The 56383-nt window shown below is 73.2% G+C and carries 47 protein-coding genes and 2 pseudogenes (1 of these 49 cut by a window edge); 22 read left to right on the top strand and 27 right to left on the bottom strand.

What is annotated here, in order from left to right:
• On the bottom strand, positions 1-1120 hold a 1120-nt coding region (locus tag ACFWBF_RS05765), incomplete at its 3' end, for a serine/threonine-protein kinase (protein ID WP_385595743.1).
• Between the two features lie 27 nt (positions 1121-1147).
• Complete coding sequence (locus tag ACFWBF_RS05770) at positions 1148-2071, bottom strand: oxygenase MpaB family protein (protein WP_385595746.1); 924 nt, start codon at positions 2069-2071, stop codon at positions 1148-1150.
• Between the two features lie 462 nt (positions 2072-2533).
• Here ACFWBF_RS05770 and sbnB point away from each other — a divergent pair, with 462 nt between their 5' ends.
• Together sbnB and ACFWBF_RS05780 are read left to right on the top strand one after the other, a co-directional pair.
• Positions 2534-3535: a 2,3-diaminopropionate biosynthesis protein SbnB gene (gene sbnB / locus ACFWBF_RS05775; RefSeq protein ID WP_385595749.1), complete on the top strand. Its 1002-nt coding sequence runs from the start codon at positions 2534-2536 to the stop codon at positions 3533-3535.
• 155 nt (positions 3536-3690) lie between these two features.
• Positions 3691-4557: a GyrI-like domain-containing protein gene (locus ACFWBF_RS05780; protein ID WP_385595752.1), complete on the top strand. Its 867-nt coding sequence runs from the start codon at positions 3691-3693 to the stop codon at positions 4555-4557.
• Positions 4558-4569: 12 nt separating this feature from the next.
• On the opposite strand, the gene ACFWBF_RS05785 is transcribed toward ACFWBF_RS05780, so the two are convergent.
• A complete protein-coding gene (locus tag ACFWBF_RS05785; protein ID WP_385595757.1) occupies positions 4570-5433 on the bottom strand; it encodes a LysR family transcriptional regulator in 864 nt (287 codons plus the stop codon).
• A gap of 69 nt (positions 5434-5502) precedes the next feature.
• Here ACFWBF_RS05785 and ACFWBF_RS05790 point away from each other — a divergent pair, with 69 nt between their 5' ends.
• Complete coding sequence (locus ACFWBF_RS05790) at positions 5503-6405, top strand: DMT family transporter (RefSeq protein ID WP_385595760.1); 903 nt, start codon at positions 5503-5505, stop codon at positions 6403-6405.
• 122 nt (positions 6406-6527) lie between these two features.
• Here ACFWBF_RS05790 and ACFWBF_RS05795 read toward each other — a convergent pair whose 3' ends face one another.
• The gene (locus ACFWBF_RS05795) at positions 6528-8492 is read right to left on the bottom strand and encodes an ATP-binding cassette domain-containing protein (protein WP_385595763.1); all 1965 of its coding nucleotides are present in this window, start codon (positions 8490-8492) and stop codon (positions 6528-6530) included.
• A gap of 445 nt (positions 8493-8937) precedes the next feature.
• On the opposite strand from ACFWBF_RS05795, the gene ACFWBF_RS05800 reads away from it, so the two are divergent.
• From ACFWBF_RS05800 to ACFWBF_RS05815, 4 genes are all read left to right on the top strand, one after another.
• A complete protein-coding gene (locus ACFWBF_RS05800; RefSeq protein WP_385595766.1) occupies positions 8938-10257 on the top strand; it encodes a prenyltransferase/squalene oxidase repeat-containing protein in 1320 nt (439 codons plus the stop codon).
• On the top strand, positions 10254-11681 hold the full coding sequence (locus ACFWBF_RS05805) for a methyltransferase domain-containing protein (RefSeq protein WP_385595769.1): 1428 nt from the start codon (positions 10254-10256) through the stop codon (positions 11679-11681). The genes ACFWBF_RS05800 and ACFWBF_RS05805 overlap by 4 nt, the downstream gene beginning before the upstream one ends.
• Positions 11678-12592: a hypothetical protein gene (locus tag ACFWBF_RS05810; RefSeq protein ID WP_385595771.1), complete on the top strand. Its 915-nt coding sequence runs from the start codon at positions 11678-11680 to the stop codon at positions 12590-12592. The genes ACFWBF_RS05805 and ACFWBF_RS05810 overlap by 4 nt, the downstream gene beginning before the upstream one ends.
• 92 nt (positions 12593-12684) lie before the next feature.
• Positions 12685-13305 (top strand): DinB family protein, encoded by a 621-nt coding sequence (locus ACFWBF_RS05815; protein WP_385595774.1) that lies wholly within the window; start codon positions 12685-12687, stop codon positions 13303-13305.
• Positions 13306-13334: 29 nt separating this feature from the next.
• On the opposite strand, the gene ACFWBF_RS05820 is transcribed toward ACFWBF_RS05815, so the two are convergent.
• The 3 genes from ACFWBF_RS05820 to ACFWBF_RS05830 all read right to left on the bottom strand — a co-directional run bounded on the left by ACFWBF_RS05820 (position 13335) and on the right by ACFWBF_RS05830 (position 16089).
• Positions 13335-14840, bottom strand: coding sequence for a sialidase family protein (locus ACFWBF_RS05820; protein WP_385595777.1), 1506 nt, complete (start codon positions 14838-14840; stop codon positions 13335-13337).
• A gap of 513 nt (positions 14841-15353) precedes the next feature.
• The gene (locus tag ACFWBF_RS05825; RefSeq protein WP_385595779.1) at positions 15354-15560 is read right to left on the bottom strand and encodes a hypothetical protein; all 207 of its coding nucleotides are present in this window, start codon (positions 15558-15560) and stop codon (positions 15354-15356) included.
• 253 nt (positions 15561-15813) lie between these two features.
• Positions 15814-16089: a hypothetical protein gene (locus tag ACFWBF_RS05830; protein ID WP_385595781.1), complete on the bottom strand. Its 276-nt coding sequence runs from the start codon at positions 16087-16089 to the stop codon at positions 15814-15816.
• Positions 16090-16606: 517 nt separating this feature from the next.
• Here ACFWBF_RS05830 and ACFWBF_RS05835 point away from each other — a divergent pair.
• Together ACFWBF_RS05835 and ACFWBF_RS05840 are read left to right on the top strand one after the other, a co-directional pair.
• A pseudogene (locus ACFWBF_RS05835) lies at positions 16607-16749 on the top strand (transposase); the annotation flags it as partial.
• Positions 16750-16980: 231 nt separating this feature from the next.
• Entirely contained in the window at positions 16981-17214 is a 234-nt protein-coding gene (locus tag ACFWBF_RS05840; protein WP_385595784.1) for a hypothetical protein, read from the top strand.
• A 120-nt stretch (positions 17215-17334) separates the two neighbouring features.
• Here the strand turns inward: ACFWBF_RS05840 and ACFWBF_RS05845 are convergent.
• The 4 genes and pseudogenes from ACFWBF_RS05845 to ACFWBF_RS05860 all read right to left on the bottom strand — a co-directional run.
• Positions 17335-17577 (bottom strand): annotated as a pseudogene (locus ACFWBF_RS05845) (IS5/IS1182 family transposase); the annotation flags it as partial.
• Positions 17578-17698: 121 nt separating this feature from the next.
• A complete protein-coding gene (locus tag ACFWBF_RS05850; protein WP_385595787.1) occupies positions 17699-18889 on the bottom strand; it encodes an acyl-CoA dehydrogenase family protein in 1191 nt (396 codons plus the stop codon).
• A gap of 133 nt (positions 18890-19022) precedes the next feature.
• Complete coding sequence (locus ACFWBF_RS05855) at positions 19023-19859, bottom strand: ketose-bisphosphate aldolase (RefSeq protein ID WP_385595789.1); 837 nt, start codon at positions 19857-19859, stop codon at positions 19023-19025.
• The gene (locus ACFWBF_RS05860; protein WP_385595792.1) at positions 19856-20758 is read right to left on the bottom strand and encodes an SIS domain-containing protein; all 903 of its coding nucleotides are present in this window, start codon (positions 20756-20758) and stop codon (positions 19856-19858) included. Before ACFWBF_RS05860 ends, ACFWBF_RS05855 begins: the two co-directional genes overlap by 4 nt.
• 180 nt (positions 20759-20938) lie before the next feature.
• Here ACFWBF_RS05860 and ACFWBF_RS05865 point away from each other — a divergent pair, with 180 nt between their 5' ends.
• On the top strand, positions 20939-21718 hold the full coding sequence (locus tag ACFWBF_RS05865; protein WP_385595793.1) for a DeoR/GlpR family DNA-binding transcription regulator: 780 nt from the start codon (positions 20939-20941) through the stop codon (positions 21716-21718).
• A 64-nt stretch (positions 21719-21782) separates the two neighbouring features.
• On the opposite strand, the gene ACFWBF_RS05870 is transcribed toward ACFWBF_RS05865, so the two are convergent.
• The 3 genes from ACFWBF_RS05870 to tdh all read right to left on the bottom strand — a co-directional run bounded on the left by ACFWBF_RS05870 (position 21783) and on the right by tdh (position 25618).
• The gene (locus ACFWBF_RS05870; protein ID WP_385595796.1) at positions 21783-22697 is read right to left on the bottom strand and encodes a LysR substrate-binding domain-containing protein; all 915 of its coding nucleotides are present in this window, start codon (positions 22695-22697) and stop codon (positions 21783-21785) included.
• Positions 22698-22724: 27 nt separating this feature from the next.
• Positions 22725-23918, bottom strand: a complete 1194-nt coding sequence (locus ACFWBF_RS05875; protein WP_385223445.1) for a glycine C-acetyltransferase — start codon at positions 23916-23918, stop codon at positions 22725-22727.
• 671 nt (positions 23919-24589) lie between these two features.
• A complete protein-coding gene (tdh, locus tag ACFWBF_RS05880; protein ID WP_385595799.1) occupies positions 24590-25618 on the bottom strand; it encodes an L-threonine 3-dehydrogenase in 1029 nt (342 codons plus the stop codon).
• A gap of 209 nt (positions 25619-25827) precedes the next feature.
• Between tdh and ACFWBF_RS05885 the strand changes: the two genes are divergently transcribed.
• Complete coding sequence (locus ACFWBF_RS05885; protein ID WP_385595802.1) at positions 25828-26736, top strand: alpha/beta hydrolase fold domain-containing protein; 909 nt, start codon at positions 25828-25830, stop codon at positions 26734-26736.
• A gap of 12 nt (positions 26737-26748) precedes the next feature.
• Here ACFWBF_RS05885 and ACFWBF_RS05890 read toward each other — a convergent pair whose 3' ends face one another.
• Positions 26749-27462: a class I SAM-dependent methyltransferase gene (locus tag ACFWBF_RS05890; protein ID WP_385595805.1), complete on the bottom strand. Its 714-nt coding sequence runs from the start codon at positions 27460-27462 to the stop codon at positions 26749-26751.
• A 157-nt stretch (positions 27463-27619) separates the two neighbouring features.
• Complete coding sequence (locus ACFWBF_RS05895; RefSeq protein WP_385595809.1) at positions 27620-28864, bottom strand: glycosyltransferase; 1245 nt, start codon at positions 28862-28864, stop codon at positions 27620-27622.
• A 134-nt stretch (positions 28865-28998) separates the two neighbouring features.
• On the opposite strand from ACFWBF_RS05895, the gene ACFWBF_RS05900 reads away from it, so the two are divergent.
• Together ACFWBF_RS05900 and ACFWBF_RS05905 are read left to right on the top strand one after the other, a co-directional pair.
• On the top strand, positions 28999-31119 hold the full coding sequence (locus tag ACFWBF_RS05900; protein ID WP_385596115.1) for a SpoIIE family protein phosphatase: 2121 nt from the start codon (positions 28999-29001) through the stop codon (positions 31117-31119).
• A gap of 437 nt (positions 31120-31556) precedes the next feature.
• Positions 31557-33005 (top strand): APC family permease, encoded by a 1449-nt coding sequence (locus tag ACFWBF_RS05905; RefSeq protein WP_385595814.1) that lies wholly within the window; start codon positions 31557-31559, stop codon positions 33003-33005.
• Between the two features lie 122 nt (positions 33006-33127).
• Here the strand turns inward: ACFWBF_RS05905 and ACFWBF_RS05910 are convergent, their stop codons facing one another.
• Together ACFWBF_RS05910 and ACFWBF_RS05915 are read right to left on the bottom strand one after the other, a co-directional pair.
• Positions 33128-34915, bottom strand: a complete 1788-nt coding sequence (locus tag ACFWBF_RS05910) for a glycoside hydrolase family 15 protein (RefSeq protein ID WP_385595817.1) — start codon at positions 34913-34915, stop codon at positions 33128-33130.
• 64 nt (positions 34916-34979) lie between these two features.
• Positions 34980-35552, bottom strand: coding sequence for a DoxX family protein (locus ACFWBF_RS05915; protein WP_385595820.1), 573 nt, complete (start codon positions 35550-35552; stop codon positions 34980-34982).
• A gap of 129 nt (positions 35553-35681) precedes the next feature.
• On the opposite strand from ACFWBF_RS05915, the gene ACFWBF_RS05920 reads away from it, so the two are divergent.
• Positions 35682-36146, top strand: a complete 465-nt coding sequence (locus tag ACFWBF_RS05920) for a MarR family winged helix-turn-helix transcriptional regulator (RefSeq protein ID WP_385595823.1) — start codon at positions 35682-35684, stop codon at positions 36144-36146.
• 35 nt (positions 36147-36181) lie between these two features.
• A complete protein-coding gene (locus ACFWBF_RS05925; RefSeq protein ID WP_385595826.1) occupies positions 36182-36517 on the top strand; it encodes a YkvA family protein in 336 nt (111 codons plus the stop codon).
• Here ACFWBF_RS05925 and ACFWBF_RS05930 read toward each other — a convergent pair.
• Positions 36483-37115 (bottom strand): alpha-ketoglutarate-dependent dioxygenase AlkB, encoded by a 633-nt coding sequence (locus tag ACFWBF_RS05930; RefSeq protein ID WP_385595829.1) that lies wholly within the window; start codon positions 37113-37115, stop codon positions 36483-36485. The two genes, ACFWBF_RS05925 and ACFWBF_RS05930, sit on opposite strands and share 35 nt — an antisense overlap.
• Positions 37116-37290: 175 nt before the next feature.
• Here ACFWBF_RS05930 and ACFWBF_RS05935 point away from each other — a divergent pair, with 175 nt between their 5' ends.
• The 5 genes from ACFWBF_RS05935 to ACFWBF_RS05955 all read left to right on the top strand — a co-directional run bounded on the left by ACFWBF_RS05935 (position 37291) and on the right by ACFWBF_RS05955 (position 44660).
• Positions 37291-38673, top strand: a complete 1383-nt coding sequence (locus ACFWBF_RS05935) for a hypothetical protein (RefSeq protein WP_385595832.1) — start codon at positions 37291-37293, stop codon at positions 38671-38673.
• A gap of 101 nt (positions 38674-38774) precedes the next feature.
• The gene (locus ACFWBF_RS05940; RefSeq protein WP_385595835.1) at positions 38775-40031 is read left to right on the top strand and encodes an AAA family ATPase; all 1257 of its coding nucleotides are present in this window, start codon (positions 38775-38777) and stop codon (positions 40029-40031) included.
• Positions 40028-41287 carry a VWA-like domain-containing protein gene (locus ACFWBF_RS05945; protein ID WP_385595838.1) on the top strand — a complete coding sequence of 420 codons (1260 nt, stop codon included), beginning with the start codon at positions 40028-40030 and terminating at the stop codon, positions 41285-41287. The genes ACFWBF_RS05940 and ACFWBF_RS05945 overlap by 4 nt, the downstream gene beginning before the upstream one ends.
• A gap of 95 nt (positions 41288-41382) precedes the next feature.
• Complete coding sequence (locus tag ACFWBF_RS05950) at positions 41383-43287, top strand: tetratricopeptide repeat protein (protein ID WP_385595841.1); 1905 nt, start codon at positions 41383-41385, stop codon at positions 43285-43287.
• Between the two features lie 116 nt (positions 43288-43403).
• A complete protein-coding gene (locus ACFWBF_RS05955; RefSeq protein WP_385595844.1) occupies positions 43404-44660 on the top strand; it encodes a Gfo/Idh/MocA family protein in 1257 nt (418 codons plus the stop codon).
• Positions 44661-44713: 53 nt separating this feature from the next.
• On the opposite strand, the gene ACFWBF_RS05960 is transcribed toward ACFWBF_RS05955, so the two are convergent.
• Positions 44714-45730, bottom strand: a complete 1017-nt coding sequence (locus tag ACFWBF_RS05960; protein ID WP_385595847.1) for a hydroxyacid dehydrogenase — start codon at positions 45728-45730, stop codon at positions 44714-44716.
• Positions 45731-46217: 487 nt separating this feature from the next.
• On the opposite strand from ACFWBF_RS05960, the gene ACFWBF_RS05965 reads away from it, so the two are divergent.
• On the top strand, positions 46218-46583 hold the full coding sequence (locus ACFWBF_RS05965; RefSeq protein ID WP_385595850.1) for a PRC-barrel domain containing protein: 366 nt from the start codon (positions 46218-46220) through the stop codon (positions 46581-46583).
• Between the two features lie 57 nt (positions 46584-46640).
• Here the strand turns inward: ACFWBF_RS05965 and ACFWBF_RS05970 are convergent, their stop codons facing one another.
• From ACFWBF_RS05970 to ACFWBF_RS05980, 3 genes are all read right to left on the bottom strand, one after another.
• Positions 46641-47042: an SsgA family sporulation/cell division regulator gene (locus ACFWBF_RS05970; protein ID WP_385595853.1), complete on the bottom strand. Its 402-nt coding sequence runs from the start codon at positions 47040-47042 to the stop codon at positions 46641-46643.
• A 155-nt stretch (positions 47043-47197) separates the two neighbouring features.
• Positions 47198-51313 (bottom strand): Clp protease N-terminal domain-containing protein, encoded by a 4116-nt coding sequence (locus tag ACFWBF_RS05975; protein ID WP_385595856.1) that lies wholly within the window; start codon positions 51311-51313, stop codon positions 47198-47200.
• A 100-nt stretch (positions 51314-51413) separates the two neighbouring features.
• Entirely contained in the window at positions 51414-52184 is a 771-nt protein-coding gene (locus ACFWBF_RS05980) for a hypothetical protein (protein ID WP_385595859.1), read from the bottom strand.
• A gap of 194 nt (positions 52185-52378) precedes the next feature.
• Here ACFWBF_RS05980 and ACFWBF_RS05985 point away from each other — a divergent pair, with 194 nt between their 5' ends.
• On the top strand, positions 52379-53059 hold the full coding sequence (locus ACFWBF_RS05985; protein WP_385596118.1) for a phosphatase PAP2 family protein: 681 nt from the start codon (positions 52379-52381) through the stop codon (positions 53057-53059).
• Between the two features lie 12 nt (positions 53060-53071).
• Here the strand turns inward: ACFWBF_RS05985 and ACFWBF_RS05990 are convergent, their stop codons facing one another.
• The 4 genes in view from ACFWBF_RS05990 to ACFWBF_RS06005 are tightly spaced (at most 7 nt apart) and all read right to left on the bottom strand, a layout consistent with a single transcriptional unit that may run on beyond the window.
• Positions 53072-54397 (bottom strand): glutamate-1-semialdehyde 2,1-aminomutase, encoded by a 1326-nt coding sequence (locus tag ACFWBF_RS05990; protein ID WP_385595862.1) that lies wholly within the window; start codon positions 54395-54397, stop codon positions 53072-53074.
• A gap of 7 nt (positions 54398-54404) precedes the next feature.
• Positions 54405-54956, bottom strand: a complete 552-nt coding sequence (locus ACFWBF_RS05995; RefSeq protein WP_385595865.1) for a dTDP-4-dehydrorhamnose 3,5-epimerase family protein — start codon at positions 54954-54956, stop codon at positions 54405-54407.
• Entirely contained in the window at positions 54953-56194 is a 1242-nt protein-coding gene (locus ACFWBF_RS06000; protein WP_385595867.1) for a polysaccharide pyruvyl transferase family protein, read from the bottom strand. Before ACFWBF_RS06000 ends, ACFWBF_RS05995 begins: the two co-directional genes overlap by 4 nt.
• Positions 56191-56383: the end of a glycosyltransferase family 2 protein gene (locus ACFWBF_RS06005; RefSeq protein WP_385595869.1), read on the bottom strand. The gene runs 755 nt beyond the window's last position; the window shows 193 of its 948 coding nt (coding positions 756-948); its start codon lies off the right edge, out of view; it ends in the stop codon at positions 56191-56193. Before ACFWBF_RS06005 ends, ACFWBF_RS06000 begins: the two co-directional genes overlap by 4 nt.

A 56383-nucleotide genomic window follows, 5' to 3' on the forward strand; every position in this document is an offset into this window, starting at 1 on the left:
GGCCGGAGCCGGACGCCGTGGCGGCGCGGGCCGCGGCGCGCCGGGCCGGGACTCCGTACGCGGCGGTCAGGCGCGGGTCCTCGGCGGCGGCGGGCTGTGCGACGCGCCGCTCGCCGCTTGGCCGGGCCGCGGTCCAGGAGCCGGTGAGCACGGCCCACTCCCCGCTCGCGCGGCGGGCGTCGATGCCGGCCTTGCGCCCGGCGGTCATCCCGCGGGCCCACTCGGGCAGCGGTGCCTGGGCGCCGGGCAGCCCGCCGGGGCCGAGCCGTGCCTCTACGAGCCGGCGGTGCAGGTGGCGGGCGTCGCCGGGGCGCTCCTCGGGGCACTTGGCGAGGAGCTCCAGGACCATCTCGTCGAAGTAGGCCGGCAGCTCCGGGCGGTGCTCGCGCGGCGGCACGGGGGCGGTGTCGCGGTGGCCGACCAGCACGGACCAGGAGTCGCCGAGGTCGAAGGGCGGGGCGCCGGTGGCGATCTCGTACAGGACGCAGCCGAGGGAGTAGAGGTCGCTGCGGTGGTCGACCTCGCCGCCCGCGATCTGCTCCGGCGACATGTAGTGCGGGGTGCCCATGGCCATGCCGCCGCCGGTGAGTTTGGCGGTGAAGCCGATGTCGTGGGCGAGCCGGGCGATGCCGAAGTCGCAGATCTTCACCGTGCCGTCGGTGAGCCGCATGATGTTGGCGGGCTTCAGGTCGCGGTGGACCACGCCTTGGTCGTGGGTGTAGCCGAGGGCCGCGGCCATCTGCTCGGCGATGTCGACGACCACGTCCACGGGGAGCGGGCGGGTCTCGTTGTCCTCCAGGAGCTGGCTGAGGTTGCGGCCTTCGAGGAGCTCCATGACGAGGTAGAGGGGGCCGCCGGCGGCGCTGTCGTCGCCGAAGTCGTGGACGACGGTGACACCGCGGTGCTGGAGGGAGGCGGCGACGCGGGCCTCGCGGCGGAAGCGTTCGCGCAGCACCTGGGTGAAGTGGGCGTCCTGATCGTGCCCGACGGGCTTGAGGCATTTGACGGCGACCTGGCGGCCGAGCGACTCGTCCCGGGCCCGCCACACCTCGCCCATGCCGCCGCGACCGATCAGATCGAGCGACCGGTACCGGCCCTGGATCAGTCTGGACTCCGCCATGTCTTGAAGCCGCCCCCGTGTGTCGTGCTAAGCCCTCCCCGGCCGGTCCAGTATGGCCGCTGATGTACGCAGTGTGTACGGCGAGGGGCGACTGCCGGGGCCCATGCGACGCATCGCTTTCAAGATGTGACCTGGAGGCAGCTGCCAGCGCAGACCTGCGGGAATGGCGCGCAGCAGGTGTCCGGTGAGGCGCAGGCGCCGGGTGATGCTCCGCGGGGCCGGTGCGGGTCGCCCGTACAGCTGGTGCGCGTAGGCCGGGAGTGATCCGTAGGCGAGGTCGGCGAGGGGGCGCCACAGCAGGTTTCGGCCAGGGACGAGGAGGGGATGGGTGGGCGGGCTGCGCAGGAAGTCGTCCACGGCGGCGGCGTCGGCGCCGGCGGCGAGGAGGGGGCGGACCTCGGCGAAGTAGGCGGCGAGCTGCGCGGTGTCGGCGGGCACGTCGGCCGGGTCGAGACCGACGAGTCGGGCGTTGGTCCGGTTCTCGTCCACGTAGCGGTCCGCCTGGGCGGGGGTGAGGGGGACCCCGGAGCGGCGCAGGACGTGCAGGAAGCTGTCGATCTGGGCGCAGTGGATCCACAGCAGCAGTTCGGGGTCGTCGACGGGGAAGCGCTCGCCGGTGGCGGGGTCGGTCGCGGTCAGCATCCGGTGGATCTTGCGGACGCGGGCGCCGGCGCGTTCGGCGGCGTCGGTGGTGCCGTAGGTGATGGTGCCGACGAAGTCGGCGGTGCGCATGAGCCGGCCCCAGGCGTCGCTGTGGAAGTCGCTGTTCTCCATGACCCCGCGGACGGCGCGGGGGTGCAGGGCCTGGAGGTAGAGGGCGCGGACTCCGGCGATCCACATCATCGGGTCGCCGTGGCACTGCCAGGTGACGGACGCGGGACCGTAGAGCCCGGGGTCGGGTGCGGCAAAGCGCCCGGGTCCGCTTTCTCGCGTCGGCTTCGTCCCGTTCATGGTCCCCCTGCTTCCCGGATGTCCGAGGCCGGGTCCGGCCAGTCCACCGCGTAGTGCTTCAGGCGCTCGTCCTCTCCCACCAGTCTCATCCCGGCCGCCGCCGTCGCGCGCTGCGAGGCGGCCCCCGGGACCGGCCGTCGTCGCGGCGGCGGATCTCGTACGCCCCGGCGGTGTCGGCCCGGGCGGGGTAGCCGGCGGCCCCGCCGGGGTTCGCGTCCGGCGCCTCGCGTCAGGGCTGCCGCTTCGCGGGCGCTCGTCGGGTGGAGGACGAGCCGGGCGGTGAGAGGCCTTCCATGGGCTGGAGTATCCCCGGATATGGGAGCCGCATACATCGGTCCGCTCTACTGCGGCTCGTGGGTCGTCGGCGGTTGCACCGGGGCCCCGCACGCGTCCCTCACCCCGTCCCTCACTGCGTCCCTCACTGCGTCCCTCACCCTCGAACAGGAATCAGGAACCACAACCATGGCGAACTTCAGCGTCGTACCCGGCGCGGCGGTGTCCGAGATCCTCGGCGACTCGCACAAGGACATCCTGCGCATCGTCGCCGAGACCTATGTGGCCCACGAGCAGGGGCAGTCGGTGAACCCCGACAGCTACTTCCTGCGCTTTCCCGAGAAGCCCAACGCGCGGGTGATCGCGCTGCCCTCCTACCTCGGCGGCGGCGTGGACACGATCGGCATGAAGTGGATCGCCAGCTTCCCCGACAACATCCGGCACGGCCTGCCGCGTGCCTCGGCCACCCTGCTCCTGAACGACTACGCCACCGGCTACCCGCTGGCGTGCCTGGAGGCGGCGAGCATCAGCGCCGCCCGTACGGCGGCCTCCGCGGCCGTCGCGGCCGCCGAACTGCTCGCCTCCGAGGAGCCGGTACGGGTCTCCTTCATCGGGGCCGGTGTCATCGCCCGTACCGTCCTCGACTACCTGGCCGCCCACGGCGTCCGGATCTCGGAGGTCCTGGTCCACGACCTGGACGCCACCAGCGCCGGACACCTCGGCGCGCACGCCGCCGCGCGCCTCGGGGTCCCCGTCGTCTCCGGAAGCCTGGACGAGGCGCTCGGCAGGGACCTGGTGGTCTTCGCCACGACGGCCGCCACGCCCTACGTGAGCGGCGACACCCCGCTGCGCGCAGGGCAGTTGCTCCTCAACGTCTCGCTGCGGGACCTGGCTCCCGAGCTGCTGCTGAAGACGAACAACGTGGTGGACGACATCGACCACTGCCTCAAGGCGCAGACCTCACCCCACCTGGCCGAACAGCTCACCGGCGGACGGGACTTCATCAACGGGACGCTGGGCGCCCTGCTCCAGGGCGAGGTCACCCTGGACCCGGGCCGGGCGACCGTCTTCTCCCCCTTCGGCCTCGGCATCCTCGACCTGGCCGTGGGCCACCACATCCTGGGCGAGGCCCGCCGGCGCGGCACCGCCGTCGACATCCCCGACTTCATCGGGGAGACCACGCGCTGGTAGCCGGTGCGGTCGCGACTCCCTCCGCGACTCCCTCCGCGGCCCCGTCCGCGGCCCCGTCCGCGGCCCCACCCACCCGACCGGACCGGGCACAGGATGTCGGGTCCGGCACAGTGGGCCCTTCCTAATGTGACTGATCGAAAGGGAAGGAGAACGGGGTGCTGGAGCGGCTGAACCAGGCCATGGACCACATCGAGTGCCACCTCGACCAGCGGATCGAGGTGTCCGACCTGGCGCGGATCGCGGTGACGTCGGAGTACCACTTGCGGCGGCTGTTCTCGGCGCTGGCGGGTGTGCCGCTGTCGGAGTACGTCCGGCGCAGGCGGCTGACGGTCGCGGGCGCCGAGGTGCTGGCCGGGGAGCGGACGCTGCTGGAGATCGCGGTGCGGTACGGCTACTCCTCCGGAGAGGCGTTCGCGCGGGCTTTCCGCGCGATGCACGGCGTCGGTCCCGGCGAGGTCAGGCGGGTCGGCGCGAGTCTGCAGTCCCAGCCCCGGATGTCCTTCCGCCTCATCGTCGAAGGGAGCAGCAGCATGCGGTACAGGGTCGTGGAGAAGGAGGAGTTCCGTGTGGTCGGCAGGAAGGCTCGGGTCCCTCTCGTGCACGAGGGGGTGAACCCGGCCATCGCCGCCTTCATCCAAGCCATCGACCAGGACACGCTGGGGCGCATCCACAGCCTGTCCGACCAGGAGCCGCGGGGCATCGTCTCGGTCAGCGACGATCTGGACGACAGCCGCGCCGAGGGGACCGAACTCGACTACTACCACGGGGTGGTGACGGGCGCCGCCGTGCCGCAGGACATGGACGCGCTGGACGTCCCGGCCGGGACGTGGGCCGTGTTCGAGAACGCCGGCCCGTTCCCGCAGACCCTCCAGCACCTGTGGCGGGACGTGTTCACGCAGTGGTTCCCGTCCAACCCGTACAGGAGCCGTCCGGGGCCCGAGATCCTGCGGATCCGGCTGTCGCAGGACGCGGCCGAGGCCGAGGCGGAGCTGTGGATCCCGGTGGAGCGGACCGCGCTCTGACCTACGCCGCAGTCAGGCATTCCCTGCCGCGAGGACCTCCTGGACGAGTGCCAACAGGTCCGGGATGGCCGGGTGCCCCGGGCCCTCGCGCCAGGCGAGGAGCACCGGTACGGTCGGCGCGTCCGCGAGCGGGCGGTAGACCAGCGAGGGGTGCATGTGGTTGCTCGGGGTGGCCGATGTGGAGATCCCGACGGCGCGGCCCGCGGCGATGGCGATGAGCCACTCGTCCGTGTTGGTCACCTCGATGGTCGCGGCGGGTCGGATCGCCGGCGGCCACAGGTCGAGCGTCGTGGTGCCGGAGACGGTGTTGACGGCGATCGGGTGGGGGGTCAGGTCCGCCAGGGTCACCCGCGGGAGGGCGGCCAGGGGGCTGTCCGCCGGCATGACCACCACCCGCTGCTCCGACAGCAGCGGCTCCGTGCGCAGTCCCGCCGAGGCGACCTCGCCGCGCAGCACGGCCGCGTCGACCTTGCCCTGCGTGAGGCCGGCCGTACGGTCGTCGACGCGGAGCAGCTCCAGCGCGATGCCGGGGTGCGTCTCGTCCCAGCGGCGCAGCAGGGGAACGGTGTGGTCGCCGAGCGCCGCCCAGGTGTGGCCCAGGCGCAGCGGCCAGCCGCGCAGCCCTTCGGGGTCGAGGGCGGTTTCGACGGCGGCGAGGGCGACGCGGGCCTTGTCGCGGAAGGTCTGCCCCTCGGCGGTCAGCTCGAGGTGGTGCGTGGAGCGGTCGACGAGGCGGGAGCCGAGGTGGTCCTCCAGTTGGCGCAGGGTGCGCGAGAGCGCGGGCTGGCTCAGATGGAGGCGGGCCGCGGCGCGGGTGACGTTGCCCTCGTCGGCGATGGCCAGGAAGGCACGCAGGTGCCGCAGCTCGATGGTCATGTGCCAGAAGCATAACCGGGGCGAACTCGGCATTTCACGCGACGCGGCCGGCTTCCTAGCGTGGAGGGCATGACATCCACGCTGCACGAATCACCCGCGACGACGGCCGCGCCCGTCGGCCTGCGCCACGCCGCGGGGGGCGGCAGCCTCGGCGGCGTCGGCCTGGTGCTGGCCGGGGCGGTGTCCGGCCAGTTCGGGTCCGCCTTCGCGGCCCTGCTGTTCCCCCGGGCCGGGGCGCTCGGCACGGTCGCCCTGCGGGTGACCTTCGCCGCGGTGCTGCTGCTGGTCGTCGCCCGGCCCCGGCTGCGCGGGTACGCGCGTGCCGACTGGGCGGTGGCCGGTGGGTTCGGCCTGGCCCTGGGCGGCATGAACATCCTCTTCTACCAGGCGATCGACCGGATCCCGCTGGGGACCGCGGTCACCCTTGAGGCGCTGGGGCCACTGCTGCTGTCGGTCGCCGCCGCGCGCCGCGCCGCCAGCCTGCTGTGGGCCGGGCTCGCGCTGGCCGGCGTGTACCTGTTGGGCCTCGACGGCTTCGGCCGGCTCGACATCGCGGGCGCGGGCTTCGCGCTGGGCGCGGGCGCGATGTGGGCGGCGTACATCGTGCTGGGCGCCCGTGCCGGCGCCCGCTTTCCGAGGCTGGACGGCCTGGCCGTCGCCATGGCCGTCGCCGCGCTGGTCAGCCTCCCGCTGGGCATCGGGACGGCCGGCGGGGCGCTGCTGGAACCGGGCGTGCTCGCGCTGGGCCTGGCGATCGCGGTGATGAGTTCGGGCGTGCCCTACGCCCTGGAGCTGCTGGCGCTGCGCCGGCTTCCCGCGGCGACGTTCGCGGTGCTGACCTGCCTGGCGCCCGCCTTCGCCGCGCTGGCGGGCTACCTGGTGCTGGACCAAGGGCTGTCGCCGGCGCAGTGCGGGGCGATCGCCCTGGTGGCCACGGCTTGCGCGGGCGCGGTGTGGACGGGCAGGCGCTGAGGGCCCGGAAAGCGGCCGGCGCGCCGCGGCGGCGACCGGCGCGGCCGCGCGGCGCCCGCGGGCGGGGGTGGACTCCGCCCTGTGCCGCTGCACCACGCCGGTCGGTGATCACGGCTACCGGGCTACCGGTCCATGGAGAGCCGGACGAGTTCGGCGAAGGATCCCCCGGCGGCGACCAGTTCCTCGTACGTCCCCTGCTCGGCGATCCGGCCTCCGTCCAGGACGATGACGCGGTCGGCGAGCCGGCAGTTCTCCATGCGGTGCGTGACGATCACGGTGATCCGCTCCGCCTTCATGTCCCGCAGGCCGGAGAAGACCATGTGCTCGCCCCGCGGGTCCATCGCGGAAGTCGGCTCGTCCATGACGAGCAGTGCCGGGCGGCGGTGGAAGGCCCTGCCGCAGGCGAGGCGTTGCCACTGCCCGCCGGAGGGTTCGTGTCCGCCCCAGAGCGACCTGGCCAGGAGTGTGTCCAGGCCGTCCGGGAACTCCTGGACGGCCTCCTTCATGCCGACCGCGTGCAGGGCGTCCCAGACGGCCTCCTCGCCGCGCGGGTCGGGCTGGCCGAGGGTGACGTTCTCGCGGGCGGAGAAGGGCCAGTGCCCGTACGACTGGGTGACGAGACCGACGTGCGTCCAGGCGGTCCGCTGGTCGGCGTCGGAGGTCGGCACTCCGTCCCAGGTCACGGTGCCGGCCGTCGGAGTGGTGAGCGCGGTCAGGAGCCGGATGAAGGTGGACTTGCCGGCGCCGTTCTCTCCGACGAGGGCGACGACCTCGCCGCGGTTCAAGGTGAGGTCGACCGGTCCGAGCGCCGGGGTCTGCTTGCCCGGGTAGGTGTAGGCGGCCCCTTCGAGTCGGATCTTCTCGGGGGCCTCCATGGCCTGCGGGCCGCGGGCCCCGGACTGTTCGGCGGCCTGCGCGATGAAGGTGGCGTAGTCGCCTAGGTAGAGGGCGTGCTGGAACATCGCGGCGCCGTAGACGACCAGGCCGGACAGGGCTGCGGTGGAGGTCCGCATGGCGACGATGGCGGTACCGGCGGCGCCGATGGCCATGTACCCGCCGGCCACGAGTCCGCCCAGGGACAGCCACGTCAGGATGACGAAGAAGCCCGACGCGCCCGCGGCGATCAGGTGGGCGATCAGGTAGCGCGGGGCGGAACCGACCATCCTGGAATCGATGCGCTCGCAGACGGCGGCGTACCAGTGGTGGGCGTACGTCCGCATGCTGTTGCCGCGGAGCTCGTCCGCGAGCTTGGGCGTGGTGAGGTGCCAGCGCATCATGTGGCGGATGTTGCGGGACGCGACGGTCTCGTTGTGGAGGGTGTAGTCCAGGCGGGCGGCGTATACGGAGCCCAGGCCGCGCGGAATCACCGACAGCAGCAGGAGCGGCAGCAGGACCGGGTGGACCACCGACAGCACGGAGGCGACGGCGATCATGTCGATGAGTCCGCCGGTGAAGCCGAGGGCGTCCTGGAGGAGCATCGAGGACCGCGCGGATCCGGTTTCGGCGGCTTCGGAGCGCTCGGTGAAGTCGGGAGCGTCGTAGGACGCGAGCTCCACGTCCATGTGGGCGTCGACCATGGCGAGGTCGGCGATGGTCGACATGCCCGGGGTGAGGCGGCGGGCCGCGCTCCCGGAGGCGATGGAAGCCAGTGCGCCGAGCGCGGTCATGGCGGCCGCGAGCCCCAGCGGCAGGGCGGCGGCCGCGATGCGCTGCTCGACGGTGCCGCCGGTGAGCAGCGGGCCCATGGCCGCGGAGATCGCGGTGAGGGCGGCGGCCGTGCAGATCCCGCCCACGATCTGGGCGCCGACGAGCCAGATGAAGGCCGTACGGTTCACCGCCCATGCGAGGCGGCCGGTCTGCGCCAGGGCGGACGGCACGCGGCGGGCCATCTGCGCCAGGGATAGCCGCTCCATGGCCTCGCTGTGCCGGCCCCACTTGAAGGTGAACTCGGGCGGGGCGGGGGGTACGGCGAAATCCGGATCCGTGGCCTGCGTCGGGGCCTGCCTCGGGACGTGCGCCGGGGCCTGCCTCGGGACCTGCGCCGGGACCTGCTTCTCGGCCGGCCTGCGGGCCTGCTTCTCGGACATGATGGCGCTCCTTCAACTCGCGGGCGGTGAAACCCGGTTCACCGGTACCTGCGGACATGGCGAGGAAGCCCGGCCCCTGGCGGGGCGAGGGCGGACGCGGGGTTCGGGGAACTGGAAGCAGTGAGTAGACAGCAGCCCGGAGGGCGGAGCAGCCGGATCTGGCCGACCTGCCGGCGCCGGCGGCCCCGGCCTCCCGGCTGATCGCGTCGGGCCCCGGCCGGGGTGCCGGGATCCGGAGCCGGGGAGGTTGGCCGGAATCAATCGATGGAAGGGTTCAGCGGTCACAAACCGCTTGCGGAGCCGTGTCGCCTACGGGCCACGCGTCGGCGAAAGCGGTGTCAGGCGACCCCGGAAAGGGCACACTGTGCCTACCGTTTCGCTTGCGAGTTGTCGTACGCACCGGAACGCCGTGCCGTGAAGCCGCCACCCGGGGGGAGACCAAGGCGTGCGTTCCGCTGCCGAGTTGTCCGGTACCGCCGTCACCGCATCCATCGACCTCGCGATCGGCTGCCTGCGCCAGAACTTCCGGACGGCGCCGGGCGCGGCCGGCTGGTACCACTACCTCGACGATCCGAACCCCGGCATCACCGCCTCCGCCGTGGGCCTGTTCACCTTCGGCCTGGCCGGCGGGCGCTTCGAGCGCGCCCCCGAGGTGGTGGGCTACCTCACCGCGCAGCAGCGCCTCTCCCCCGACGGCTGCAGTGGCGGCTGGCCGGTCCGTACGACCAACGGCTTCCCCATAGGCGAGGCCACGGCCTGGGTGGTACGGGCGCTCAGCCGGCCGGGAGCCGGCCTGCTCGCCGGGGATTCCCTGCGCCTGGGCGTCGAATGGCTGCGGGCCAACCAGAACGTCGACTTCGGCTGGGGCTCGTACCTCGGCCAGCCCTCCCGCGTCTTCCACACCGCGCTCAACATGCTCGCCCTCCACGAGTCCGGTGCGGGCGGCGAGGCCCTGGCCAACGGGCAGCGCTGGCTGATCGACGTACAGAACGCGCAGACGCCGGGCTGGGGCCCGCTGCCCGGGGCGCAGCCGACGGTGGTGCACACGAGCGTGGCGCTGATGGCACTCGCGCGGATCCCGGGGGCGCTGAGCACCAACACCATGCGCCAGACGGCGGAATGGCTGTTGGAGCGGATCGAGCCCGGGGTACACGTCGAGCGCAGCACGACGGTGGAGGAGTACGACGTGCCGTTCACGGACGGTGGCGCTCCCGCCATTTTCCAGAACTCACTGCCGCACTTCGCGGGTCCGCTCGCGCTGTCCGCGATCTTCTCCACCGGGGTGGTGGACCCGCTTCAGCCCAAGCTCTTCCAGGCGGTCTCCGGCATCATCGACACCCAACTGGAGGGCGGGCACTGGGAATTGCCGCGCAGTCCGATGCGGCCGTCGGTGTGGGCGCTGTGGCCGTTCGTCTCGGCGCTGTCGGCGGCCCGCTCGGCGGTCCTGTCCACCCCCCGGAGCAAGGCGTCCCTGCTCTACCCGGGGTGCGCGATCGTGCAGAGCGAGGACCAGGCACAGGACCTGACGCGCAGACTGCTGATCCAGAACGCGCTGTTCGACTGGCTGCGGAGCAAGTGGCTCACCCTGGTGCTCTGGGCGGTCGCCCTCGTCACCACCGGCATCCCGATCGCCCTGCTGGTGACGGGGCGGTTCTCGGTGAACGACTTCCTGACCGCGCTGATCCTGCCCGCGCTCCTGATGGTGCTCCAGTACGTGTGGGAGCGGCGGCCGCGGGCCCGTGCGGGGGCGGGGGGCTCGGGGTGACCGCGCCCGAGTACACCGCGGTCCGGGCCGGCGTCCGTCGGGCGCCGCGACCGGTCATCCTGCCGCCGCCCGAGCAGTGCGAGATGTGCGAGGAGGTCCGGCTGTCCGGATCCTTCGCCACCGGCGCCCACGGCGACGACACCACCACCGCGGCGGCGCCGGGACACCCGCGCGGCTCCGGCTTCTCGCGGCTCGTCGCCCGCACCCGGGCCGTCGACGTACTGTCCGGGCTCGGCTCCCTGCTGCCGGGCTACGTACTGGTCGTGCCCCGGCGGCACACGACGAGCCTCGGCGAGCTGTCCCCGGCCGACCTGGCCGAGGCGTTCTCCGTCGGCTGGCGTTTCGCCGAGCGTATCGAGCGCGAATTCGGACATCCGGTGGTACTGGTGGAACACGGATCATCAGGAGCCGCGGCGGCCGCCGCGGGTCCGCCCCCGGCCGGGGGCGCAGTCCGACATCGCACCGGAGGGTCATGCATCACACATTCTCACCTCCATATCTTCCCAATTTCGGATGCTGCCCATTCACCGCTCTTCGCTGCCCCCGGAAGTCGGAAAATCTCCGGCCTGTCGGACCTGATTGACACCGCACACCGTAAGAAGAACTACTACTTCTGCACATGGAAACGCGACGAGGGGTACCTGTTGTCCGATCCCGATCTGCCCTCCCAGTACGCACGGCGCGTCTGGGCGGGGACCTTGGACGCGCCCGACCTGTGGGACTGGGCCGCCTTCCCCTTCCTCGCCAACTGCCACGACACCACCGACCGGCTGCGTGACCCGTACGAGTCGGACACCGACCGCCAGATGCGCGAAACGCTCCTCGCCTACGGAGTGGCCGCCCGTACCTACGCGGCCCGCACCCGGCAGTTCACCGACGGCTCGACCCTGCCCCACGAGATCGCCGATCTGGCACGCACCACCAGCGGAGTCGTGCTCGACGCCGGCGCCGGCGCCGGACGCGACGCACTGTGCTTCGCCGCCAACGGCCGCCGGGTCATCGCCCTCGACGCCTGCCTGCCGCTGCTCACGATGACCCCCGACGAACCAGAGGTCCAGCGGGTCACCGGAGACGTACGCTCCCTGCCGCTGTCGAGCGCGTCGGTGGGCGCGGTGTGGTGCTCGGCCGTCCTGCTGCACCTGCCGCCGGCCGAGTTGCTACGGGCCCTGCGGGAGTTCCACCGGGTGCTGGAGAGCCGGGGCGCCGTACAGGTCTCCGTCAAGGAAGGCGACGGGCAAGCCTCCCTGGCCATGGGGGGCGAGAACCCCTTCCGCCGCCACTTCTTCTACTACCGGCACGGCGACCTGATCCCGCTCGCCCGCGCGGCGGGCTTCGACGTACAGCAGACCTGGACCGAGGAGGAACCGGACTCCTCCGACGACGTGCAGCGCTGGATCAAGCTCAGGCTCCGCAGGACGACGTGACCGGCGCGCACGCCGAGGACCCCCGCCGCCCCCACCTCCATCTGCACCTCGAACCGGAGGAGCGCAAGCGCCGCGAACTCGGTCTGGCGTTACGGGACTTCGGCTCGCGCGACCGCTTCTTCGAGGCGCACCGCACGGACCGGGCCGACCGCTCCCGGATCCGGCCGGGCGACCTGCGGCGTTTCCTCCGCGACGTGCACGGCGAACAGCGTCGGCAGGGCGCGGACCACGTCGAGCTCAGGCTCTCACCGCGCCGCTTCCTGCTCGACGGGATGACCTGGCAGGAGTTCACGGACACCGCGCAGGACGTCCTGGGGCCGCTGCGTGACCCCGTCGTCTCGGCGGTCCTGCTGGTCAACCGCGACAGCACGGACGGGTTCATCGGCGAGGTCACCGACCGCGTCGGCTCCCTTCCTCCGGTGTTCGTGGGCCTCGACATCGCGGGAGACGAGCTCACCCACCCGGACGTTCGCCCCTTCGTGCCCCTCGCCCGGGCCGCGGCCGGCGCGGGCCTGGGCTGTACGGTCCACGCGGGCGAGTTCGGGCCCGCCGAGCACATCTGGCGCGCCCTGGACCAGCTCGGCGCCCGCCGCATCGGCCACGGCCTGTCCTGCGCCACCAGCCCCGCGCTGCTGCGCCGGATGGCCCGGGACGCGGTCCTGACCGAGATCTCCCTGACCTCGAACCTGGCCCTGGGCGCCGTCGCGGCCCCCGACGCCCACCCGCTCCCGGCCCTGCTGGCGGCCGGGGTCCCGGTCGCCTTCAACGCCGACGTCCCGCTCCACACGGGCCGCACCCTCGACCAGGAGCTGGCCCTGGCCGCCACCGTGCTCCACACCACCCCGGCGGAGATCCACACCCTGCAGTCCCGGGCCTCCGCCTACCGCTTCCACCGCCCCGCGCCTCGTTGATCGGGAAATCACGGGCCGGATGCGGTCGGGTGTGTCAGGGTGACGGGTCGACGGCTCGGCCCTTCGCCGAGCACCGATCCATGGGAGCGTCAGTGACAGCACCGCGCCTGGTCCCGTTGGTGGAGCAGTTCGACTTCGCGTGCGAGCGACTCGTCGGCCGTATGGCGGGGCCGGTGATGGACAGCGGTGACGGTTGCGCGACCGCCGTAGGCGCCATGAGCGACGAGGAGTACCTCTGGGAGCCGGTGCCGGACTGCTGGTCGGTCCGGCGGCGGGCGGACGGACCGGGGCCGCGTGCCACCCTCCTGGCGGGCGCCGGTGACTGGGGGCGTGACGCCGCCTCCTACCCGCACCCCTGGCCGCCGCCCTTCACCACCCTCGCGTGGCGTCTGAGCCACCTCGGCGAGATGCTGGCGCTGCGCGCCGACCACACGGCCGGCGGGCACGTGCTGACCCGCGACGACCACCCCGTGAGGGGCGATGCCGCCGCGGCCGTGGCGGCCTTCGAGGAGGGCGCCGCGGCCTGGCGGAAGGCGCTGCTGGGCATCGACGACGCCGCGCTCGACACCATCGGGTACTGCACCTATCCCCACGGCAGCGACCCGGAGGAGCCCTTCATCGACATCGTGTGGTGGGTCAACCAGGAAGTCCTGCACCACGGAGCGGAGATCGCCCTGCTGCGCGACCTGTACCGCGCCCGCCGGGGGAAGTAGCACCAGCAACTGGAGACACCGAATTTCGGTCAGCGGGTGCGGAGACTGCTGGTGTACACGTCCGTACGGTTCTGTGGTGCGCCGGAGTGGGTCCCGGTGAGCACAGCCCGTACTCCCTTGCCGTCTGCCACCAGGCCTTGGTAGTCGCCGAGGAAGTAGCCCCCGGCGAACGGCGCCTGCAGCCAGTCGAAGATCGGCGAGATGCGTCGCTCGGCCCGGCGCTTCGGGTCCCCGTGCGGCAGGGTGGCCAGCTGATAGGCGGTGGGCAGGGTGGTGGTGTCGCCCGGCTCGAGGAAGCGCAGGTCGTAGTAGGTGAGTGCGACCGTGCCCCGCTCGTCGACCGCGATCGACGGGGAGAAGGCCGGCACGCCGTTCGGGCTGATCAGCTCCGGAGCTCCCCAGGTGCGTCCGCCGTCGGTGGAGCGCACCAGTTGGACGGAGTCGAACCTGCCGCCGGAGAAGTCCGAGCCCTCATAGGCCATGTACAGCGTGCCTGTCTTGGGGTCGACGGCCGGGCTCGGCAGGGTGGCCGCGGCGCGCAGCAGTTCGGTGGGGTCGTTCGGGTCGACCTCCGGTACGGAGGTGTCCCGGGCCACGATGACCGGGGCGCTCCAGGTCTCTCCGGCGTCGGTCGAGCTGACCACCTCGTAGCGGGCTTCGACGACGGTGCTCAGGTCCTCGGAGTAGGTGATCCGGTCGAAGAAGTCGTACAGGGTGCCGGTGCGCCCGTCGACGACGATCAGATGGCCGATGGTCTGGGTGTTGGGCACGCTGCTGGTGTCGACGAACGGCCGGGCCCCGCTCCAGGTGCGGCCGCCGTCGCGGGTGAGGGAGATGTAGCCGGGACCGTCGAGGGAGCTGGGGCCGGGTGGGTCGTTGTCGAGGCGGTTCCAGACCTGGTAGGCGGTGCCCTTGCGGATCGGGTCGGCGGTGAGTGAGGGCTTGTCGTTGAAGAACGGCTGCTCGTCCACGTGCGTGGTGGTGAGGTTCTGCCAAGTGCGGCCGCCGTCACGGGACGTGACTGCCAGGAGGGCGCTGCGCGTGCTCTTCGTGAAGTCGACACCCTCCCCACTGGCGTAGACCGTGCCGTCCGGTCCGGTGCTCACCCAGGGGTCGGAGGCCCGTTCGTAGTGCGCGCCGCCGGGGGCACACAGGCTGAACGGCAGCGTGCTCCGGTGGAAGGTGTGGCCGTCCGTGGTCCAGCCGGCCGCCAGCCCACGGGCGCCGCCGTCGTTCCAGCGGTCCTGCTGGAACACGGTGACCACGCGCTTGGGGTCGCGCGGATCGACGGACAGGTACGGCTCGACCTCGGTGGCCGGGTAGACGATGCTGTCGGGGGACCTCGCTCCGATGGTGCACTTCGCGTACGGGTCCCCATGGGACACCTTGACCAGTTGTGTGCCGTCGGGGTTCCGGTCTGCTGCGGCGGGAGTCGCGCCGGTGACCGTGACGAGCAGGAGCGCGGCGGTGGTGACGGCGGTCAGGGGCAGGAAGACGCGCATGCGGGATTTCTCCGGGCCTGTCGGCTGGGACACGGGACCGCCGTCATCGGGGCGGCCTGGGGCGCGGAGGCGTACCGGAACACGAGGGTGGGGCGACTCCGCTTGGTCCTTTTCGGCGTTGCAGCCGGTGCCCTTGATGGGCCGAACGACGGAGTCATCCCCGGGGACGTCGAGGAGCACGGCGGAGCCGACCGGCGGGTGCACCGTGCCGGTCGGCTCCTTGGTCGTGCTGTCAAGGCGCTGTCTCGTAGGTCCCCGGATCCGAAATCAATACGGCCAGGAAATGCGAACGACCTCGTCGGTCACTGTATGACGACATGGCCCAGGCCGTTCAGGACGGCGGCGAGCGCGGTGTTCAGGACGGCGCGGACCGTCTCGAAGAGGTGGCGGCCTTGGCTTCGAGACGGTCGGCGTCCATCCTCGCGAGTGCCGCGGTGTCGAGACGGGCGCGGGCGATCCATCCAACGGTGGACCGGGGGCCGTCACCCCATACGCACCGCGCCTGGTGCACCGGCCGGACCGGTTGCCCAGCCGTGCCCCGACCGGTCAAGTGATCGACTGCGAGGTCCCGTCAGGCAGCGTGCAGACGTAGCCGCCGTAGGGGCGTCCAACGATCTGTCCGCCGGCGGCCGTGCAGTCGTCTCTGGAAATGTTCGGAGACGAGGCGGCCCCGGCGCTGACAGCACCGACGGCGCTCATGCCGGCAAGGGTTGCCGCGGCCAGGGCGAGGCCCAGGATTCTTCGTATGCGCATGACTTCCTCCTCCTCTCAGGCGCCTTCGTTCGGCCTTCGGGAAGGACAAGTCTCAAGACGACGGCGCCCTCTCACTCAGCATGGGCGCTCCGCATGAGGCCCGCGAGGCGAGGCTGGGCGCCGCGCCCGGGACCGGCCGCATCGGTACGCCGCGTGCGCGTCGGTAGAAGGGGGGCGACGTCGATGTCCTTGGCGTCGAGACTGCCCACCGGGACCGCCTTGTGGCCGGGCAAGAACCTTTCCGGCCACAGCACTAGCGCGGTTCGTGGGCCGCCGCCCGGCAGGCACCGGTCGCGGCGCCGCCCGCCACTCCGGCCCCGGTCAGCCCGGTCACACAACTCTGCAGGTCTCCGACCACGCCACGGCTGCAAGCCGCTGTGACGGAGCCGGAATCGGTTGCACCGGCCAGTTCGGCCATCTGTGTGCAGGCGGGGATGTCCGCCCGGACCGCGGGAGCGGCGAGGACCGCACCGCCGAGGGTGAGGGTCAGGCCGGTGAGGGCACCGGCGATACGGGTCGACGTGCGCATGGGACGCACCTGCCTTCCGGGTTGGTCGCGCGGTCCTGGTCCCGGCGGCCGGATCCACGCGGCAATGCCGCCTGGCGACGCTCGGTGAGTGGTGCCCCCGGCCAGGCCGAAGGAGAGGGCCGCGGACCGGATGAGACGCACTCGGACCTCCACTCGCGGGCCCCTCACTCCAGCGTCGCATCCTCTCCCCCACCCGTCCTGGGCACCCGGGGGGCGGCCGCGCTGAGTAACTGCGCTTGTGCGAAGCGCGGTGGCCGGCCCGTCCGGCCGACCAGGTGGATCGGACGGCCCAGCGTCCCGCCCGGCCTGTCCCCCGCACACCGCCGGGCGCGGCTCAGCCGGGGAGAGCGAAGCCCGGCAGGGCCGCGGCCTATTCCGGCATGGGCGTACCTCGACCTCGTTCACCTAACGGGCCATCTCGTCGGGCATGTTCGCCAAGTCGCCGCGGTGATCGTTGAAGGCGGAGGCCGGCGTCGGCATGGTGACCGGGAGGTGCTGGCTGCGAGCGTGCGAACGGCTGGGCAAGCACCGCTGGACCGTTGAACGCACCATGGCCCGGCTCGCCGGATACCGACGTCTCCGCCGCCGCTACAAACGCAAGGCCGGCCACTTCCTGGCCTCCACCGGCACGACTGCACCCTCATCTGTCATGGACGACTCGCCCAGGTGGGCCAGGAAGTGCTCAAGCTGGTTTTCGTCGTGCCAACCGTCGAGTCCGTAGGAGTATCCGGCCGGGGTGGGCTCTTCGTTCCAGGGCCTGTCCGACGGGTCGCGTCACCGACCCCGCACCCGACAGCACTGCCACCCGCATGGCCCAACATGACGTGGCACCCACATGGGTGAGAAGCTGAATAATGCCCCAACAGAGGTAATCCGTGAAAGGGGAACCGAATGCGCATTCGACGAATCCTCGCCGCCGTCATCGCCACGGCAGCCCTCGCCGGACTCGGCCTCACAGGCGCCGCCAGCGCCAGCGCCGCCACCGCCACCGCCACCGCCACCGCACAGGGTGCCCCATCCACCGTCACCCCTTCTGAGTGCAAGCAGGGCGGCGGAACCCCCGCGATCAATGAGGAGGGCAACTTCTGCAAGGGCGGTACGCAGGACGGGCAGCAGATCGACTAACCCCACAAGGCGCCCCGCAGCCACGCGCCGCGGGGCGCTCCGCGAGAGCGTGGCCCAAGCTCGCGAAGACGAGCGAGGTAGTCCTGAGCGGCAGGCTGGGCCGCTTATCGGCTCCGCATCTCAGCTGCCAGCTCGCCTCTCGTCATGATGAGCGAAGGGACGGACCGGCGCTCGCCTTCGAGGGCGCGCTCGCGCATGACGGGCAGTCACTCCCGGCGTTACCCGCGCCTCAGCGGTGCACACGGCTGAGCGCTGCGTGCCGTCGAAGTCCAGGCCCTTCGCATCGGCTTCAGCCTGTAGCCATTCGAGAATCCGCTTCCAGGTGCCGTTCCCCTGCCAGCGTCGGAACAAGTCGTAGGCCCGCTCCCACGGGCCGTACCGCTCCGGAACATCGCGCCACGGCGCTCCAGTTGCTCACCGGCAACAGCGGCTCCGGCCGGCCGGAGTCCAGCAAGGGACTCCGGCTACCCGACCACAAACGGTCTCAGCGGCGGACTCGGGGCATGCCCAGGCCGATCCACGAGATGATCTCCCGCTGGATCTCGTTGTTGCCGCCGCCGAAGGTGAAGATGACGGCGCTGCGGTAGCCGCGCTCCAGTTCGCCGTGCAGGACCGCGCCGGCGGATCCGTCCTTGAGGGCGCCGGCCGCGCCGACCACCTCCATCAGCCAGGCGTACGCGTCCCGGCGCGCCTCGGAGCCGTACACCTTGACCGCGGAGGCGTCCTGGGGGGTGAGGGTGCCGCCCTGGACGGCGTTGACCATCTGCCAGTTGAGCAGTTTCATGGCGTCGAGCCGGGCGTGGGTGCGGGCGAGGCGGCCGCGGACCCAGGAGAGGTCGATGACGCGGCGGCCGTCGGCGAGCTTGGTCTCGGCGGCCCACCGCTGGACGTCGTGCAGGGCCCGGATGGCCATGGTGCCGTGGGCCGCGAGGGTGACGCGCTCGTGGTTGAGCTGGTTGGTGATCAGGCGCCAGCCCTTGTTCTCCTGGCCGACCCGGCGGTTCGCGGGGACGCGGATGTTCTCGTAGTAGCTGGCCGTCGTGTCGTGCGAGGCGAGGGTGTTGATGAGGGTGCAGGAGTAGCCGGGATCGCTGGTCGGCACGAGCAGCATCGTGATGCCCTTGTGCGCGGGTGCGTCCGGGTCGGTGCGGACGGCGAGCCAGACCCAGTCGGCGGTGTCGCCGTTGGTGGTCCAGATCTTCTGTCCGTTGACCACGTAGGTGCCGCTCTCCTCGTCTCCCTCGCGTACCGCCTTGCACTTGAGCGCGGCGAGGTCGGTGCCCGCGTCGGGCTCGCTGTAGCCGATGGCGAAGTCGATCTCCCCGGCGAGGATCCTGGGGAGGAAGTACGCCTTCTGCTCGTCGGTGCCGAACTGCATGATGGTCGGCCCGACGGTGTTGAGCGCCATCAGCGGCAGCGGTACGACGGCCTGCGCGGCCTCGTCGAAGAAGATGAACTGGTCCATGGGCGACATCCCGCGCCCGCCGTACTCCTTCGGCCAGCCGACGCCGAGCCAGCCGTCGGCGCCGAGCCGGCGGATGGTCTCCCGGTAGAACCGCTTCTGCGCGGCCGGGTCCTCGTACCGGGCGTAGACGTCCCGCGGCACCAGCTCGGCGAAGTAGGCACGCAGCTCGGTGCGCAACTGCTGCTGCTCAGGCGTGTATTCGAGGTGCACGGCCCCTCCGGAAGTCTCGCGGTCCAGCCGGTCGCTGTGGTGACGGAGGGCAGACTAGAACCTGTTACAAGAATCCGGAAGGGTCGGCGGCCCCGGGGATGGTGATGCGCGCCCGGCCCCCGGGCGGAACCCGTCAGTTCAGCGCGGTGATCATCGCCGCGGCCGTGGCCGCCATCGCCGTACGGGCAGCCGTCAGGTACGGCCGCGGATCGGCCGGGGTGAGGTGCTCGCGGATGGCTTCGGTCATGGCCACGTTCAGCGCGGTGCCGATGTTGACCTTGCGGATGCCGCCCGCGACGGCCGCCGCGAGCTCCGCGTCCGGCAGGCCCGAGGAGCCGTGCAGCACCAACGGTACGTCCACGGTCTTGGCCAGCCGCGCGAGCAGCGTGTGGTCCAGGGCGGCGGTCCGGCTGGTCATCGCGTGGCTGCTGCCGATCGCCACGGCTAGGGCGTCGACCCCGGAGTCGGCGACGAACCGCCGCGCCTCGTCCGGCTCGGTACGGGCGCCGGGCGCGTGCGGGTCGAGCGGCACGGCCCCGTCCTTCCCGCCCACCTCGCCCAACTCGGCCTCGATCCAGAGTCCGTTGGCGTGCGCCCAGTCGGCGGCGGAGCGGGTGGCCTCCAGGTTCTCGGCGTACGGGAGGTGCGCGGCGTCGTACATCACCGAGCCGAAGCCGGCGTCCACGGCCTGCCTCAGCAGTTCGGAGCTCTTGACGTGGTCCAGGTGCAGCCCGACCGGCACCCCGGCGGCCTCGGCGCAGGCGACGGCCGCCCGGGAGATGGGCAGCAGCTGCCCGCTCCTGAACTTCACCGCGTTCTCGCTGAGTTGGAGGATGACGGGCAGCCCGACCGACTCGGCGCCCGCGATCACGGCCTCGGCGTGCTCCAGCGTGATGATGTTGAAGGCGGCGACGGCCCGCCCCCCGGCGGCGGCCTCCAGGACGAGACCACCCGCACTGACGAGGCTCATCGGACCGCCTCCTCACCGGAGTTGAGGATCACCGAGCGGGTGAGGTTGCGCGGCGCGTCCGGGTCCAGCCCCTGGTGGGCGGCGACGGCGATGGCCAGCCGGTGGACCCGTACCAGCTCGGCCAGGGGGTCGAGGCGGCCGGCCACCCACTGGGCCCCCGTACCGCGCACCTGCTCGGCGAGCCCCTCGGGAGCCTCGCCGAGCGACCACGTCGCCGTCCCGGGGGCGCAGACGCTGATCGGCCCGTGCCGGTACTCCATGGCCGGATAGGACTCGGCCCAGGACAGTGCGGCCTCGCGCATCTTCAGCGCGGCCTCGTTCGCGAGGCCCACGCTCCAGCCCCGTCCGAGGAAGGTGAACTGCCCGCGGGTTTCGAGCTCTTCGGGAAGCGGTTCGGCGAGAGCCGTCCGCGCGTCGGCGACGACGGCCGCACCGTGCAGGCCGAGGTGCGCGCGCAGCAGGGTCAGGGCGGTGGTGGCGAAGCGGGTCTGGACGACGGACTGCTCGTCGGCGAAGTCCAGTACGACGAGCTCGTCCGCGAGGGTCATCACCGGGGTCGCGGGGTCGCCGATGACGGCGGTGGTGGGCACGCCCGCGTCGCGCAGGCCGGCCAGCAGGTCCAGCACCTCGGTGGTCGTGCCGGACCGCGTCAGGGCTACGACCCGGTCGTAGCGCCGGTGCCGGGGGAACTCGGACGCGGGGAAGGCGTCGGTCTCGCCCTGGCCGGCCTCCTCCCGCAACACGGCGGCCGCCTGGGCCATGTAGTACGAGGTCCCGCACCCGACGATCGCGGTACGCTCCCCCGGCTGCGGCAGCACCGCGCGCCGGGCCGGGGCCAGTTCGGCGGCCCGCTCCCAGCATTCGGGCTGTGTGCCCAACTCGTACGCGACGTGGCTCATGGCGGCTCCCTAGCGCGGTGGGTGCGTCGTGCGTGCGTTCTGCGTGCGTATTCCTGCAAGATAGCGGGCAGTTTCGCGCAACTTCAAGCATCCACGGCGTCATCGTCTGAGTTAATCTCGATGAGGGACACGCAGAACCGATCACTCAGTGACCGGCAGAAGACCGAAGGGGGCGGCCCGATGACCCGCAAGGAGCGCTGGCAGACACTGCTGGACCTGCTGGTGGAGCGGGGCGAGCTGGAGGTGGAGCCTGCCGCGGAGGCCCTCGGCGTGTCCGCGGCGACCATCCGCCGCGACCTCGATCAGCTCGCCGAACAGCAACTGCTGGTCCGCACCCGTGGCGGAGCGGTGCTGCACGGCGTCTCGTACGAACTCCCCTTGCGCTACCGCACCTCCCGCCGGGCCGCCGAGAAACGGCGCATCAGCGAGGCGGTGGCGGCCCTGGTGACCCCGGGCGAGGTGATCGGGCTGACCGGCGGCACCACGACCACGGAGGTGGCGCGCGCCCTGGCCGCCCGGGCGGACCTCAGCACCGGCTCCCCGGCCCTGACGGTGGTGACGAACGCCCTCAACATCGCGGGCGAGCTGGTGATCAGACCGCAGTTCAAGATCGTGCTGACCGGCGGTGTGGCCCGGCCCCAGTCCTACGAGCTGACCGGCCCGCTCGCCCAGGAGGTGCTCGGCCAGCTCACCGTGGACACCTCGGTCATCGGCGTGGACGCCTTCGACCCGGTCGACGGGGCCGCCACCCGCCACGAGGACGAGGCGGCGATGAACCGCCTGCTGTGCGAGCGGGCCCGCCGGGTGGTGATCGCGGCCGACTCCAGCAAGCTCGGCGTACGCGCCTTCGCCCGGATCTGCGCGACCTCGGCGGTGGACGTTCTGGTAACCGACACCGGGCTGTCGGCGGAGGTGGCCGAAGCCTTCGAGCAGGCCGGCGTGGAGGTCCTGCGGGTCTGAGGAGTCCCTGCGGGTCCGAGGGTCCGACGGTCCCGAGGAGTCCGCTCGGCCGCGGCCGGCGGCGTCAGTACGTCGGGAGCCGGTCCGCCTCGCGCGCCAGCGCCGCCAGCACCGGGGCGATCAGCGGATGCGACTCGGCGCCGCGCCGGGTGGCCGCGAAGACCCGCCGGGTCGCCGCCGGGCCGGTCACCGGCCTCGCCAGGGCCTCCTTGAAGTCCATGCCGCGCAGCGCCGAGCGGGGCACGAGAGCGACCCCGGCGCCCGCGCCGACCAGCGCCACGACGGCCCGGAAATCATCGGAAGAGTGCACCAACCGGGGCTTGAACCCCGCCAGTTCGCAGGCCAGCAGCATCACGTCGTGGCACGGGTTGCCCGGGTACTGCGCGACCCAGTCCGCGTCCGCGAGGTCCGCCAGCTCAACGGCGGGCAGACCGGCCAGCGGGTGGTTCACGGGCAGCACCGCGTCGAAGGGTTCCGCGTACAGCGGGAGCACCGACAGCCGGCCGTCGTCCGCTCCCGGCGCGCCCCGGTACTCCACCGCCAGCGCGAGGTCCGCCTCCCCGTCCAGCAGCAGCGGCAGGCTCTGGTCGCCCTCCGCGTCCCGTACGCGCAGCCGGATCCCGGGGTGGTCGTGGGCGAGCCGGGCGATCGCGGGCGCCAGCACCTCCGTGATGCCGGTGGCGAAGGCGGCCACCGTGACCGCGCCCGCCGAGCCGCCCGCGTAGGCGGCGAGCTCGGCCTCGGCGCGCTCCAGCTGCGCCAGCACCTCGTGGGTGTGGCCGAGGAGGATCTCCCCGGCCGCGGTGAGCCGGACACCGCGGCCGCTGCGGGTCAACAGCACGTGCCCCGTCTCCTGTTCCAGCGCGGCGAGCTGCTGGGAGACGGCGGACGGGGTCAGGTACAGGGCTGCGGCCGCGGCGGTCACCGTACGGTGATCCGCCACGGCCCGCAGGATGCGCAGCCGGCGGGGGTCGATCACACCCCCATGATGTCAGCCCCGACCAGCTCAGAGAGCCGCACGGGCGTCCACGAAGGCCGCCACCGCACGCTCCACGTCCGCCGTCGAGTGGGCCGCGGAGAGCTGCACGCGGATCCGGGCCGCGCCCATCGGCACCACCGGGTAGGAGAAGCCGATCACGTAGACGCCGCGCTCCAGCAGCAGCTCGGCCATCTTGGCCGCCTCCGCCGCGTCGCCGATCATCACGGGGGCGATGGCGTGGTCGCCGGGCAGGATCTCGAAGCCGGCCTCGGTCATCTTCGTACGGAAGAGCGAGGTGTTGGCGGCGAGCTGCTCGCGCAGGTTGCCGGCCGACTCCAGCAGGTCGAGGACCTTCAGCGAGGCGGCCGCGATCACCGGGGCGAGGGAGTTCGAGAAGAGGTACGGACGCGAGCGCTGGCGCAGCAGCTCCACGATCTCGGTACGCGCCGCGACGTAACCGCCGGAGGCGCCGCCCAGCGCCTTGCCGAGGGTGCCGGTGATGATGTCGACGCGGTCCATGACCCCGTGCAGCTCGGGGGTGCCGCGGCCGCCGGGGCCGACGAAGCCGACGGCGTGCGAGTCGTCGACCATGACCATGGCGTCGTAGCGCTCGGCCAGGTCGCAGATCTCGGCGAGCGGGGCGACGTAGCCGTCCATGGAGAACACGCCGTCGGTGACGATCAGCTTGCGGCGGGCGCCGCCCTCGGTGGCCTCCTTCAGCCGGGTCTCCAGCTCCGCCATGTCGCGGTTGGCGTAGCGGAAGCGGCGGGCCTTGGACAGGCGGATGCCGTCGATGATCGAGGCGTGGTTGAGGGCGTCGGAGATCACCGCGTCCTCGGCGCCGAGCAGGGTCTCGAAGACTCCGCCGTTGGCGTCGAAGCAGGAGGAGTAGAGGATCGTGTCCTCCTGGCCGAGGAAGGCCGACAGCCGTGCCTCCAGCTCCTTGTGCACCTCCTGCGTGCCGCAGATGAAGCGGACCGAGGCCATGCCGTAGCCCCAGCGGTCCAGGGCGTCCTTCGCGGCCGCGACGACCTCGGGGTGGTCGGCGAGGCCGAGGTAGTTGTTGGCGCAGAAGTTGAGGACCTCGCCGGGGGCGCCGCCCGCGGTGACGGCGACGGCGGCGTTCTGCGGGGTGCCGATGACGCGCTCGGGCTTGTGCAGGCCGGCGGCGCGGATCTCGTCGAGGGTGGTACGGAGGTCCTCGCGGACGGTCTCGAACATGTGCGGTTCTCCTTGTGCGGTGGGCCGTCCGGCGGTGGTCGGAAGGGGGCCGGGCCCCGCCGTGTGCCGTCCGGCGGTGGTCGGGAGGGGCTGGGCCCCGCCATGTGCCGTCCGGCGGGGGTCGGGAGGGGGGCCGGGCCCCGCGGAGGGGGGAGGGTCTGCGGGGCCCGGCCGGAGGGAGATGGTCTGTGGGGTCGTAGCGGGCCCGCCGGGTCGGCGGGTCCGCCGGGTTTGCAGGTCCGCCAGGTTTGCAGGTCCGCCAGGTCGGCGGGTCCGCCAGGTCGGCAGGTCCGCCGGTTGGCAGGTCCGCCAGGTCGGCGGGTCCCCCGGGTTGGCAGGTCCACCGGGTTGGCAGGTCCGCCGGTTGGCAGGTCCACCAGGTTTGCAGGTCCGCCAGGTCGGCGGGGCCGCCAGGTCGGCGGGGCCGCCGGGTTGGCGGGCCGCCGGGTTGGCGGGCCGCCGGGTTGGCGGGCCGCCGGGTTGGCAGGTCCGCCGGGTTGGCCAGGTCGGCGGGGCTCCCGGGTTGGCAGGTCGGCGGGGCCCGCCGGGTCGACGGGTCCGCCGCGTTGGCGGGTCAGCCGTCGGCTGGCCTCCCGGGCGGCCGCTGTGCCGGTTGGCCGGCTTCGCGGGCGGCTGGTGGGTCAGCCGGTCGGGCGGGGTCGGGCGGCGGGTTACGCCGTCCAGTCCAGGATGATCTTGCCGCTGCGGGCGGTCGACGCCTCGTCGAAGGCGGCTTCGAAGTCGCGGTGCGAGTAGCGGCCGGTGATGACCGGGCTGAGGTCGAGCCCGCCCTCCAGAAGCACCGTCATCGCGTACCAGGTCTCGAACATCTCGCGGCCGTAGATGCCCTTGATGGTGATCATCGAGGTGACGACCTTCGCCCAGTCGACCGCGAACTCCTGCGCCGGCAGGCCCAGCATCGCGATCCGGCCGCCGTGCGTCATGTTGTCGATCATGTCGCGCATGGCCTCCGCGCGGCCGGACATCTCCAGGCCGATGTCGAAGCCCTCGCGCAGCCCCAGCTGCGCCTGCGCCTCGGCGATCGAGGACTCGGCGACGTTGACCGCCAGCGTGGCGCCCGCCTTGCGGGCGATCTCCAGCCGCTCGGGGCTGACGTCGGTGATGACGACGTTGCGCGCCCCCGCGTGCCTGGCCACGGCCGCCGCCATGATCCCGATCGGCCCCGCGCCGGTGATCAGCACGTCCTCGTTGACGAGCGGGAAGGACAGCGCGGTGTGCACGGCGTTGCCGAACGGGTCGAAGATCGCCGCGACGTCCAGATCGACGGCGGTCCGGTGCACCCAGACGTTCTGCGCGGGCAGGACGACGTACTCGGCGAAGGCGCCGTCGCGCCCGACGCCGAGCCCGACCGTGCTGCGGCACAGGTGGCGGCGGCCGGCCAGGCAGTTGCGGCACGTCCCGCACACCAGGTGGCCCTCGCCGCTGACCAGCGCGCCGACCTCGATGCCGCGCACGTCCGCGCCGAGCGCCGCCACCTCGCCGACGAACTCGTGGCCGAGCACGAGCGGGGTCTTGACCGCGCCCTGCGCCCAGCCGTCCCAGGCGCGGATGTGCAGGTCCGTTCCGCAGATGCCGGTGCGCAGCACCTTGATCAGCACATCGCCGGCGCCGTACTCGGGCTCGGGGACGTCCATGAGCCACAGGCCGGGCTCTGCCTTGTGCTTGACGAGTGCCTTCATGGGGGTGGCTCCAGGCATGCGGAAGGGAGCACCGCGGGCGCGAGGGCCCCGGTGACGTGCGGACGGGCACCAATCTGCCGACCCGGAGGTGATCAGTCCATCGAGGATTTCTTAAGCGGGTCCACAGGCCAGCTTCACGCCTATGCTCCTCAGGTGACGGGCGGGCGGCCGGGGCAGGGGCCTCGGCCGGATCTGGGGAGGTGGGGGGCGTGCCGAGTCTGCGCAGCAGGGCGCTGTCGGTCGCGCTGATCGCGGCGGGTCGGCGAAGACGGCTCGCGAGCGCCGAAGCGGTGAGGACCCGGGTGGCCGAATCGGCCCGCCGACCGGCGTCCCACCTGCCACCGCGCTCGCTGGGCCGGGTCGCGGAGGTCTCCCGGACCTTCGTCGGGGCCTGGCCCGTGTACGACGCCTCGCCGCGCGGCGCCGAGCCGACGGCCCAGGTGCTGTACGTGCACGGCGGCGGCTACATCAACGAGCTGGTCCGGCCGCACTGGTCGATGATCCGGACCCTGGTGACCGAGGCCGGCGCCCGGGTCGTCGTACCGGCGTACATCCTGGCCCCGCGCGGGACCGCCGACCGGACGGTCCCCGTCGCGGCCGACCTGCTCAGCGGGCTGATCGCGGGCGGCGGCGCGGGCGGCACGGTACTGATCGGGGACTCGGCGGGAGCCGGGCTCGCCCTGGCCGCGGCCCAGCGGCTGCGCGACCGCACCGGGGCGCAGCCCTCCCGGATCATCCTGATCTCGCCGTGGCTGGACGTGACCATGAGCCATCCCGACCAGGCGGCGATCGAGGCGGCCGACCCGATGCTGGCCCGGCCGGGTCTGCGCGAGGCCGGGCGGCTCTACGCAGGGAACCTGGCCGTCGACGACCCCCGGGTGAGCCCGCTGCACGGGTCCTTCGCCGGCCTGGCCCCGCTGACGGTGTTCGCGGGCAGCCGGGACGTCCTGGTCACCGACAGCCGTGAGCTGCTGCGCCGGGCGCGGGCGGCCGGGGCGGAGGTGGAGTTCCACGAGGAGCCGGGGCTCCCGCACGTGTATCCGCTGCTGCCGATCCCGGAGGGCCGGGCGGCACGCGCGCGCATCGTGGAGCTGGTCCGCGCCACGGCGGACGCCTGAGGACCTGTCGCGTCAGGCCACGCAGTTCATCAGCGAGCTGACCGGCGCGCTGCGGTAGCGCGCCCAGTACGTCTCGTCGCGGATCTCGCAGGCCGGCGGGGTACGGGTGGGCTGCCAGGCGACCGTCGCGAAGCCGGCGTCGACGGCGGCCTCCGCGAAGTCGGCGTGGGCCCATTCGCGGCACTCGAACGCCACCGGCGGGTCGGTCTCCAGCCTGGCCCGGAGCAGCGGCGCGTCCCCGCCCGGGGTGCGCTCGACGATGCGGATCCCGTACGGGGACCAGTCCACGTGCGGGAAGGCGCCCGGGTTCGGCACGATCGCCAGCAGCCGTGCGCCGGGCCGGAGGTTGGCGCGGACGGCCCGGAACATCGCGTGCAGGGCGACCCGGTCGTGCGCCTGGTTGAACAGGTACACGGCGGTGGCCAGGTCGAACGGCCCGAGCTGGGGCATCCCGGCCGCGTCGGCCACGTGGTACTCGACGGGTCCGGCCTCTCCCGTCTCGTGCGCCCGCGCCCGCCTGATCCGTTCGGGGCAGCTGTCGACGCCCACGGTCCGGCGGGCGCCGCCGCTGGCCAGCAGCCGTGCGGTGGAGCCGTGTCCGCAGGCCACGTCGAGGGTGTCGAGGCCGCGTACCCCGCCGAGGGAGTCCAGGGCGGTACGGAGCATGAAGGCGTCGGCCACCGAGAAGGCCGCCGGGGGCACTGACGTGTCGTACTGCTGTCGCATGTTCGCAAGCCTGCCCGTCGGCGGTGCCGGGAGGCGGCCAGGGCGCCCGACCGTCCCCCGGACGAGGGAGGCGTTCGGGTGAGTCCCTACGGCGTACGGGGCGTACGGGGCCCAGCGCGACCGACGCCGACCGCGCGGCCCGCCGGGTCGGCCCGCTTCAGCCCAGTTCGGCGAGAGCCGTCAGCAGCGGGGCCGCGCCGTCCTCCCGGGCCAGTTCCGCCGCGACGCGCCGCGCGCGGGTGCGCGGCGCCGGTTCCGTGACGGCCGCCCGGACGGCCGTGGCGAGCCGGTCGACGGTCAGCCGCTGGTAGCGCAGCACCCCCGGAGCCACGCCGAGCGCCGTGAGCCGGGCGGCCCAGAAGTGCTGGTCGAGCTGGACAGGTACGGGCACGGCCGGCACCCCGGCCCGCAGTCCGGCCGCGGTGGTGCCGGCGCCCGCGTGGTGGATGACGGCGGCGGTGCGCGGGAAGAGCCAGTCGTGCGGGACCTCGCCGACGGTGATGAGGTCGTCCCCCTCGGCACGCAGCCCGCTCCAGCCGGCCTGCACGATCCCCCGGACCCCGGCCTTGCGCAGGGCGGCGGCGACGAGTCCGCCGAGCCGTTCGGCGTCCGCCTCGGAGCCGGCGACGAAGCTGCCGAAGCCCGCGAAGACGGGCGGCGGGCCGGCGGCGAGGAAGTCCAGCAGCCGCGGCTCGGGCCGCCAGCCGGGCGGCCGCTCGGGCCACCAGTACCCGCCGACCCGGTGCCCGGGCGGCCAGTCGGCGGGGCGCGGCACGACGTACGGGCTGAAGCCGTGGTGGACGGCCCGGGCCGGCGACAGTGCGGGGCCCGTCCGCCGGGCCGGCAGGCCCAGTTCGCGGCGGAGGACGGCCGCGGACGGGGCGAACATCAGGTCCATGCCGGTCAGCACCGCGCGGGCGGCGAGCCGGTTCCCGTACGGGCCGAAGGACCGGGTCCCGGCGACGGGCGGCGGGAAGGCGCGGGTGGGGGCGAGCGGTTGGAGGTGGGCGCCGATGCAGGGCAGGCCGTACGCCTCGGCGAGCGGGACGCACAGCGGCTCGGCGAGGGGGGAGGCGAGCAGGACGTCGGTCCCGGCGCGCACCGCGTCGGCCATTGCGGCCGCCAGCGGGGGCATGAACCGGCGGAACATCCGCACGGCCCTCACCACCTCGCAGGGTCCGCCCCCGGCTCGGGCCAGGCCTTGGCCGGCCGGTGAGGCGAGCTCGGCGCGCGGGTCCAGCGGCAGGGGGCGGAAGCCCAGCCCGTGTGCGGTGACGGCGGCCTCGAAGCGGGCGTGGGTGGCGAGGGACACCTCGTGCCCGCCGGCGCTCAGGCGCCTCCCGAGTCCGGTGTAGGGGGCGACGTCGCCCCATGAACCGGCGGTGACGATGAGTACGCGCATGCTCCCAGGGTGTCAGGCCGCAAGCCGCCCGGGTCCGGGGCATTTCCGGCAGAGTGGGTGCGGGTCCCTGGCGCGGGGCGCATCCTGAGGGTGTGACGGCGAGACCGGACAGTGGCGGCCCCGCCGCGGACGCCATGGCCCGGGTGCTCGCGCGGGCCACCGTCGATGCGGTGCAGGCGGTCGGCGGGTACGCGGGCGGGGTCTACTTGCGCTCCGGAACCCCCGGGCTGCTGCGGATGGCGGTGTTGACGGGGCTGCCCGGGCCGCTGTTCCGGCCCTGGTGGCGGATGCACGCCAACCGCCCGTACCCGGTCGCGGAGGCGTACCGCTCGGGGCAGGCCGTGCACCTGCCCGACGCCGAGACGTCCATGCAGCGGTTCCCTCAGCTGATGGCCGGGCTGCCCTTCCCCTTCGCGTCGCTATACGAGCCGGTCAACGCCGGGCCGGAGCGGTTCGGGGTGCTGCTGGTGCTGTGCGAGGCGACCCCCGGGGTCCCGGTCGGCGCCGCGGTCCGGGAGCGGATGCGTGCGGCAGCGCACGACCTGGCCCGCGCGCTGGCCGCCCTCGGCGCGGACGGGGTGCCGGTGTTCTGGGACGGCGACCCGGTGAGCGCGCCGGCGCCCGCCGCGGCCGCGGGCGCCCGCCAGGCGGTGGACCGGCTGGCGCAGGCCCTCATCTCCGTGGACCGGCAGGGCAGGATCGGCTTCGTCAACAGCGCCGCGCTGCGGCTGCTCGCAGCCGACCCGGCCGAACTGCGCGGGGAGGTGCTGTGGGAGGCGCTGCCCTGGCTCGGGCATCCGGCGTACGAGGACCACTTCCGGGCCGTGTTCATGGCGTCGGAGCCGGTGCACTTCCCGGCGCGGCGCGGCGGGCCGGCGTCCGGGGACTGGCTGTCGGTGGGCCTGTATCCCGCGCCGGACGGGGTCACCGTCACCGTGGGCGCGTCCGAACAGCCCGCGTACGCACCCGGGTCGGTGGCCCGGCCGGGCGCCGGCCCCGGTTCCCCGGGCTTCGGTTCACCCGCCGACCGGGCCTCGGCCCTCTACCGTCCGGTGGCGCTCGCCATCGCGCTGACCGAGGCGGTGACGGCCCGCCAGGTGTCGGCCGTGGTCACCGACGAACTGCTGCCGGCCTTCGGCGGGCGCCAGTTGGCGATCTACCTGCTCAACGAGCGGCATCTGCACCTGGCTTGGGAGACCGGTTTCCCCCAGGGCTTCCTGAGCCGCTTCGACGGGGTGGCGCTCGACGTGCGGCTGCCGGGTGTGGAGACCCTCACCTCGGGCCGGCCCATGTTCTTCGAGTCGATGGAACACCTGGCCGCGGCCTATCCGGGGATTCCGCTGGACGCCGACGTCGGGGCCCGAGCCTTCCTGCCGCTGATCGCCTCCGGCCGGCCGGTGGGCTCGTGCATCCTCGGCTTCGACTCCCCGCGCGGGTTCAGCCCGGAGGAGCGTACGGCGCTGACCGCCCTGGCGGGCCTGATCGCGCAGGCCCTGGAGCGGGCTCAGCGCTACGACAACGAGGCGGCGCTGGCCCGCGGCCTGCAGGCCGCGCTGCTCCCGCACCGGTTGCCGGTGCTCGACCACGTGGTGACGGTCGGCCGCTACCTGCCGGGCACGGTGGGCATGGAGGTGGGCGGCGACTGGTACGACGTACTCGACGCGGGCGGCGGACGCCTCGCCCTGGTCATCGGCGACGTCCAGGGCCACGGGGTCGCGGCCGCGGCCACCATGGGCCAACTGCGCAGCGCAGTACGGGCCTTCGCGCTGAGCGGCAATACGCCGGAAGAGGTGATGCGGGGCACCAACCGGCTGCTGATCGACCTGGACCCCGGCCAGTTCGCCAGCTGCTGCTACATACTCCTCGACCCGGTGACGGGCCGTGCCCGCGCCGTGCGGGCCGGGCACCCCCAGCCGGTGCTGCGCCACCCCGACGGCCGGACCGAGGTGCTGGACCTGGCCGGCGGGGTCGTGCTCGGCATCGACCCCGAGGCCACGTACCCCGTCACCGAGTTGACCCTGCCGTCCGGGGCGGTGCTCGTCCTGTACACCGACGGGCTGGTGGAGACGCCGGGAGCCGACATCGACGAGGGGGTGGAACGGCTGCGAGCCACACTGGCCGGAGCCAGCCCGGCCCCGCTGACGGAGACCGCCGACCGGCTGGTCAGCGAGGCGGGGAACATCGCCGACCGGCCGGACGACATCGCCCTGCTGCTCGCCACCCGTACGGACGCCGCGCACGGGGAGGATGCGTAGCAGCGGGCGTACGCGTCACCGTGGATCAGCGCGTCGGCTACCGCGAGCGCCGGCCCGAGGCCGACGGCGGGGCGCCCTTGAGCAGCAGCACGTCCAGCGGTTCGAAGCGCGGGCCGTACTTACCCGCAGTAACGAGGCGTGCGCGGCGGAACATCCCGGCCGGGGCTCGTATCGGCAAAGCGGAGGAAAATTCGCGGGCCGCCCGCTGCGGTTCCCGCACCCACGGATTCCGCAGCGTTTACGCGGTCTTAACGCTCCGGACGTGTACCGGGCAGGTCCCGGACGATGGAATCCGCAGGTGAACAGCTATTGACCTGCGGATCCCGTGGGGCTTCGATGACGGCCCGGGAGCCACGGAAAAACTTGCTCACCACCGCCTCGGAGGCGATACCGCTCCCGCGCTCATTCACCGCACCGGCCGATCGGAACCCCGCACGATGACTGACACGATCAGCGCCCCTCAGGCCCTCGCCCCCGCCACGGGGCCCACCCCGCAGAAGCTCAAGCGCTCGATCGGCGTGGTCGGCGGAACTCTGCTGACGCTCTCCTGCGTGACGCCCGCCTCGACGCTCTTCGTCGTCGTGCCCGACCTGTTCTCCAGCCTCGGCACGTGGACCGCCCTGACCATCGCCATCGGCTCGCTGCTCTGCATCGGCGTCGCGTTCTGCTACTCGGAGCTCGGCACCCTCATCCCCAGCGCCGGCGGCGAGTACGCGATGGTCTCCACCATGGCCGGCCGCCTCGCCGGGTGGCTGGTCTTCGTGCTGTCCCTGCTGGTCGTGATGATCGTGCCGCCCGTGATCGCCATGGGCACCGCGGACTACCTCTCCCCCGTGGTCGACATACCGGCCCCGGTGGCCGGCGGCGCCGTGATGCTGCTCGCCACCCTCGCCGGTCTCCTCGACCTGCGGGCCAACGCGTGGATCACCGGCATCTTCCTCGTCCTGGAGGTCGTGGCCGCCGCGCTCGTCGCCGTACTCGGCTTCGCCCACAGCGAGCGGGGCGCCGACGCCCTGGTGCACGGCACGGTGGCCGCCGAGGGCGGCGGCACCTCCACCGTCACCGCGATGATGGTCGTCTCCGGGCTCGCCATCGCCCTGTTCATCACCCAGGGGTTCTCGACGGCCGTCTACCTCTCCGAGGAGCTGGAGAAGCCGCGGCGCAACGTCCCGCGGACCGTGCTCGCCACCCTCGCCATCTCCACCGCCGTCATCCTGGTCCCGGTCATCGCCATCACCGTGGGCGCCCCGGACCTGGAGGCCCTGACCGCGGGCGACCTCGGCTCCATGGTCACCGCCTGGTCGAACTCCGCCGTCGGCACCTTCGTCAGCCTCTGCGTCGCCCTCGCCATCGTCAACGCGGGCATCGTCATGGTCATCCAGAACTCCCGGGTGCTCTTCGCCTCCGCCCGCGACAAGGCCTGGCCCGCGCCCGTCAACCAGGCGCTGTCCCGGCTGGGCCGCTTCGGCTCCCCGTGGGTGGCCACGCTGCTGGTCGGCGTCCCGGGGGCGGCCATGTGCTTCGTCAACCTCGACACCCTGTACGGGGTCACCGGTGTCTCGGTGACCGGCATGTACCTGCTCGTCGCCGTGGCCACGCTGTTCAGCCGCCGTGGTGCGCACCGCGAGGCGAACGCCTGGCGGATGCCGCTGTGGCCCGCGGTGCCGGTGGTGCTGATCCTCGTGCTGACGTACATCCTGATCCAGCAGGAGGCCCGCTACCTGCTGTGGACGGGCGGCATCACCGCCGTCGCCACGCTGTACTGGGCGCTGTACCTGCGGCCGCGCAAGGACACGCGCTGGCTGGTCAGCATTCCGGAGGACGGTGAGAACGGCGAGAACGGCGAGAACGTTGATGGCGTCGCGCCCGCCGTCGCCGTCGCGTAGCAACCGGTCCGATGGGCCGGCGCCGGGGCTTCCCGGCGCCGGCCCATCGGTCGTTTCAGTCACCGCCGCCGGCCGGGCCGGCCGGGGACGGAAGTCGGCCGCCCGGCGGTGACGGCGAACGGTCAGCCGGCGCCGCCCAGCGTGAGGGCGGTGTTCACCAGGCCGACGTGACTGAACGCCTGGGGGAAGTTGCCGAGTTGGCGCCCGGCGACGGGGTCGTACTCCTCGGCGAGCAGTCCCACGTCATTGCGTACGGCCAGCAGCCGCTCGAAGAGGTCCCGGGCCTCCTTCTCCCGCCCGGTCATGTGCAGGGCATCGGCCAGCCAGAACGAGCAGGCCAGGAAGGCCCCTTCGTCGCCGGGCAGACCGTCCACCGACCGGCCCTCGGTGCTGTAGCGGCGCACCAGGCCGCTGGTGCCGAGCTCCGCGCGGACCGCGTCGACCGTGCCGATCACCCGGGGGTCCTCGGGGGGCAGGAAGCCGACCCGCGGGATGAGCAGGGTCGCCGCGTCCAGCTCGCGGGAGCCGTAGTACTGGGTGAAGGTGTTCCGCTCGGGGTCGTAGCCCTTCTCGCACACGTCGCGGTGCACCTCGTCCCTTATGGCCCGCCAGCGCTTCACGTCGCCGCCCATCGAGGGGTCGCGCTCCAGGCTCCGTACGGCCCGGTCCGCCGCGACCCAGGCCATCACCTTGGAGTGGGTGAAGTGGCGGCGCGGGCCGCGCACTTCCCACAACCCCTCGTCGGGCCGGTGCCAGTTGCGCTCCAGGAAGTCGAGCAGCGCGAGCTGGATCTGCCAGGCGTGCTTCTCCGAGGGCAGGCCGGAGGTCCGGGCCAGGTACAGCGAGTCGATGACCTCCCCGTACACGTCGAGCTGGAGCTGGTTCACGGCCGCGTTGCCGATGCGGACCGGGGCGGAGGAGGCGTAGCCGCGCAGCCAGGGCAGGTCGGTCTCGGGGATCCGCCGTTCGCCCGCGATGCCGTACATGATCTGCAGGTCGGCGGGGTCGCCCGCGACGGCGCGCAGCAGCCAGGCCCGCCACGCGCGGGCCTCGTCGAGGAAGCCGGTGGCGAGGAGCGAGCCGAGGGTCAGGGTGGAGTCGCGCAGCCAGCAGTAGCGGTAGTCCCAGTTGCGGACGCCGCCGAGCTCCTCGGGGAGGGAGGTGGTGGAGGCGGCGACGATACCGCCGGTGGGCGCGTAGGTGAGGGCCTTGAGGGTGATGAGGGAGCGGGTCACCGCCTCCTTGTAGGGGCCTTCGTAGCGGCACTGGTCGGCCCATTCGCGCCAGTCGTCGAGGCTCTGCTGCAGGGCTTCGTACGGGTCCACGGGGTCGGGGCGCGGATCGTACGAGGGGTGCCAGGTCAGGACGAAGGCGACGCGCTCGCCGGCGGCGACGGTGAACTCGGAGCGGGTGCTGTTGTCCTCGCCCCAGGTCCGTACGGGCGGTTCGCTGCGCAGCCACGCGGAGTCGGGTCCGGCGACGGCTACGCGGTCGCCTTCGCAGCGGCGGACCCAGGGGACGACGTTCCCGTAGTCGAAGCGCAGGCGCAGGACGCTGCGGACGGTCGCCTCGCCGGAGATCCCCTCGATGATCCGCATCACGTCGGGCGCGGTGTCGCGCTGCGGCATGAAGTCGGTGACCTTGAAGGCGGCTCCGTCACGGGTCTCCCAGTACGACTCCAGGACCAGCGAGCCGTCGACGTAGGCGCGTCGGGTGCAGCGCTCGCCGTCCGCCGCGTCGGCCGGGGCGATGCGCCAGTGGCCGTTCTCCACGTCGCCGAGGAGCGCGGCGAAGCAGGCCGCCGAGTCGAAGCGCGGCAGGCACAGCCAGTCGATGGACCCGTCGCGGCCGACGAGCCCACTCGTCATCAGGTCGCCGATGAGTGCGTAGTCTTCGATGGGTTGTGTCATTTGTGCGCTGTTCCCCCGAATGCCCGGGGCCAATCAGGCGGGACCCCGGACACCACTCCCTTGCTCAGTTCCGTACGAGGAGCAGCCCGCCCGCGAGGACCACGGCGAGGAGGAGGGCGAGCGCACCGTACGCCAGGCGGTGGGCGCGCAGTACGGGCAGGAAACGGTCGGCGGCGTACCGGCCGGGGCCGGTGAGCGCGAGGGCCGCGGCGCCGACGGTCAGCAGCAGTTCGTACTCGATGCCCTTCGGGGCGAAGAACGCCCCGGTGCCGTGCACGGCGATGGCGTTGATCATGGTGCCGACGACGGCTGCCCCGGCGAGCGGGGTGAGCAGTCCGACGGCGAGCCCGAGGCCGCCGAGGGTCTCGGTCAGGCCGGCGATCACGGCCATGGCGTCGCCGGCCGGGTAGCCGCTGGCGGTGAAGAACTGTCCGGTGCCGCTGATGCCGCCGCCGTCGAACCAGCCGAAGAGCTTCTGGCTGCCGTGGGAGGCCATGGTCAGACCGAGGACGAGGCGCAGGAGCAGCAGGCCGACGTCGTGGCCGGGGGTGGAGAGGGAGAGGGCGGTGGCGGTGGGGCTGGATACGGCCGGTGCGGCGGCCTGCGGCTTCGTCGAGGTGACGGAGGGGCTGGTCATGGGGGATTCCTTCCGGTCGGACGGTTCGGTGCGGGGGGGTGCTCGGGTTGCTCAGGTTGTTCAAATTCGAACCGCCGGGTCGACCATAACCACTGATTCAAATTGGAACAACCCGTGTAGGCTGGACGCATGGCTGAAACGAGATGGCTGAACGATCGCGAGATGCGGGCCTGGAGCGGCTTCCTGGCCGCGTCCGCCCTGGTGAACCGCCACCTCGACCAGCAGCTCAAGGACGATTCCGGACTCTCGCACCCGCAGTACGAGATCCTCGTACGGCTCGCCGCGGCTCCGGACGGCGAGCTCCGGATGACGGAACTCGCCAATGGCCTGATCAACTCCAAGAGCGGGCTGACCTACCAGGTCACCCAGATGGAGAAGGCCGGGCTGGTCCGGCGCCGCAGCTGCCCCTCCGACGTCCGCGGGGTCTTCGCCGTCCTCACCGAGACCGGCCGCGCCCTCCTGGAGGAGGCCGCGCCCGGACACGTGGCCACGGTGCGCGAGGTCCTCGTCGACGTACTCACCGCCGAACAACTCGACGCGCTCGCCGACGGGCTGGGCGAGGTGAGCCGTCGGCTGCGCGCCCAGGGCGCCTGACCGGTTACGGGCCCCGGAGCGGGTATAGAGGTGGCATGGACGCAACGTTCTGGCTGACCGTCGCCGCGATCGTCGCCCTCGGGCTGGCCGCGGCCGCGGCCGTGCTGCTCGTACGGGTCTTCAAAGCGCGGCGGCTGCTGCTCGACTCGGGGATCCCGCTGCGCGACAAGGCACTGTTCTGGATCGCCGTGGTCTACACCGTCTCGCCGGTGGACCTCATCCCCGACCCGGTGTACCTGGACGACATCGGGGTGCTGCTGCTGGCGCTGCGCTCGCTGCACGCCGCCGCGGCGGCGGCCCGCCCGCTCGTGCAGGCCCCGGCGATCCCGCCGCACCTCACCGCACGCCGCGCGGGCGGAACTGAACGCTGACGCGGGGGCCGACGGCGCGGGCCGATTTGGGGACCGCGTGCTCCATCGTGCGCTGGCAGGAGCCGCCCATCACCACGAGGTCGCCGTGTCCCAGGGGCAGCCGGAGCAGGGTGGGGCCGCCGTCGCGGGGGCGGAACGCCAGGTCGCGCGGGTCGCCGACGGAGACGATCGCGACCATCGTGTCCTCGGTCGAGGAGCGGCCGGTGCGGTCGCCGTGCCAGGCGACGCTGTCCCGGCCGTCGCGGTAGAGGCAGAGTCCGGCGGTGACGAAGGGCTCGCCGAGCTCGGCGGCGTAGTGCCGGGTCAGCGCCTCCCGGGCCTCGGTGAGCACGGGGTGCGGCAGGGGCTCGCCCTCGCCGTAGAAGGCGAGCAGCCGCGGTACGTCGACCTCCCGCTCGTACATCTGCCGCCGCTCGGCCCGCCACGGGACGTCGGCGGCCAGCCGCTCGAACAGCGCGTCCGCCCCGGACAGCCAGCCGGGCAGGTGGTCGACCCAGGCCCCGGCCCCGAACCCCAGATCCGTGCGCCGCAGGCCCGACAGCGGCCCGAGCCGGATCTCGTCGGTCTGGTCGAAGAGGGAGCCCTGGAGTGCGTGCATGCCATCAGGATACGCCCCTATCCGAACACCTGCGCGAATATCCAGCGTGCTCGTGCGCGGGCCGTCGACTGCGGAAAACCACCTGGCAGGTCGCGGACAAGAGCGTTACGATCACCGCGATGACCACTCATTCACTTCACAGATCGGGGGTCCCATCCGCGCAAGGTGAGTGCTGATGCTCACTCACATCGCGAATGGGGATTCCCGCTTTTCCTTCTGGCTGCGCGTGCGCGAGTTCGCCGTGCCGCCGTCCATGATCGAGACTGCGACCGTACGCCGGACTGCCGGGGACTGGGCAGGGGCGTGTGCCGCCGCAGGCATCGACGTCGATTTCAATCCGCGTTCCGTGGCGCGTACCCACGGCCAGGAGACCGCCGCCCGGATCCGGGCCGATCTCCGCCATCTGGCACCCGACCTGCTGCGCTGGCACATGCCGCGCATCGCTCCCGACGGGCTGCTGCGCCCCGGTCTGACCGTGTCCCTGGCTCGGTACGACGCCGCCGGGCATGACGGCGCGCGTCCGGTACACCTCGTGGCCCGGACCGTCCCCGCCTGGGCGGACGCCGGTCAGCGGATCAGTCTCGCGCTGTGGGACGGGCCCGGCCCCGGCGCGGCCCGCCGCTCCCTCCATCCGCACCTGCGTCCCAGCCCACGGTTCCGCCTCGACCTGCACCGTCACCTCTGGGACGCGCGCAGGGCCGGTGAACTGCGCGGCCGGTCCGGGGCCGACCGGGTGTCCGGCGACGGACCGGCCCTTCCGGAAGGGCAGTTGCTCCCGCCGGGGCACCGCTGCGCCGTGGACCGGTGGGCCGACGAGGCGGGGATCCTGCTCCGCGCCGAAGGGCGGGCCGGCGGCGCCGTCACCGTGCGGATCGGGGCCCGACACCGGCTGGTACTGGACCTGGGGCCGGACGGGGCTGCCCCGCCCGGCGTACGGACCTGGGCGGGCGCCGCTGATGAAGGTGCACCCGTGCTGCCCGACGCCGCGACATGGGTGCTGCCCGACCTGGAACTGCTGCGCACCGGGGCCATCGCGGCCGACCGGCTGCACCCGTTGGTCGCCTCGGCGCTCGTACCGGATCACGCGCCGGCCGGACCGCCCCGGGCTCCGGACCGGGCAGGGCAGCCGCGCATCGTGGAGTGCCGGGGAGCCCGGCACCGGATCGGTCTGCTCGACGGGGTGCTGGCGCCCTGGGACCACCACCCGGACGAGATCCGCCGCGAGGAGCTGCTGGTCGCGCTGACCGGCACTCCGCTCCCCTGCCTCCAGGCCATCGATGAGGCCCACCGTCGCCCCGACTGCCTCACCGGCGTCCGCGAACGCCTGGACCACGGCGACACCGCCGGTGCGCTGGCCGTCGTGGAAGGCCTGCTCGGCCCCGGCGCACTGCTGCGCGCCGGCGATCTGCGCGACGAGCTGGAGGCGGCCGCGCAACAGCGGATCACCTACGGGTTGTTCCGGGCAGGTCTGTCGGGGCCCGGCCCCGGCCGCATCCGCCCGGGCACCGGCCGGCCCCGGCACCACCGATCGCATCCGCGCAACACGACGGCCCGCTGAGCCGACCGCCCGGCCCGACCTGACCCGACCCGACCGCGTCTGCCCCGGGGACCGTCGTCCCCGCCACCCCCGTGAACCACGAACCCCCAAGGTGATCGAACATGCCCACGCCCATGCCTGCGCCCATGCCCGCGCCCATGCCCGCGTACGCCTCCCAGCTCGACGTCGCCGGCGAGTTGCTGGCCCTGCTGCGCGACTCCACCACCGAACCCCGCCCCGACGTACAACTGGAGGCCCTGACCCTGGCCGTGGCCGCCGACCTGCCCGTACTGCTGTGGGGTGAGCCGGGCATCGGCAAGACCGCGGCCCTGACGCAGCTCGCCGCATCCCTGGACCTGCCGCTGACCACCGTGATCGCCAGCGTGCACGAGCCGTCCGACTTCTCCGGCCTGCCCATCGTCGGAGACGACCCCGCGGTCCAGGGCGTCCCGATGGCCCCGCCGGACTGGGCCGTGCGACTCGTACGGGCCGGCCGCGGCCTGCTGTTCCTCGACGAGCTGTCCACCGCGCCGCCGGCCGTGCAAGCCGCCCTGCTCCGCCTCGTGCTGGAGCGGCGGATCGGGTCCCTGCAACTGCCGCCCGAGGTCCGGATCGTGGCCGCCGCCAATCCGCGGTCCTCCGCGGCCGACGGCTGGGAGCTGAGCCCGCCACTGGCCAACCGCTTCGTGCACCTCCAGTGGATCCACGACCACGAGGTCGTGGTGCGAGGCCTCGGCGGGACCTGGCCCAGGGCGACCCTGCCGCGGCTCGACCCCTCGATGCTGCCGCAGGCCGTGGACTTCGCCCGTCGCGCGGTGTGCGGGCTCCTCGCCGCGCGCCCCAAGCTCGTACACCAACTGCCCGGCAGCGAAGCCCGCCGGGGCGGCCCCTGGCCGTCGCCCCGCAGCTGGGAGACGGCGCTGCGCCTGACCGCCTTCGCCACCGCGGCCGGATCCTCCAGGGAAGTGCTGTCCCTGCTGGTCAGGGGCACCGTCGGGGACGGGCCCGGACTGGAGCTGCTGGCCGGCCTGGACCGGATGGACCTGCCCGATCCCGAGTCGCTGCTCGCCGACCCCGCCGGAGCCGAACTGCCCGAGCGCGGGGATCTGCGCCAGGCCGTGCTCGACGGGGTGGTGGCGGCGGTGCGCACGCGCCCGGACAAATACCGCTGGGACGCGGCCTGGGCGGTGCTGGCCCGGGCCTTGGAGACCGGAGCCCCGGACCTGGTGGTCGTCCCCGCGACCACGCTCGCGGCGCTGCGCCGCGAGGACTGGGACGTACCGGCGTCGATCGACCGGCTCGCCGCGGCGGTGTCCCTGTCCCGGCGGGCCGACGCCGCGGCGGCCCGTACCTCGGTCGGCGCGGAGGCCGGACGATGACCGCCGTCGCCGTCGCCGCCGTCGCACCGGGGACGCTGGACCTCGACAAGCTCTTCGCCGCCCGGCTGTACGCCGTACGGGTCCGGCCCTACCTGGCGACGGCCCTGTTCGCCCTGCACACCGTGGAGTCACGGCGCGTGCCGACGATGGCCGTCGACCGGCACTGGCGGTGCTACGTCTCGCCCTCGTTCGTGGACCGTACGCCCGTGGAGGAACTGGCGGGGGTGTGGGTCCACGAGGTGTCGCACCTGCTGCGCGACCACCACGGGCGCGGCGACCGGGTCGCGCGGGAGCGCGGGCTGAGCGGCCCGGCGCAGCGGCTGCGGATGAACATCGCGGCGGACCTCGAGATCAACGACGACGCGTTCGGCGACGGGCTCGTCCTGCCCGAAGGCGCCGTCCGCCCGGCGTCCTTGGGGCTGCGCGAGGGCGAGCTCATGGAGGACTACCTGTGGCAGTTCGGCCTCGGGCCGAGTACGCAGCACCTGGCCTGGCTGGACTGCGGCAGCGGCGCCGACGGACTGGAGCGGGAGTGGGACCTGGGAGCGGACGGCGCGCACGGGCTCAGCGAACAGGAAAGGGACGCGGTGCGGTTCCGGGTGGCGCAGGGCATCACCGCCCGTCCGGGCGACGCACCCAAGGGGTGGAAGAGATGGGCGGAGGAGGCCTTCCACCCGCCGCAGCCCTGGCGGGAGTTGCTGGGGGCGGCGCTGCGTGCGGCGGCATCCGGCTCGGGGGCGGGCCAGGACTACACGTACGGCCGTCCCTCCCGGCGCTCGGCCGGGCTGCCCGGCATCGTGCTGCCGAGCCTGCGGCGCAGGCCGCCCCGGGTCTCGGTGATCATCGACACCTCGGCGTCGGTCAGCGACGCCGAGCTGGGCAGCGCACTCCTCGAGGTCGCCGCGATCTCCCGGGCCGTGGGCGGCCGCCGCGACCTGATCACGGTGGTGCCGTGTGACGCGGCGGCCCGCATCGTGCACCCGCTGTGCCGCGGCGAGGGCATCCCGCTGATGGGCGGCGGGGGTACGGACCTGCGTACGGGCTTCGCCGAGGCACTCCGATCGGGGCCCCGGCCGGACGTCATCGTGGTCCTGACCGACGGCCAGACCCCCTGGCCGGGTACGCGGCCCCCGTGCCGGACGGTGGTGGGCCTGTTCCCCCGGGGCCGGGCCGGCGGGTCGTGGGACGAGGACGACCCCGACTACGTGCCGGACTCGCCGCCCGAGTGGGCCCGGGTGGTCGACATCGGATCCTGACCTGCTGCCCGGTGAACCGACCCCGTGTTCGACCCGGTCGTGCCTGGAGCTACCTTCGTAGCCACCACCACAGGCCGGCCGGGGGAGACAGGCAGATGGACGAGCGGCTCGAAGCCGAAGGCGAGGTGGCGGTCGCCCGCCTGGCCATCGACAGCGGGGACCTGCGGCATGCGGCGAAGCACCTCGGCAACGCGCTGACCGCCGATCCCGGCTGCCCCGACGCCTACGAGGCCCTGGGCGAACTCGCCGCGACCGTGGGCGGGCCCGCCGCCGCCCTGGAACTGTTCCCCGCCGACGAGCCCTACATCGGATCGGTCGCCTGCGTCGCCCAGCTCCACGCGGCCGCCGGTCAGTGGGAGCCGGCCCTGTCCGCGCTGGCCGCGGTGATCGGCGCCGACCCCGAGCGCCCCTGGGCGCAGGTCGCCTGGCTGGCCGACCCCGGCCTGCCCGGCAGGCTCTCGCCCGACGCCGTCACCCAGGCCGTCGCCGGTCTCTCGCGTGCCCTGCCCGACCCGCTGCCCCCGCAGCTCCGTGACGGCATCCGGCCCTTCTACGCGCTGGTCAGAGCCGCCGTCGCCGCCCACCCCGGGCACACCCTGCTGCACGCGATGGCCTCCACGCTGGCCCGCCGCTTCGGCGACGTGTCCGACGCCGTCGCCTGGGCCGAGCGCGCGCGACGCCTCGAGCCTGGCCACTGGCAGGCCGTCATCCTCGGCACCGCGCTGCTCGCCGCCGGACGCCACGAGGACGCCCTGGCCGTGTGGGAGGAGGAGATCGCCCGCGACCCCTCGGACCTGGACCTGTACGTGGACGTCGCCGAGCTGTACGGGAAGACCGGCCGCCCCGCCGAGGGCCTGGCCTGGCTCGACCGAGCCCTGGCCGCGGAACCGGGCCACCCCAAGGCCGCCCCGGCCGCACTCGCCCTGCGCCACGCCGTCGACGGCGGTACGAGGCACCTGCTGGCCCTCTGCGACCACCTGCGCGCCCACCCCGACCACGGCTACGCGGCGCACCTGCTGGGCGGGCTCTGCGCGAACCAGCCGTGGCTCGGACACGTGCACCCCGCCTTCGAGGCGAGCGTGAACGCGCTGCACCAGATGCTCGCCGCCCCCGGGAGCGCCCGCGACCACGAGATCGAGCTGCTCGGCTCCGCCCTGGAGGCGCCCAGTACGCGCCTTGCCGTGCGCATGGGCTTCCCGCGCTCGAAGCTCGACTACCAGTCCGTACACGCGCCCGACCCCCGGCTCGCGCAGTACGGGGTCGACACGGTCCTGTGGCGGTTCGAGGGCTCTGACGGCCTCGAGGGCCGCCCGGCCGTCGCCCCGCCGACGCCGGCGGCCGCGGAACTCATGCGCCAGGTCGCCTCGTTGAGCTGGTCGGCGCCGAATGCCGCGTACGACCACGCCGTGCGGCTCGCCGGCCTGTCCGCGGAGGACCTGCTGGCCGTGTGCGTCCACCCGCCGCTGCCCCGGGAGGACGAGCAGGGGGCGTACCTGCTGGGCCGGCAGCCCGAGATGTGGGTACGGGCCGTACAGACCTTCGCCTGCCTGGGCCTGGCCCACCACCGCGCGGACGAGCCCTGGCAGGACTCCCGGCGCAGGGCCCTGCTCCTGGACCTGCTCTACGGCCCTGAGGACTGGACGAACGAGGCCGCGGGCTTCGCCCTCCTCGCCACCGCCTGGGCCGACCCCACGACCCGCGAGGACATCGGAGCCCGCCTGGTCGACCGCATGATGGCGGTGGGCAAGGCCTGGCAGGACCGCGACGCGACGATCCTCGCCTCGCTCTGCCACCTCGTCCTGGCCTGCCCGTGGCTCCAGGAGACCTTCCTCGACCTGGCCACGAAGATGCTGGCCGCGGCCACGGACCACCACGCGCAGCCCGCGCCGGACGAAGCGGAACGCCGAGCGGACATCACGTCCGCCCTGGCCGCCCGCCGCGCGGCGCAGCCCCCGAAGCCCCGCTCCCTCCTCACCCGCCTCTTCGGCCGCACCCGCTGAACCCACTGAACCCCGGTGGGCGCGCGGCCTGGTTGTAGCGGGGGGCCGGGGTCGCTACGCTCGCGGCAGAAAGCGGCTTCCGTGTGCGTTCGCCGAGCTTGAGGAAGCGGGGACGGATGGCTTCCGGGGTCACTCTTGCCGTCGTTGGTGCCGGGGATCGCGGGGTCTGGCACGCCCGTTGGGCTCTCGCGCATCCGCAGCGGGCCCGCGTCGTCGCGGTGGCCGAGCCGCGGAAGGTCCGGCGGGAGAGGTTCGCGGCCGAACACGGGCTGGACGCCGGGGCGGTGGTGGACGACTGGCGGGTGCTGGCGTCCCGGGGCCGCGTCGCGGACGCGGTGCTGATCTGCACCCTGGACCGCGAACATCTGGAGCCTGTACTGGCGTTCGCCGCGCTCGGCTACCACATCATGCTCGAGAAGCCGATGGCGCTGACCGAGGACGAATGCCGGCGCATCGTGGCCGCCGTGGAGGACGCCGGAGTGATCCTCGCCGTCGGCCACGTCCTGCGCTACACCCCCTACACGCAGGCCCTGAAGCGCGTGGTCGACTCCGGCCGGATCGGCGAAGTCGTCAGCGTGCAGCACCTGGAGCCGGTCGGCTTCTGGCACCAGGCTCACTCGTTCGTACGGGGCAACTGGCGTCGCGAGGACCAGGCGACCACCATGCTGATGGCGAAGTCCTGCCACGACCTGGACTGGTTGCAGTACGTGCTGGGCCGGCCGCCCGTGCGCGTCTCCAGCTTCGGGCGCCTCTCGCACTTCCGGTCGGAGAACAGGCCCGCGGGCGCCGCCGACCGGTGCCTGGACTGTGCGGTGGAGACCGGTTGCCCCTACTCCGCCCGGCGCGACTACGGCGACCGGCTGGCCGGGGGGCGGCACGGCTGGCCGCTCAGCGTGGTGGTCGACGAGTTCACGCCGCAGGCCCTGGAGACCGCGCTGCGCGAAGGCCCGTACGGGCGCTGCGTGTACGCCTGCGACAACGACGTGGTCGACCACCAGGTGGTGGCCATGGAGTTCGACTCGGGGGCCACCGCCACCTTCACCATGACCGCCTTCACCGAGCAGGCGGACCGCCAGACCCGCATCTTCGGCACGCGCGGCGAGCTGCGAGGGGACGGCGCACGGCTCCGCGTCTACGACTTCCTGACCCGTACCGAGGAGGTCGTCGGTCCCGGTACGGAAGGCGCGATGGACGCCGCCGGGGGCCACGGGGGCGGGGACACCGGCCTGATGGACGCGTTCGTCGACGCCGTCGCCACCGGCGACCCCGGGCTGGTGAAATCCGGGCCCCGCGAATCCCTCACCAGCCATCTGACGGTGCTGGCCGCCGAGCGCGCCCGGCGGAACAACACCGTGGAGACCTTGCGGCCGTGAGGGGCGAGAGGGGCGAGAGGGGCGAGAGCGATTGATGCGATCGCTTCGGGGGCTCAGGCCGTGTGGTTCAGGTCCTCGCGGCGGACCGCGTGCATGAAGGGCAGGCCGGCGGCGTAGCGGGCGATCTCCTCGATCGCGGAGCCGGCCATCCGGTGGAGTTCGTTGCCGAGGGAGCCGGCGATGTGTGGCGTGAGCAGCACGTTGGGCAGGTCGTAGAGGGGGGAGTCGGCCGGCAGGATCTCCGGATCGGTGACGTCGATGACCGCGTGCAGCCGGCCGGAGGCCAACTCGTCGGTGACCGCGGCCCCGTCGACCAGCGAGCCGCGCGCCGTGTTGATCAGCGTGGCGCCGTCGCGCATCAGTGCGAGGCGCCGACGGTCGATCATCGCCCGCGTCTCGGGCAGCGCCGGTGCGTGCAGGCTGACCACGTCGGAGATCCGGCACAGTTCGTCGAGCCCGACCCGGCGGGTGCCGAGAGCCGTGGCCTGATGGTCGCTCAGGTACGGGTCGTACACGAGGAGTTCGAGATCATACGGGCGCAGCAGCTCGATCACCCGGCGCCCGATGCGGGAGGCCCCGACGATGCCCACGATCCGGCGGTAGTTGCCCGCGTGCCCGTACCGCTGATGCCAGTCGTGGTGACGGCCGCGGACGCTGCGGTACTCCTCGCGCAGCTGCATCACGCACTTGTTGGCGAGGAGGACCATGGCGACGGTGTACTCGGCCACGGGTACGGAGTTGGCCGGCGCGGCTGAGGAGACGGTGATGCCGCGGTCCCAACAGGCTTCGGTGACGAAGTCTTTGACGGAACCGGCGGCGTGCACGACGGCCTTGAGGCGGGGCGCGGCCGCGAGTGCGCGGGCGTCTACGGCCGGGGCTCCCCAGAAGGTGAGCAGCACCTCGGCCTGCGCCAGCGCCGCCGCCACCTCGGGTCTGGCGAAGTCGTCGGCGACGAGCTCGACGTCGAGTTCGGCGACCTCCTGGAGCCGGCGGGCGCTCGCGTCGTCCAGCAGGCGGGGAAGGAGCTCGGGGTCCATCGCGAGCAGGGCTCGCGGGCGGCGCACAGGCATCTGGGGCTCCTTGCGGCTGAGTGAGGCTCCGCTGACTCTATGAGCCTCCGTCTGCCGTCCGGATCCGTGCCCGTGACCGGCTGCTCAAGCGCCGATGACGGGGGTGTACCGATCCGCTGTGCAGCCCGGTCGGGAAGAGCCGGCCGAGGTGTCCGGTTGCCCTGCGGGCCGGACGGCAGCACGTGGTGCCCTTGGTGCGGAGGAGCGCCGGCCGCGCGATGGCGGGGGGTGCCACCGCGCGGCTCGGGCTCGCTCGGGAATCCGCGCCGCTCACCGCCGCGGACCCCGTGACCACGCGTATGGCCACTCTCCGTCGACCCAAACGGTCGAAGCTCACTCTTTCTCGAAAGCGAGCCGTCGATTCCGTGCGCAGGGGGGTGGCGCCTCGGGTCTCTGGGCAGGTGCGCCGTCGAAGGAGGTTCCTCCGCATCCTGCGCCACTGGAGCGGAAGGGCCACGGTTCCGATCGATCGAAGGGGTTGTTTCGCATGACGGAGAACGTGTGGACCTACCGCGCCGGCGTCGACTACCTGGCGGCCGACCTGACCGGCTACGGGGTCGAGGCGCTCGACGGCGGCATCGGCAAGGTCGACAAGCACTCCGACGACGTCACGGACGCCTATCTGGTGGTCGACACCGGCGTGTGGATCCTCGGCAAGGAGGTCCTGCTGCCGGCCGGCGTGGTGACCCGCATCGACCACGCGGCGGAAAAGGTCTATGTGGACCGTACGAAGGAGCAGGTCGAGGCCGCTCCGGAGTTCCATCGGGACGTGCACCTCGGGAACGCGGGCCATCGCGAGGCCCTGGGCACGCACTACCTCTCCGGCATGCCGTTCGGCGTCCCGCCCGCCTGACCGCGGCGCCCGCCCGCCAGCCCGTGCGGGCGGGCGGGCGCCTCGGTCGCCTGGATGTCAGCGGGCCAGGAACTCGTCGAGGAGCTTGTCGACGTCGAGGAACTCCTCCCCCGCGCCGGTGATGGCGTACGTCTGCTCCAGGAAGCCCGTGAGCACCCGGGCCTCCACGAACAGGACGGCGTTGCCTTCCGTCTCGGCGGCGGGGCCTCGCAGGGCGATGCGGAGCTCGTCGGCGCCGGCTGCCCGGTGAGGGCTGAAGGTGACGTCTCCCTCGCCCACCGGGCGGTGGAGCCCCTCGGCAAGCATCTGCCGGTCGAAGTGCCAACGGGCCAGGACGGTGGGTCCGTCGAGGAACGCCGCTTGGACCACGTACGGGTCCTCGCCGTCGTACGAGAAACGGGCGAGGAGCGGCAGACGGCCCCTCGCCGCGTCGAGGCGGACAACGGTCAGAGCAGACACACAGGACATCGACAGGCCTCCGGGATGGGCTGCACGGCTGCACTCGTCTGCCCCGCTTCACCCTTGCCACACACGCCCGCACGAGGGAACCGCCCGGAAGGCCGCGGAACGCCCGCCTGTCGCCGCGGTGCGGGCTCCCCTACGGTCACAGTGAGCTACTGGGCGGCCGGCGGCCGGGGGGCCGGCATGTCCGCGTCCAGGGCTTCGTAGACCTGGGCCACGGCGTCCGGGGCGAGGTGGGTGGTGGCGGGGAGCCAGGTGTGGTCTTCGCTCGCGAGGGCCTCGCCGAGGAGGTCCCGGTGGGTCTCGGGCTTCCTGGCGTCCCAGCCGGTGACCTTCCGCGCGCAGCCGGCCGGCACCCCAGGCGCGCGCAGGAACGCCACCAGCACGTGTTCCACGTCCACGATGTGATGACCCGACGCCCGGGCCATGGCCGCCGCGTCCCGCAGGGTGTCCACCACGTCCTGCCCCAACACGACCTGCGCGTCCTTCGCGCCCTTGCGGCGGAGCAGGGCGGAGGTGAGGAGGTACGGGTAGAGGACGGCGCGGACGGCGAGCCTGCGCCAGAGGGGGAGGTCCTCCTCGAAGCCCCAGACCCCGAGCCGGACCATCAGGTCCCATCGGGTGACCCGGCGGCGTCCGGCCCCCGTCGGCTGCCCTGCCGCGTCGTCGACCAGCTCGATGACGCTCTCGCTCACGCGTCGGCGCCGGGCGGGGCCGAGGTGCGGGAGCGGCGTGAGGGGACCGAACGCGCCCATCGCGATGTGGCCCGCCCAGTGGACCGGAGCGCCCCGGGTCCCCGTGGCCCGCCAGGCGGCCAACTCCCGTAGCTGGACCTCCCGTAGCCCGTCGAGCAGCGGCCGGCGCCCGACCAGCTCCCGGACCAGCAGGGGGTCGATGACGCTGTCCTGGTCCTGCCCCTCCGCGCTGTCGACGGTCGGGTACGAGGTCACGACGAGGCGGTCGGAGCCCGCCCATAGCATCGCGGTTCCCAGGACCAGCCATTCACCGCTGACCGCCCCGCCGAGGTCGCCGCTGTCGCAGCACAGCATCAGCACCTGCCGTGGCATGGGGAAGCGCCCGGGTTCCGCGATGAGCATGCCCGCCGTGAGCACCCGCGCCGCCGCCTCGGGATCCTCCTCGTCGGCGCCGGTCGCGGGACGCAGGACGAGACCGCCCTTCAGCGGGGAGGGAACCCGCTCCACCGTGTGGCAGGCGATGACGGCGCTGCCCTCACCCTGGTCCCGCAACTCCCACAGCTTCGCCCCGAATCCGTCCAGGGAGACGTCCGTGGACGGGGTCAGCACGGTCACCTCGTCGGGCAGGTGCTCCAACAACGCCCGCGCTCCGGGCAGTTCGCCGTCCGGGTCCGGCTCCCCGAGGTCGGAACCGGGGTCGATGAGCGCGAGGGTCAGCGCGGGGGCCTCCGTGCGGCGGGACCGCGCGGACAGTGCGGCGAGGAGGCCGGCGGGAGGGGCGATCGCCATCGTGCAGCGTTCGACGAGCCGCAGGTCGTCCGGCCCGTCCTCGCCGGGCACCCCGACGGCCGCCCACGGTACGTTCGCCAGCCGGGCGGCGGGGGCGATCGCCAGGTGCAGCGGCGGGCCGTCCGCACGCAGGGCCCGTACCAGGCCGGCCGGCAGCAGCCGGCCCAGCCGCCGGGCCAGGGCGGCCTCGTCGTGCCGGGGTCCGACGAGCAGCGCACTGGCCAGGACGCGGTCCTCCCAGTCCCACGGCTCCTCGCCCGGGTACCGCACCGGCAGCGCGTCACGGAGATCAGACAGCGCGGAGGCCGGATCGGAGCCGGGCTCCAGCCCGAACGTGCCGCCCTGGACCGGTCCCGCCGGGGGAACCAGCGCCCAGTACACGAGCGAGTCCGTCGCCCAGGTGCTCCACCACCAGGTGCCCGGTCCGAGGACGGAGACGGCCAGGTCCTCCAGGGCGAAGGCGCGGGGCAGGTCCTGGGGCCGGTACCAGTGGGCCTCCTCCAGCCGAGACGTGCCGCGCACCCGGATGAAGGGGGCCGCGCTCCCGGCTGCGTCGAACGTACTGCCGTCGCCCCGCGGACCCAGCTGGAGACGGGCCGACTCGATCAGCTCGGCGAGGGTCGCCCAGTCCCGGCCCGCCGCCGCCTGCTCCATGGCCTGTTCGATCGCCCGGCCGAACACCCCCCACCAGCGCTGACGTTCGTCGGTGGTGTGCAGCTGGTGGCGGGTGGCGTTCAGGACGGCCAGTGCCTCGATGCGGCTGTGGAGCGCGGTGAGCCGGTACGCGGGCAGGTCCCCGAGCCGGTCGGCGAGCGTGCTCAGCGTCGCCGCCGCCTCGATCGGCCGGTCGAGGCGCATCAGCAGTTCGGCGGCCCCGCCGGAGGTGCCCAGCCCGCCGACCGTCTCCGGGGTGACCCCATCGGTGGTGAGGCTCGCCAGGTGGGCGACCGCCGCGCTGCGGACCATTTCCAGGCCGATGGGCCTGCCCGGGCCGAGCAGCCAGCGCTCGTTCTTGAAGCCGTACCCGTTGGCCTCTTCCGTGAGCGGCGCGGCCGTTCCGGCCAGGTAATAGGCGAGATGAGGGGTACGGGGCAGCGCTGCTTCGGCCGCAAGCCGCAGCAGGGTCAGGGCCGGGATCAACGTACGCCGGGTGATCTTCCGGGGGACGAGTTCGGCGATGTGGTCGGTGAGGTGCGGGCCCTCGTCGCGCAGCAGCGCCAGGCGGAGCCAGCCGGACAGCAGGTGCGGGCGCATCCGATCGGCCACGGGGCCCGGGACGCGGCGGATCGCCGCGAGGGCGTGTTCGGCGGCGTCCCGGTCCGACAGTTCCAGCGCGGCGTACAGGGCCACCAGCTCGTGCACGGCCGAACCCCGGCCGGTGTGTCCGTCCACCGCCCGCCGCGCGGCGCCGGGCGAGCCGTTCTGCACCAGCGCCCAGCCGCGCAGCGCCGCCACGGGCGGGGGCTCGGAGGGCTGCGCCGGGCCCAGCCGGTCCAGCGCGGACGCGGGATGCCCGAGGCGCAGCAGCCGGTGGGCCCGCAGCAGGTCCCGGCCGTCGCGGCGGAGCAGGTCCGTGAGCGGCGGCCGCGCCGCCGGTACGACGAAGGTGGGCAGTCGCTCCGCCCAGGCCGTCGCCCCCCAGGTCGCCAGACCGCAGAGCAGCGCGGCGAGGGCCCCGGCCAGGAGAGGCGCCAACGGCTGCCCCGGGGAGGTCCAGGAGGCGGTCGCCGGTACGAGCGCGGCCGTGAACAGCGCGAAACCGGGTAGCCGCCGTGCGCCGAAGACCCCGATGAGCAGGAACAGGATCCACTGTGCGGGCAGGCCCGCGGAGAGGACGGTCACGGGAACCACGCACAGGCACAGGAGGAGCAGCCCGCGCACCACCCGCCGGCGCACCGGGTACACGGCGACCGGCGCCAGCAGGTCCCTGGTGTGCGGTCCCGCGCGGTCGATCTCCTCGCCCGCCATCCGCACCTGCCGGGCCGCCCCCCACTCCCCCGCGCAGCTGATCACCGTCAGCAGCGCCGGGAGCAGGGCGATCACCACGGCCGAGCGGTGCAGGCCCAGTACCGCGGCCAGGACGGCCAGGCACCCGAGCCACGGCGCGCGCAGCCGCAGTTCGGCGGGAGAGACCAGCTCGCCCAGCGGCGGCTCGGGCTCGCGGCTGTCCCGGGAGGACACGGCGGCCGCGACCGCCACCGGCCAGGCCCAGAAGCTGCCTGCCCCGGCGGCGATCACCAGCAGCAGGGACACCGCGAGGGCCCGTACGCCGAGATGCGCGGCGACGGCTCCCCGCTTCCATCGCAGAGCCACCGTGGTGGGACCCCACTCCCACCCCGGGCTGGGGGTCTGTGCCGGGCTCTCGACCGCCAGCAGGTGCTGGTTCACGATCTCGCCGGAGTTCTCCAGCTCGCCCAGCCCGAAGGCCTCGGCCACGACGTCGATCCGGCTGAAGTCCTCGCCTTGGACGTGTGCGGCGGTGGCGGCGAGCGCCACCGCCAGGTGCTCGATGCCGACGAAGGCGTACCCGTACAGCCGCGCGACCGTGCCGGCGACCTCGACCACGTGGGCGAGTTCGTCGGGCGTGAAGGACCGGCCGGCCTGTCGCAGGGATCCGGGCGCCCCCTCCGGGAGGACCACGCACACCCGGGTCCAGGCGTCGGGGGCGAGCAGATCGAGGGCGCGGACGATCCGGTCGCGCTCGGGCAGCAGGATGCTCATGGAGTCCACGGCCGCGAGGAGTTGGCGCGCACTGTCGCCGAGGGGTGGAACGGGCTCGGTCAACGCCTCTCCCGGATGCCGTGGATGCCGAGGTGTCCAGAGTGGTGGAAGGTGCTCAAGGTGTCCGGAGCTGCCCGGAGCTGCCCAGAGCCGCCCAAAGCGGTCAGAGGTGCTGAACGGGCTCCCGAGCGAACTCCTCCCAGGACACGGAGGTCAGCTCCCGCGCGGCGGAGTCCGCCGCCCCCGGCCGCTCCCGCACCCGCAGGCGCCTCCCGCCGATCCCGACGCGCCGCATGGCGGCGGCCCGGAACAGCGGGGTGAGACCCCCTTGGGGGGTGATGACGTTGGCGGCCAGCCCCGAACTGGCCGAGGTGCCGACGCCCAGGCCCACCGCACCGCTCAGCGGAGCGGGCAGCGGCACCGACTCGGCGGTCACCTGGACCTCGACACTGGTCTCGGAGCTGCTGGAGACCAGGATGATGGCGGGGCCGGTCCGGACGAGTTCGGTCACCACCGCGTACTCGCCCCGCCAGCGCTTGGCCGCCGTCAGCTGCCGGATCGAGGCCTCCACGGACGGCAGGTCCCCGATCCGCTGCGCCTCGCACCGCACGGCCCGGAAGAAGGTCGCTTCCTTCCGGGTGAAGGTGACGGTGAGCACCAGTGTCGGATCGACGCCGAGGAGACCGGGCAGCCCCACCTCGGGACTCATCGAGGCCGAGACCCGGCCGGCCGAGGAATAGGTGAAGGTGCTCACCGGGCCGGTGGTGGAGGTGGGGAACGCGACGCCCAGTTCAGCGAGCGAGGTGACGGGGTCGAAACGGTGTCCGCGGATGACGCCGACGTCGCCGAGCCGGAGCTCCGTGTTGGGGGCCCAAGTGGCGAAGTAACCGAATTCCTTGTGCATTTCACGGGTGTACTGCTTGAAGACCGCCATGGTGCCACCGCCCCGGTCGTCCGTTCAGTGCACGCGATCGTAGCGGCCGAAAGCGACCCCCGGGGGCCGATTGTTGGTTAGGGTGACAAGGACAGGCGGGTGTACGCGGGGCAGTTGTGGTCGCGGGAGGGTGGGCCGAACACGACGGGGGGCTCGCGTTGGATCGCCTGGCCGGAGCAGACCTGGAAGTCGGCCTGACCGGCCGGACGGCGCCCGCGGTGCTGCCGCCGTCGCTGCGCGCGTGGCTCGGGCTGATCGCGGCCCTCGCCACGCTGATGGTCGTCGTACTCGGGGTCCTGTACGCCGGCCACAGCCGGCCCGGCACGGTGGACGTGTGGATCCAGTCGGCGGTGGACGGTGTGCGGCCGCCATGGCGGAACGTCGCTCTGGCCCTGGACTTCTCGGGGGAGCCCGCCGGAGCGGCGACGCTGGTCGTGGCTACCGTGTCGGGCTGCCTGCTGCTTCGGCGTCCTCGCGCAGCGGTGCTCGTCGTGGTCGGCGTCGGCATGACCGTGGGAGCGGCGACGCTGCTCAAGCACCTGGTGGGGCGCACCATCCACGGCGGGTACCTGTCCTACCCGAGCGGGCACACCGCCTTCCTCACCGCACTCGCCCTCGTGGTGGCGCTGCTCGCGACCGGCCGGCTCGGCCTTGGCAGGACGGCCGGCACGCTGCTCGTGCTCGCCGCGGCGCTGGTTGCCGGCGCCGCCATGGGCTGGGCGCAGGTCGCCCTGGGCGCGCACTACCCGACCGACGCCCTCGGTGGCTGGTGCACCGCGCTGGCGGTGACACCGGCGACCGCGTGGCTGGTCGACCGAATGGCCGACCGGCTGGTCGACCAGAAGGCCGACGCCGGTCGGCGGGAGCGCCGCTGACGTCACGTCACGTCATGCCAAGCGGCGGAATACGGGCTTCACCGGCCGCCCGGCCATCCAGGGGGCGGGGTCGGCGGCGTCCAGCGCTTTCCGGTACACCGCACACGCCTGGGCCACCACGTCGACGGTGCGGTCGATGTCGGCGTCGCCGAGCGCGCTGCTCACCACGAACGACGGCGCCAATACTCCGCCCGCGAGGAGCCGGCGCAGGAACAGGGTGCGGTACCGCTGCGACGGCTGCCGGTTCTCGTCGAGGGTGGCGAAGACCAGGTTGCTGGCCCGGCCCCGCACCACGATGTGGTCGCCGACGCCCGCGCCGGCCGCGGCCTCGCGGACACCCGCGGCCAACCGCTCGCCGAGGGCGTGCAGCCGCGCGGTGACGCCCTCCTCGGCATAGGTGGTCTGCACGGCCATCGCGGCGGCCAGCGAATGCGTTTCCGCACCGTGCGTGGTGGACAGCAGGAACACCCGGTCGCCGGAGTGACGCAGCCCGCCCCGCTCCATCAGGTCGCGCCGCCCGGCCAGCGCGGAGACGGCGAACCCGTTGCCCAGCGCCTTGCCGAACGTGGAGAGGTCGGGGACGACGCCGTACAGGCCCTGGGCGCCCGCCTCGGACCAGCGGAAGCCGGTGATCATCTCGTCGAAGATCAGTACGCAGCCGTGCCGGTCGGCCAGTTCGCGGAGGCCGGCGAGGTACCCGGGCGGCGGCTCGGTGTGGCCGGCAGGTTCGAGGATCAGGCAGGCGACCTCGTCCTGGTAGCGGGTGAGCAGCTCCTGAGTGGCGGCCAGGTCCCCGTAGGGGAACGCCACGGTGAGTTCGGTGGTCGCCGCCGGAACACCGGCGGACATCGGCGTGGTGCCGATGAACCAGTCGTCGACGGAGAAGAACGGATGGTCGCCGCAGATGGCCACCCGCGGGCGCCCGGTGACGGCGCGGGCGAGACGCACCGCGGCGGTGGTGACGTCGGAGCCGTTCTTCGCGAACTTCACCATTTCGGCGGTCGGCACGGTGGCCAGGAAGCGTTCCGCGGCCTCCACCTCCACGATGGACGGCCGGACGAAGTTGCTGCCGCGGTCGAGTTCCCGCCGCACCGCCTCGAGCACGCGCGGGTGGGCGTGGCCGAGGCTGACCGACCGCAGGCCGGAGCCGTACTCGACGTAGCGGTTGCCGTCGACGTCCCAGACGTGGGCACCGCGGCCGTGGCTGATGACCGGGGCCAGGTCTTCGGGGTACTGGTCGTCGCCCTTGGCGTAGGTGTGCGCGCCCCCGGGGATCATGGCGTGCAGCCGCTCGTTGGCCAGCCGCGATCGGGGCAGGAGGAACTCCTCGGCATCCACCGTGACTTCACCCCTCCCTTTGCCGCAGGACCTCGGCCAGTCCGGGTGCCTTCCGGTCCCGCTCGGACATCGAAATGACCGGCAGCGGCCAGGGGATGGCGAGCTCCGGGTCGTCGAAGGCGATCGTGACGTCCTCGGCAGGATCGTGCGGACGGTCGATGCGGTACGAGACGTCGGCGGTCTCGGTCAGCGCCTGGAAGCCGTGCGCGCACCCCGCCGGGAGGTACAGGGTCACCTGCGTCTCGCCGGACAGGTCGAAGAAGGCCTGGTTGCGGTAGGTCGGCGAGCCGGGCCGCAGGTCCACCACGACGTCGAAGACCTTCCCGTACGAGCACCGCACCAGCTTGGCCTCGCCGGCACCCGAGCGCAGGTGCATGCCGCGCAGCACGCCCCGGACCGAGCGGGACACGCTGTCCTGGACGAAGGCGTCCGGGTCGAGGCCCACCGAGCGGAGCACGTCGGCGTCGAAGGTGCGGCAGAAGAAGCCGCGCTCGTCGGCGTACGGCGTCGGTTCGAACAGGTACGCCCCGGCGATCGCCGGGACTTCGGTGGCCTTCATGGGGTCTCCCGCAGGGCGTGGGTGTGGTCGGCCGCCGGGAAGAGGGCCGTGGTCAGGGCGGTGAACTGGTGCTCCAGGTGCCGCACGGCGGCCCGGTTTTGCTCGGCGAGGGTCTGTCGCAGCTCCGCCGATCGTTTCTCCAGCGCCCGGAACTGCTCGAGCAGCCGGTCGGCGTCGACCTCGCGAGCCGGGTGGCAGTACGCGGCAAGGCCCATCCGGGCCATGAGCGCGTCGCTCTTCGCCGCATAGCTGAGTGCGAGGACCGGTGTGCCGACCTTCAGCGCGCTGATCAGGTTGTGGTAGCGGACGGCCACCGCCGTGTCGACCGCCGCCATCTCCTTCATCAGGTCGGCCAGCGAGGACGTCTCGGCGGCGGTGACCAGCGGCGAGTCCACCGCGTCGACGATCGCGGCGACCACCGGCGCGTCGACCCGGTCGCCGGTGAGCAGCCGGACCGGCCTGCCCTCCTCGACCAGCGCGCGGACGAAGCGGATCGTTCCGTCGAGGTAGCGCCGGTGGATCTCCTCGGCCCGGGCTCGGTCGTCGTTGCCGCCGTGGAAGGCCATGACGCCGACGCACACCGGACCCGGCGGGCCCGCCGGACCGGAGGGCGCGCCCGCCGACGGCGTCGGCAGGGAGAAGGCGAGGTCCGGGTAGACCTCGTCGCGCGCGGTGTCCACGCCCATCGCCCGCATCGCGTCGCGGGACGGGGCGTCCCGGTACGACCGGTACGTGGCCAGCCGCGCCGACCAGCGCACCAGGGCCCGGGTCGGCCGGTTGCCGATCGCGGCGGCGCCCACGCTGACCAGCGCGACCCGGGTGCCGAACAGCCGGCCGGATGCGCAGAGCAGGAACAGCGAGTACGGGAAGCCCCACGGCCGCAGCGGCAGCGTCGCCTCCAGGACGCCCATGCCCGGCACGATCACCACGTCGTGCCGGCGCACCCAGGCAGCGGTGCGGACGGCGTCGACGAGTTTGCCCAGACCCTTCGCCGCGACCGCGCCCGCCCGCGACGCGGTCCGGTACTCCCCGCGGTACCAGTGCAGCCGCGTCGCGGGGATCCCGTACCGGGCCGCGACGACCTCGGGTCCACCGCACAGCGCGTCCACGACCGCCTCCGGGTGCTCGGCGCGGAGGTAGCCGAGCACGGCCTCGAGCGACCCGTCGTTGCCGAGGTTGCCGGAGCCGAGCAGGCCGAACACGCCGACGCGCACCGGAGTTTCGTGTCCGTACGTCATGCCGGCCTCCCCTCACGGCCGGCCACGAGGGCGTCGACGGAGACAGTGAACTGGGCCGGGTCGACCGGGGCGCGGTCCTCGACCCGCTCGCCGGCGCCCGGCCGGACCCGGCTGGCCGCCCAAGCGGCCAGGTGGCGGTAGCAGGCGCGCCGGTCGGCCGTGGACAACGGCGCCCGCCGGACCGCCGAA

The organism is Streptomyces sp. NPDC060028 (assembly GCF_042736725.1).
In the GTDB taxonomy this organism is placed as follows: domain Bacteria; phylum Actinomycetota; class Actinomycetes; order Streptomycetales; family Streptomycetaceae; genus Streptomyces.

Bases quoted from the DNA above. Each gene is read 5' to 3' on its own strand.
- ACFWBF_RS05770 (WP_385595746.1), bottom strand. From the start codon at position 2,071: ATGAACGGGACGAAGCCGACGCGAGAAAGCGGACCCGGGCGCTTTGCC.
- sbnB (WP_385595749.1), top strand. From the start codon at position 2,534: ATGGCGAACTTCAGCGTCGTACCCGGCGCGGCGGTGTCCGAGATCCTC.
- ACFWBF_RS05785 (WP_385595757.1), bottom strand. From the start codon at position 5,433: ATGACCATCGAGCTGCGGCACCTGCGTGCCTTCCTGGCCATCGCCGAC.
- ACFWBF_RS05790 (WP_385595760.1), top strand. From the start codon at position 5,503: ATGACATCCACGCTGCACGAATCACCCGCGACGACGGCCGCGCCCGTC.
- ACFWBF_RS05795 (WP_385595763.1), bottom strand. From the start codon at position 8,492: ATGTCCGAGAAGCAGGCCCGCAGGCCGGCCGAGAAGCAGGTCCCGGCG.
- ACFWBF_RS05825 (WP_385595779.1), bottom strand. From the start codon at position 15,560: ATGCGCATACGAAGAATCCTGGGCCTCGCCCTGGCCGCGGCAACCCTT.
- ACFWBF_RS05830 (WP_385595781.1), bottom strand. From the start codon at position 16,089: ATGCGCACGTCGACCCGTATCGCCGGTGCCCTCACCGGCCTGACCCTC.
- ACFWBF_RS05840 (WP_385595784.1), top strand. From the start codon at position 16,981: ATGCGCATTCGACGAATCCTCGCCGCCGTCATCGCCACGGCAGCCCTC.
- ACFWBF_RS05855 (WP_385595789.1), bottom strand. From the start codon at position 19,859: ATGAGCCTCGTCAGTGCGGGTGGTCTCGTCCTGGAGGCCGCCGCCGGG.
- ACFWBF_RS05860 (WP_385595792.1), bottom strand. From the start codon at position 20,758: ATGAGCCACGTCGCGTACGAGTTGGGCACACAGCCCGAATGCTGGGAG.
- ACFWBF_RS05865 (WP_385595793.1), top strand. From the start codon at position 20,939: ATGACCCGCAAGGAGCGCTGGCAGACACTGCTGGACCTGCTGGTGGAG.
- ACFWBF_RS05875 (WP_385223445.1), bottom strand. From the start codon at position 23,918: ATGTTCGAGACCGTCCGCGAGGACCTCCGTACCACCCTCGACGAGATC.
- tdh (WP_385595799.1), bottom strand. From the start codon at position 25,618: ATGAAGGCACTCGTCAAGCACAAGGCAGAGCCCGGCCTGTGGCTCATG.
- ACFWBF_RS05890 (WP_385595805.1), bottom strand. From the start codon at position 27,462: ATGCGACAGCAGTACGACACGTCAGTGCCCCCGGCGGCCTTCTCGGTG.
- ACFWBF_RS05895 (WP_385595809.1), bottom strand. From the start codon at position 28,864: ATGCGCGTACTCATCGTCACCGCCGGTTCATGGGGCGACGTCGCCCCC.
- ACFWBF_RS05900 (WP_385596115.1), top strand. From the start codon at position 28,999: ATGGCCCGGGTGCTCGCGCGGGCCACCGTCGATGCGGTGCAGGCGGTC.
- ACFWBF_RS05905 (WP_385595814.1), top strand. From the start codon at position 31,557: ATGACTGACACGATCAGCGCCCCTCAGGCCCTCGCCCCCGCCACGGGG.
- ACFWBF_RS05910 (WP_385595817.1), bottom strand. From the start codon at position 34,915: ATGACACAACCCATCGAAGACTACGCACTCATCGGCGACCTGATGACG.
- ACFWBF_RS05915 (WP_385595820.1), bottom strand. From the start codon at position 35,552: ATGACCAGCCCCTCCGTCACCTCGACGAAGCCGCAGGCCGCCGCACCG.
- ACFWBF_RS05920 (WP_385595823.1), top strand. From the start codon at position 35,682: ATGGCTGAAACGAGATGGCTGAACGATCGCGAGATGCGGGCCTGGAGC.
- ACFWBF_RS05925 (WP_385595826.1), top strand. From the start codon at position 36,182: ATGGACGCAACGTTCTGGCTGACCGTCGCCGCGATCGTCGCCCTCGGG.
- ACFWBF_RS05930 (WP_385595829.1), bottom strand. From the start codon at position 37,115: ATGCACGCACTCCAGGGCTCCCTCTTCGACCAGACCGACGAGATCCGG.
- ACFWBF_RS05935 (WP_385595832.1), top strand. From the start codon at position 37,291: ATGCTCACTCACATCGCGAATGGGGATTCCCGCTTTTCCTTCTGGCTG.
- ACFWBF_RS05940 (WP_385595835.1), top strand. From the start codon at position 38,775: ATGCCCACGCCCATGCCTGCGCCCATGCCCGCGCCCATGCCCGCGTAC.
- ACFWBF_RS05945 (WP_385595838.1), top strand. From the start codon at position 40,028: ATGACCGCCGTCGCCGTCGCCGCCGTCGCACCGGGGACGCTGGACCTC.
- ACFWBF_RS05950 (WP_385595841.1), top strand. From the start codon at position 41,383: ATGGACGAGCGGCTCGAAGCCGAAGGCGAGGTGGCGGTCGCCCGCCTG.
- ACFWBF_RS05955 (WP_385595844.1), top strand. From the start codon at position 43,404: ATGGCTTCCGGGGTCACTCTTGCCGTCGTTGGTGCCGGGGATCGCGGG.
- ACFWBF_RS05960 (WP_385595847.1), bottom strand. From the start codon at position 45,730: ATGCCTGTGCGCCGCCCGCGAGCCCTGCTCGCGATGGACCCCGAGCTC.
- ACFWBF_RS05965 (WP_385595850.1), top strand. From the start codon at position 46,218: ATGACGGAGAACGTGTGGACCTACCGCGCCGGCGTCGACTACCTGGCG.
- ACFWBF_RS05980 (WP_385595859.1), bottom strand. From the start codon at position 52,184: ATGGCGGTCTTCAAGCAGTACACCCGTGAAATGCACAAGGAATTCGGT.
- ACFWBF_RS05995 (WP_385595865.1), bottom strand. From the start codon at position 54,956: ATGAAGGCCACCGAAGTCCCGGCGATCGCCGGGGCGTACCTGTTCGAA.
- ACFWBF_RS06000 (WP_385595867.1), bottom strand. From the start codon at position 56,194: ATGACGTACGGACACGAAACTCCGGTGCGCGTCGGCGTGTTCGGCCTG.